Source organism: Amycolatopsis sp. NPDC058340 (assembly GCF_042723975.1).
Lineage (GTDB): Bacteria > Actinomycetota > Actinomycetes > Mycobacteriales > Pseudonocardiaceae > Amycolatopsis.
Genome location: NZ_JBHXIB010000008.1, coordinates 159,313 through 214,433, shown reverse-complemented (window position 1 = coordinate 214,433; position 55,121 = coordinate 159,313). Strand labels below are relative to the sequence as shown.

56 protein-coding genes, 1 pseudogene and 1 riboswitch (1 of these 58 running past the window's edge) are annotated in these 55,121 nt (G+C 69.5%); of the genes and pseudogenes, 38 read left to right on the top strand and 19 right to left on the bottom strand.

Annotated features, from left to right (window positions below):
- On the top strand, positions 1-414 hold the 3' end of the coding sequence (locus tag ACFWIW_RS13630; RefSeq protein ID WP_378368715.1) for a DUF1700 domain-containing protein. Its footprint begins 834 nt before the window's first position; only the last 414 of its 1,248 coding nucleotides appear in the window; its start codon lies off the left edge, out of view; its stop codon occupies positions 412-414.
- A 145-nt stretch (positions 415-559) separates the two neighbouring features.
- Here the strand turns inward: ACFWIW_RS13630 and ACFWIW_RS13625 are convergent, their stop codons facing one another.
- Positions 560-1,084, bottom strand: coding sequence for a general stress protein (locus tag ACFWIW_RS13625; protein ID WP_038509609.1), 525 nt, complete (start codon positions 1,082-1,084; stop codon positions 560-562).
- A gap of 228 nt (positions 1,085-1,312) precedes the next feature.
- On the opposite strand from ACFWIW_RS13625, the gene ACFWIW_RS13620 reads away from it, so the two are divergent.
- The 12 genes from ACFWIW_RS13620 to ACFWIW_RS13565 all read left to right on the top strand — a co-directional run bounded on the left by ACFWIW_RS13620 (position 1,313) and on the right by ACFWIW_RS13565 (position 15,223).
- Positions 1,313-2,677, top strand: a complete 1,365-nt coding sequence (locus ACFWIW_RS13620; protein ID WP_378368714.1) for a glutamine synthetase family protein — start codon at positions 1,313-1,315, stop codon at positions 2,675-2,677.
- Positions 2,658-3,371 carry a gamma-glutamyl-gamma-aminobutyrate hydrolase family protein gene (locus ACFWIW_RS13615; RefSeq protein ID WP_378368713.1) on the top strand — a complete coding sequence of 238 codons (714 nt, stop codon included), beginning with the start codon at positions 2,658-2,660 and terminating at the stop codon, positions 3,369-3,371. Before ACFWIW_RS13620 ends, ACFWIW_RS13615 begins: the two co-directional genes overlap by 20 nt.
- Entirely contained in the window at positions 3,368-4,732 is a 1,365-nt protein-coding gene (locus ACFWIW_RS13610) for an aldehyde dehydrogenase family protein (RefSeq protein ID WP_378368712.1), read from the top strand. The genes ACFWIW_RS13615 and ACFWIW_RS13610 overlap by 4 nt, the downstream gene beginning before the upstream one ends.
- 3 nt (positions 4,733-4,735) lie before the next feature.
- Positions 4,736-5,503 carry a 3-oxoacyl-ACP reductase gene (locus ACFWIW_RS13605; RefSeq protein ID WP_125786634.1) on the top strand — a complete coding sequence of 256 codons (768 nt, stop codon included), beginning with the start codon at positions 4,736-4,738 and terminating at the stop codon, positions 5,501-5,503.
- A gap of 179 nt (positions 5,504-5,682) precedes the next feature.
- Complete coding sequence (locus tag ACFWIW_RS13600; RefSeq protein WP_378368711.1) at positions 5,683-6,057, top strand: hypothetical protein; 375 nt, start codon at positions 5,683-5,685, stop codon at positions 6,055-6,057.
- Between the two features lie 237 nt (positions 6,058-6,294).
- Positions 6,295-6,396: riboswitch (glycine riboswitch) on the top strand.
- A gap of 43 nt (positions 6,397-6,439) precedes the next feature.
- Positions 6,440-9,271, top strand: a complete 2,832-nt coding sequence (gene gcvP, locus ACFWIW_RS13595) for an aminomethyl-transferring glycine dehydrogenase (protein ID WP_378368710.1) — start codon at positions 6,440-6,442, stop codon at positions 9,269-9,271.
- An 8-nt stretch (positions 9,272-9,279) separates the two neighbouring features.
- A complete protein-coding gene (gcvT, locus tag ACFWIW_RS13590) occupies positions 9,280-10,371 on the top strand; it encodes a glycine cleavage system aminomethyltransferase GcvT (protein ID WP_240594358.1) in 1,092 nt (363 codons plus the stop codon).
- 17 nt (positions 10,372-10,388) lie between these two features.
- The gene (gcvH, locus tag ACFWIW_RS13585; protein ID WP_038509617.1) at positions 10,389-10,766 is read left to right on the top strand and encodes a glycine cleavage system protein GcvH; all 378 of its coding nucleotides are present in this window, start codon (positions 10,389-10,391) and stop codon (positions 10,764-10,766) included.
- A 1-nt stretch (position 10,767) separates the two neighbouring features.
- Positions 10,768-12,036 carry a serine hydroxymethyltransferase gene (glyA, locus tag ACFWIW_RS13580; protein ID WP_378368709.1) on the top strand — a complete coding sequence of 423 codons (1,269 nt, stop codon included), beginning with the start codon at positions 10,768-10,770 and terminating at the stop codon, positions 12,034-12,036.
- Positions 12,033-13,034 (top strand): lipoyl synthase, encoded by a 1,002-nt coding sequence (gene lipA, locus ACFWIW_RS13575; RefSeq protein ID WP_192742740.1) that lies wholly within the window; start codon positions 12,033-12,035, stop codon positions 13,032-13,034. Before glyA ends, lipA begins: the two co-directional genes overlap by 4 nt.
- Positions 13,035-13,050: 16 nt before the next feature.
- A complete protein-coding gene (locus tag ACFWIW_RS13570) occupies positions 13,051-14,424 on the top strand; it encodes an L-serine ammonia-lyase (RefSeq protein ID WP_378368708.1) in 1,374 nt (457 codons plus the stop codon).
- An 88-nt stretch (positions 14,425-14,512) separates the two neighbouring features.
- On the top strand, positions 14,513-15,223 hold the full coding sequence (locus ACFWIW_RS13565; RefSeq protein ID WP_052120855.1) for a FadR/GntR family transcriptional regulator: 711 nt from the start codon (positions 14,513-14,515) through the stop codon (positions 15,221-15,223).
- Here the strand turns inward: ACFWIW_RS13565 and ACFWIW_RS13560 are convergent.
- Together ACFWIW_RS13560 and ACFWIW_RS13555 are read right to left on the bottom strand one after the other, a co-directional pair.
- Positions 15,197-16,867: a SulP family inorganic anion transporter gene (locus ACFWIW_RS13560; protein WP_378368707.1), complete on the bottom strand. Its 1,671-nt coding sequence runs from the start codon at positions 16,865-16,867 to the stop codon at positions 15,197-15,199. The genes ACFWIW_RS13565 and ACFWIW_RS13560 overlap by 27 nt on opposite strands.
- 4 nt (positions 16,868-16,871) lie before the next feature.
- Positions 16,872-17,201, bottom strand: coding sequence for an ArsR/SmtB family transcription factor (locus tag ACFWIW_RS13555; RefSeq protein WP_378368706.1), 330 nt, complete (start codon positions 17,199-17,201; stop codon positions 16,872-16,874).
- 100 nt (positions 17,202-17,301) lie between these two features.
- On the opposite strand from ACFWIW_RS13555, the gene ACFWIW_RS13550 reads away from it, so the two are divergent.
- Positions 17,302-19,242 (top strand): transglycosylase domain-containing protein, encoded by a 1,941-nt coding sequence (locus ACFWIW_RS13550; protein ID WP_378368705.1) that lies wholly within the window; start codon positions 17,302-17,304, stop codon positions 19,240-19,242.
- 84 nt (positions 19,243-19,326) lie between these two features.
- On the opposite strand, the gene ACFWIW_RS13545 is transcribed toward ACFWIW_RS13550, so the two are convergent.
- Both ACFWIW_RS13545 and ACFWIW_RS13540 read right to left on the bottom strand, forming a co-directional pair.
- Positions 19,327-19,983: an O-methyltransferase gene (locus ACFWIW_RS13545; RefSeq protein ID WP_240594351.1), complete on the bottom strand. Its 657-nt coding sequence runs from the start codon at positions 19,981-19,983 to the stop codon at positions 19,327-19,329.
- 32 nt (positions 19,984-20,015) lie between these two features.
- The gene (locus ACFWIW_RS13540; RefSeq protein ID WP_378368704.1) at positions 20,016-20,843 is read right to left on the bottom strand and encodes an ABC transporter ATP-binding protein; all 828 of its coding nucleotides are present in this window, start codon (positions 20,841-20,843) and stop codon (positions 20,016-20,018) included.
- 118 nt (positions 20,844-20,961) lie between these two features.
- Between ACFWIW_RS13540 and ACFWIW_RS13535 the strand changes: the two genes are divergently transcribed.
- Positions 20,962-22,278: a PLP-dependent aminotransferase family protein gene (locus tag ACFWIW_RS13535; RefSeq protein ID WP_378368749.1), complete on the top strand. Its 1,317-nt coding sequence runs from the start codon at positions 20,962-20,964 to the stop codon at positions 22,276-22,278.
- 71 nt (positions 22,279-22,349) lie between these two features.
- Here the strand turns inward: ACFWIW_RS13535 and ACFWIW_RS13530 are convergent, their stop codons facing one another.
- The 3 genes from ACFWIW_RS13530 to ACFWIW_RS13520 all read right to left on the bottom strand — a co-directional run bounded on the left by ACFWIW_RS13530 (position 22,350) and on the right by ACFWIW_RS13520 (position 26,523).
- The gene (locus tag ACFWIW_RS13530) at positions 22,350-24,158 is read right to left on the bottom strand and encodes a hypothetical protein (RefSeq protein ID WP_378368703.1); all 1,809 of its coding nucleotides are present in this window, start codon (positions 24,156-24,158) and stop codon (positions 22,350-22,352) included.
- A 114-nt stretch (positions 24,159-24,272) separates the two neighbouring features.
- On the bottom strand, positions 24,273-26,246 hold the full coding sequence (locus ACFWIW_RS13525; RefSeq protein WP_378368702.1) for an SDR family oxidoreductase: 1,974 nt from the start codon (positions 26,244-26,246) through the stop codon (positions 24,273-24,275).
- 58 nt (positions 26,247-26,304) lie between these two features.
- Positions 26,305-26,523, bottom strand: a complete 219-nt coding sequence (locus tag ACFWIW_RS13520) for a hypothetical protein (RefSeq protein WP_378368701.1) — start codon at positions 26,521-26,523, stop codon at positions 26,305-26,307.
- A 196-nt stretch (positions 26,524-26,719) separates the two neighbouring features.
- On the opposite strand from ACFWIW_RS13520, the gene ACFWIW_RS13515 reads away from it, so the two are divergent.
- Complete coding sequence (locus tag ACFWIW_RS13515; protein ID WP_378368700.1) at positions 26,720-27,949, top strand: NAD(P)/FAD-dependent oxidoreductase; 1,230 nt, start codon at positions 26,720-26,722, stop codon at positions 27,947-27,949.
- Between the two features lie 34 nt (positions 27,950-27,983).
- Here ACFWIW_RS13515 and ACFWIW_RS13510 read toward each other — a convergent pair whose 3' ends face one another.
- Positions 27,984-29,243 (bottom strand): Bcr/CflA family multidrug efflux MFS transporter, encoded by a 1,260-nt coding sequence (locus ACFWIW_RS13510; RefSeq protein WP_378368699.1) that lies wholly within the window; start codon positions 29,241-29,243, stop codon positions 27,984-27,986.
- A 221-nt stretch (positions 29,244-29,464) separates the two neighbouring features.
- Between ACFWIW_RS13510 and ACFWIW_RS13505 the strand changes: the two genes are divergently transcribed.
- Genes ACFWIW_RS13505 through ACFWIW_RS13480 form a run of 6 tightly spaced genes read left to right on the top strand, consistent with a single transcriptional unit; the run spans position 29,465 to position 35,978 of the window.
- Positions 29,465-30,325 (top strand): fumarylacetoacetate hydrolase family protein, encoded by an 861-nt coding sequence (locus ACFWIW_RS13505; RefSeq protein WP_378368698.1) that lies wholly within the window; start codon positions 29,465-29,467, stop codon positions 30,323-30,325.
- Positions 30,325-31,626, top strand: a complete 1,302-nt coding sequence (locus ACFWIW_RS13500) for an enolase C-terminal domain-like protein (protein ID WP_378368697.1) — start codon at positions 30,325-30,327, stop codon at positions 31,624-31,626. Before ACFWIW_RS13505 ends, ACFWIW_RS13500 begins: the two co-directional genes overlap by 1 nt.
- On the top strand, positions 31,623-32,381 hold the full coding sequence (locus ACFWIW_RS13495; protein WP_378368696.1) for an SDR family NAD(P)-dependent oxidoreductase: 759 nt from the start codon (positions 31,623-31,625) through the stop codon (positions 32,379-32,381). The genes ACFWIW_RS13500 and ACFWIW_RS13495 overlap by 4 nt, the downstream gene beginning before the upstream one ends.
- A 26-nt stretch (positions 32,382-32,407) precedes the next feature.
- Complete coding sequence (locus ACFWIW_RS13490; RefSeq protein ID WP_378368695.1) at positions 32,408-33,448, top strand: sugar ABC transporter substrate-binding protein; 1,041 nt, start codon at positions 32,408-32,410, stop codon at positions 33,446-33,448.
- Complete coding sequence (locus ACFWIW_RS13485; RefSeq protein WP_378368694.1) at positions 33,445-34,965, top strand: sugar ABC transporter ATP-binding protein; 1,521 nt, start codon at positions 33,445-33,447, stop codon at positions 34,963-34,965. Before ACFWIW_RS13490 ends, ACFWIW_RS13485 begins: the two co-directional genes overlap by 4 nt.
- Positions 34,962-35,978, top strand: a complete 1,017-nt coding sequence (locus ACFWIW_RS13480; RefSeq protein WP_378368693.1) for an ABC transporter permease — start codon at positions 34,962-34,964, stop codon at positions 35,976-35,978. Before ACFWIW_RS13485 ends, ACFWIW_RS13480 begins: the two co-directional genes overlap by 4 nt.
- A gap of 83 nt (positions 35,979-36,061) precedes the next feature.
- On the opposite strand, the gene ACFWIW_RS13475 is transcribed toward ACFWIW_RS13480, so the two are convergent.
- The gene (locus ACFWIW_RS13475) at positions 36,062-36,772 is read right to left on the bottom strand and encodes a FadR/GntR family transcriptional regulator (RefSeq protein WP_378368692.1); all 711 of its coding nucleotides are present in this window, start codon (positions 36,770-36,772) and stop codon (positions 36,062-36,064) included.
- Positions 36,773-36,878: 106 nt separating this feature from the next.
- On the opposite strand from ACFWIW_RS13475, the gene ACFWIW_RS13470 reads away from it, so the two are divergent.
- Genes ACFWIW_RS13470 through ACFWIW_RS13460 form a run of 3 tightly spaced genes read left to right on the top strand, consistent with a single transcriptional unit; the run spans position 36,879 to position 38,970 of the window.
- On the top strand, positions 36,879-37,181 hold the full coding sequence (locus ACFWIW_RS13470; protein WP_063274963.1) for an L-rhamnose mutarotase: 303 nt from the start codon (positions 36,879-36,881) through the stop codon (positions 37,179-37,181).
- The gene (locus tag ACFWIW_RS13465; RefSeq protein WP_378368691.1) at positions 37,178-38,149 is read left to right on the top strand and encodes an aldo/keto reductase; all 972 of its coding nucleotides are present in this window, start codon (positions 37,178-37,180) and stop codon (positions 38,147-38,149) included. Before ACFWIW_RS13470 ends, ACFWIW_RS13465 begins: the two co-directional genes overlap by 4 nt.
- Positions 38,146-38,970, top strand: a complete 825-nt coding sequence (locus tag ACFWIW_RS13460) for an amidohydrolase family protein (RefSeq protein WP_378368690.1) — start codon at positions 38,146-38,148, stop codon at positions 38,968-38,970. The genes ACFWIW_RS13465 and ACFWIW_RS13460 overlap by 4 nt, the downstream gene beginning before the upstream one ends.
- A 146-nt stretch (positions 38,971-39,116) precedes the next feature.
- Here ACFWIW_RS13460 and shbA read toward each other — a convergent pair whose 3' ends face one another.
- The 4 genes from shbA to ACFWIW_RS13440 form a co-directional block, all read right to left on the bottom strand.
- Positions 39,117-39,773: an RNA polymerase sigma factor ShbA gene (gene shbA / locus ACFWIW_RS13455; RefSeq protein ID WP_378368689.1), complete on the bottom strand. Its 657-nt coding sequence runs from the start codon at positions 39,771-39,773 to the stop codon at positions 39,117-39,119.
- A 250-nt stretch (positions 39,774-40,023) separates the two neighbouring features.
- Positions 40,024-40,326: a DUF202 domain-containing protein gene (locus tag ACFWIW_RS13450; protein WP_378368688.1), complete on the bottom strand. Its 303-nt coding sequence runs from the start codon at positions 40,324-40,326 to the stop codon at positions 40,024-40,026.
- The gene (locus ACFWIW_RS13445; protein ID WP_378368687.1) at positions 40,323-40,673 is read right to left on the bottom strand and encodes a YidH family protein; all 351 of its coding nucleotides are present in this window, start codon (positions 40,671-40,673) and stop codon (positions 40,323-40,325) included. The genes ACFWIW_RS13450 and ACFWIW_RS13445 overlap by 4 nt, the downstream gene beginning before the upstream one ends.
- Before the next feature lie 9 nt (positions 40,674-40,682).
- Positions 40,683-41,138 (bottom strand): GtrA family protein, encoded by a 456-nt coding sequence (locus ACFWIW_RS13440; RefSeq protein WP_378368686.1) that lies wholly within the window; start codon positions 41,136-41,138, stop codon positions 40,683-40,685.
- Positions 41,139-41,310: 172 nt separating this feature from the next.
- Between ACFWIW_RS13440 and ACFWIW_RS13435 the strand changes: the two are divergent.
- Together ACFWIW_RS13435 and ACFWIW_RS13430 are read left to right on the top strand one after the other, a co-directional pair.
- Positions 41,311-41,511 (top strand): annotated as a pseudogene (locus tag ACFWIW_RS13435) (hypothetical protein); the annotation flags it as partial.
- Between the two features lie 96 nt (positions 41,512-41,607).
- Positions 41,608-41,919: a hypothetical protein gene (locus ACFWIW_RS13430; protein ID WP_005153325.1), complete on the top strand. Its 312-nt coding sequence runs from the start codon at positions 41,608-41,610 to the stop codon at positions 41,917-41,919.
- 16 nt (positions 41,920-41,935) lie between these two features.
- On the opposite strand, the gene ACFWIW_RS13425 is transcribed toward ACFWIW_RS13430, so the two are convergent.
- Positions 41,936-43,060 (bottom strand): glycerate kinase, encoded by a 1,125-nt coding sequence (locus tag ACFWIW_RS13425; protein ID WP_378368685.1) that lies wholly within the window; start codon positions 43,058-43,060, stop codon positions 41,936-41,938.
- The gene (locus tag ACFWIW_RS13420) at positions 43,057-44,022 is read right to left on the bottom strand and encodes a 2-hydroxyacid dehydrogenase (RefSeq protein ID WP_378368684.1); all 966 of its coding nucleotides are present in this window, start codon (positions 44,020-44,022) and stop codon (positions 43,057-43,059) included. The genes ACFWIW_RS13425 and ACFWIW_RS13420 overlap by 4 nt, the downstream gene beginning before the upstream one ends.
- A gap of 159 nt (positions 44,023-44,181) precedes the next feature.
- Here ACFWIW_RS13420 and ACFWIW_RS13415 point away from each other — a divergent pair, with 159 nt between their 5' ends.
- The gene (locus ACFWIW_RS13415; protein WP_378368683.1) at positions 44,182-44,703 is read left to right on the top strand and encodes a hypothetical protein; all 522 of its coding nucleotides are present in this window, start codon (positions 44,182-44,184) and stop codon (positions 44,701-44,703) included.
- Here ACFWIW_RS13415 and ACFWIW_RS13410 read toward each other — a convergent pair whose 3' ends face one another.
- The 3 genes from ACFWIW_RS13410 to ACFWIW_RS13400 all read right to left on the bottom strand — a co-directional run bounded on the left by ACFWIW_RS13410 (position 44,704) and on the right by ACFWIW_RS13400 (position 46,911).
- Positions 44,704-45,387, bottom strand: coding sequence for a type 1 glutamine amidotransferase domain-containing protein (locus ACFWIW_RS13410; protein WP_378368682.1), 684 nt, complete (start codon positions 45,385-45,387; stop codon positions 44,704-44,706).
- Positions 45,384-46,301, bottom strand: a complete 918-nt coding sequence (locus ACFWIW_RS13405; RefSeq protein ID WP_378368681.1) for an acetoacetate decarboxylase family protein — start codon at positions 46,299-46,301, stop codon at positions 45,384-45,386. The genes ACFWIW_RS13410 and ACFWIW_RS13405 overlap by 4 nt, the downstream gene beginning before the upstream one ends.
- A gap of 73 nt (positions 46,302-46,374) precedes the next feature.
- Positions 46,375-46,911, bottom strand: coding sequence for a TetR/AcrR family transcriptional regulator (locus ACFWIW_RS13400; protein ID WP_378368680.1), 537 nt, complete (start codon positions 46,909-46,911; stop codon positions 46,375-46,377).
- A gap of 101 nt (positions 46,912-47,012) precedes the next feature.
- Here ACFWIW_RS13400 and ACFWIW_RS13395 point away from each other — a divergent pair, with 101 nt between their 5' ends.
- The 10 genes from ACFWIW_RS13395 (at position 47,013) to ACFWIW_RS13350 (ending at position 54,968) form a co-directional block, all read left to right on the top strand.
- Positions 47,013-48,272 (top strand): NADH:flavin oxidoreductase/NADH oxidase family protein, encoded by a 1,260-nt coding sequence (locus ACFWIW_RS13395; RefSeq protein ID WP_378368679.1) that lies wholly within the window; start codon positions 47,013-47,015, stop codon positions 48,270-48,272.
- A 67-nt stretch (positions 48,273-48,339) separates the two neighbouring features.
- Positions 48,340-49,149, top strand: a complete 810-nt coding sequence (locus tag ACFWIW_RS13390; RefSeq protein ID WP_378368678.1) for a CoA transferase subunit A — start codon at positions 48,340-48,342, stop codon at positions 49,147-49,149.
- Positions 49,146-49,901: a CoA-transferase subunit beta gene (locus ACFWIW_RS13385; protein ID WP_378368677.1), complete on the top strand. Its 756-nt coding sequence runs from the start codon at positions 49,146-49,148 to the stop codon at positions 49,899-49,901. Before ACFWIW_RS13390 ends, ACFWIW_RS13385 begins: the two co-directional genes overlap by 4 nt.
- The gene (locus ACFWIW_RS13380; protein ID WP_378368676.1) at positions 49,898-51,076 is read left to right on the top strand and encodes a thiolase family protein; all 1,179 of its coding nucleotides are present in this window, start codon (positions 49,898-49,900) and stop codon (positions 51,074-51,076) included. Before ACFWIW_RS13385 ends, ACFWIW_RS13380 begins: the two co-directional genes overlap by 4 nt.
- A gap of 28 nt (positions 51,077-51,104) precedes the next feature.
- Positions 51,105-51,839, top strand: a complete 735-nt coding sequence (gene pcaH / locus ACFWIW_RS13375) for a protocatechuate 3,4-dioxygenase subunit beta (protein WP_378368675.1) — start codon at positions 51,105-51,107, stop codon at positions 51,837-51,839.
- Entirely contained in the window at positions 51,839-52,387 is a 549-nt protein-coding gene (gene pcaG, locus ACFWIW_RS13370; RefSeq protein WP_378368674.1) for a protocatechuate 3,4-dioxygenase subunit alpha, read from the top strand. The genes pcaH and pcaG overlap by 1 nt, the downstream gene beginning before the upstream one ends.
- 7 nt (positions 52,388-52,394) lie before the next feature.
- Positions 52,395-53,189 carry a 3-oxoadipate enol-lactonase gene (gene pcaD, locus ACFWIW_RS13365; RefSeq protein WP_378368748.1) on the top strand — a complete coding sequence of 265 codons (795 nt, stop codon included), beginning with the start codon at positions 52,395-52,397 and terminating at the stop codon, positions 53,187-53,189.
- The gene (pcaC, locus tag ACFWIW_RS13360; RefSeq protein WP_378368673.1) at positions 53,186-53,590 is read left to right on the top strand and encodes a 4-carboxymuconolactone decarboxylase; all 405 of its coding nucleotides are present in this window, start codon (positions 53,186-53,188) and stop codon (positions 53,588-53,590) included. Before pcaD ends, pcaC begins: the two co-directional genes overlap by 4 nt.
- 9 nt (positions 53,591-53,599) lie before the next feature.
- Complete coding sequence (locus ACFWIW_RS13355) at positions 53,600-54,406, top strand: IclR family transcriptional regulator C-terminal domain-containing protein (RefSeq protein ID WP_378368672.1); 807 nt, start codon at positions 53,600-53,602, stop codon at positions 54,404-54,406.
- Positions 54,399-54,968, top strand: coding sequence for an NTP transferase domain-containing protein (locus tag ACFWIW_RS13350; protein WP_378368671.1), 570 nt, complete (start codon positions 54,399-54,401; stop codon positions 54,966-54,968). Before ACFWIW_RS13355 ends, ACFWIW_RS13350 begins: the two co-directional genes overlap by 8 nt.
- Positions 54,969-55,121: the final 153 nt, after the last annotated feature.

Here is a 55,121-nt window from a genome sequence, read left to right as displayed (position 1 = left end):
CCGAGCTACAACGACAACTACGGCAATCCGCAGTTGATGTACGGCAGTCAGGACGTGGAGAACATCTACGCCTTCGACGCCGAGGGCAAGCCGCTGACCGAGATCTACCTCTACGACGAGAACGGCCGTCCGCTCAGCACGACCCGGTACGCCTGCGAGCGGAGCACGGGCGAGAAGCGGAAGGTCGGCGACGACAACCGCTACCCGCGGCCGCGGCTCGAACGGGGAGTCCGGGACGACGACGGAAACCTCAACGGCTACAACGGTTCCCGGAGTTATTGCCAGGAGAAGGCGGAGGTGCCGTTCAGCGCGGCGATCCCGAAGATCACCCCGGTGCCGCCTTCCACGACCGCCCAGGTGCCGCCGTCGTCCTCCGTGACGCTGCCGTCGAACCCCACCCAGCCGACGCGCTAGGTGGCCAGGGTGGAGGCGGACGCCGGGGGCCGCCTCCGCCCGGTCTCGTGAGTGGTAAGGACGGTTCTAACCGTCCTTACCACTCACGAGCAAAGCCGCGAGCCGGCACCTCGTGGAGAGGTGCCGGCTCGCGTGGGGGTGAGGCTCAGTGGTTGAACGCGCTCCTGGCGGCCAGGTCGGCCAGCAGGGCGCGGCCCTTCTCGGCGTTGCGCGGCTGGGCCAGGACGTCGTAACGCCGGGCGACCAGCTGGCTCTGCGAGATGAACCCTCGCTTGTTCTTCGACGACGCGTACCCCAGCGCGCCGAACAGCAGGTTGAACCCGATACCGCCGACGAGGCCGACGATGATCGGCACCAGCCCGGCGCCCGGGTTCAGCAGGCTCAGCACGAGCCCGAGGAACACACCGAACATCGCGCCGGACAGCGCCGAGCTGGTCAGCACCTTGCTCCAGCCCATCCGCCCGGCGATGCGCTCGACGAGGATCGGCTCGACCCCGACGATGGTCACGTCCGTGATCGGGAAGTCCGTTCCCGCGAGGTGGTCGACGGCACGCTGCGCTTCGGAGTACGACTCGTAGGAGCCGATCGGCCACCCGCTGGGCAGCGTCGGGAGCTGAGCCCGCCCCTGGGGCTCGGTGAACGTGGTCTGCTGCGTGAATGCCTGTGTCATTCCTTCTCACCTCTCTTGATCCGTACAACGTCCCGGATGCGCGGATCTCCTCCCGGTGCGGCGGGATTCACAGCATCTTCTCAGCCGGGCATCGCAGACAATCCGCCCAGGGATCACCTACCGTCAGCAATGGATAACCAATCAGACCATTGACCGAGTTGACCGGGTTCGGCCGACCCGGTAGGAAGAACCCGCAAAGGTACCGCTTCGAACCTTTAGGTGAGGCTGATGGCGAACAGGCGCGGCATGCTCACGCTGGATCGGCTCCGGGAACTGGTCGAGGACGGCACCGTCGACACGGTGCTGGTGGCGATCACCGACATGCAGGGCAGGCTGCAGGGCAAACGCTGCGCCGCCGAGTACTTCCTCGACGAGGTCGTCGAGCACGCCACCGAAGCGTGCAACTACCTCCTCGCGGTCGACGTGGACATGAACACCGTCGACGGCTACGCGATGTCGTCGTGGGAGACCGGCTACGGCGACTTCGTCATGCGCCCGGACTTCGGCACGCTGCGCCTGCTCCCGTGGCAGGAGGGCACCGCGCTGGTCCTCGCCGACCTCGAACGGGTGCAGGGCGGCGCGGTGGCTCCCTCGCCCCGCCAGATCCTGCGCGGCCAGCTCGACAGGCTCGCCGAGCGCGGTCTCGCCGCCTACGTCGGCACCGAACTGGAGTTCATCGTCTTCGACGACACCTTCGAGTCGGCCTGGGACAAGCGCTATCAGGACCTTCGCCCGGCCAACCAGTACAACGTCGACTACTCGATGCTCGGCACCGCCCGGATCGAGCCGCTGCTTCGCCGCATCCGCAACGACATGGGCGGGGCGGGACTGTATGTCGAGTCCGCCAAGGGCGAGTGCAATCCCGGCCAGCACGAGATCGCCTTCCGCTACGCCGACGCGCTGACCACCTGCGACAACCACAGCGTCTACAAGACCGGGTCCAAGGAGATCGCCGCGCAGGAGGGCAAGAGCCTCACGTTCATGGCGAAGTACAACGAACGCGAGGGCAACTCCTGTCATATCCACATCAGCCTGCGCTCGGCCGCGGGCGAGCCCGTCCTGGCGGGCGACGGCCCCGGCGGATTCTCGCCGCTGATGGAGCACTTCCTCGCCGGTCAGCTGGCCGGGCTGCGTGAGCTGACCTACTTCTTCGCGCCGAACATCAACTCCTACAAGCGGTTCGTGCCCGGGAGTTTCGCGCCGACGGCCGTCGCTTGGGGCACCGACAACCGCACGTGCGCGTTACGGGTCGTCGGGCACGGGGACTCGCTGCGCACCGAGAACCGCGTCCCCGGTGGCGACGTGAACCCGTACCTCGCGGTGGCCGCGCTGATCGCGGCCGGGCTGCACGGTATCGAGAACGAACTGGAGCTGGAGCCGGAGTTCCACGGCAACGCCTACGGTTCCGCCAAGCCGACCGTGCCGACCACCCTGCGGGAGGCCGCTGCACTGCTGGACGGGAGCGAGCTCGCGAGGTCCGCGTTCGGGGACGAGGTCGTCGACCACTACCTGAACGCGGCGAAGGTCGAGCTCACCGCGTACGACGCCGCCGTCACCGACTGGGAGAGGATCCGTGGCTTCGAACGCCTCTGAACCCCTGATCGGGCTCACGTCCTATCTGGAACCCGCGAAATTCCTGGTGTGGGAGACCGAAGCGGCGCTGCTCCACCGGGTCTACGTCGACGGGATCGTCGCGGCGGGCGGGATTCCCGTCCTGCTGCCGCCGGTGAGCACGGCACACGATCGGCTGATGTCCGCCGTGGACGGTCTCGTGCTGGTCGGCGGTGCCGACGTCGACCCGGCACGCTACGGCCAGGAGCAGCACGCGACGACGTACACGAGGCCGAACCGGGACGCGTTCGAGTTCGGCCTGCTGCGGTCCGCTTTGGACAGTGGGAAACCGGTGCTCGGCGTGTGCCGAGGGCTGCAGGTGCTCAGCGTCGCGCTGGGCGGCACGCTCGCCCAGCATCTGCCGGACACTTTGGACAGCAAGGATCACCAGCCCGCGCCGGGGATCTTCGGCACCACTACGGTGACGCTTGCCGCGGGCAGCCGCGTCGCGTCGATCCTGGGTGCCGAGACCAAGGTGCCGTGTTACCACCATCAGGCGATCGACAAGCTCGGCGACGGGCTGGTCCCGGTCGGCTGGGCCGCCGACGGGACCATCGAGGCGGCCGAACTGCCCGGCGACGGGTTCGTACTCGGCGTCCAATGGCATCCCGAACAGAATCCCGACGACATCAGGCTTTTCGAGGCGCTGGTAGAAGCTGCGAAGGAGCGCGAATGACCACCTTCGAGGTGATCAACCCCGCCACCGAGGAGGTGGTGCGGTCGGTCGAGCTGACCTCGGCCGAGGAGACCGACGCGGCGATCGCCCGCGCGCACGCGGCGTTCCCGGCCTGGCGTGCCGTGGCCCCCGGTGACCGGGCGCGGCTGCTGCGCCGGTTCGCCGACGCCGTCGACGCCGACATCGAGAACCTCGCCGCGCTGGAGGTCGCCAACGCCGGACACACGATCGGCAACGCGCGCTGGGAGGCGGGCAACGTCCGCGACGTGCTGACGTACTACTCGGCTTCGCCCGAACGGCTGAACGGCAAGCAGATCCCGGTACCCGGTGGCGTGAACATGACGTTCCACGAGCCGCTGGGCGTGGTCGGGGTGATCGTGCCGTGGAACTTCCCGATGCCCATCGCGGGCTGGGGGTTCGCGCCCGCGCTCGCGGCCGGGAACACCGTCGTGCTCAAACCCGCCGAGCTCACCCCGCTGACCGCGATCCGCCTCGGCGAACTCGCCCGCGAGGCGGGGATCCCCGAGGACGTCTTCCAGGTGCTTCCCGGCAAGGGATCGGTGGTGGGGCAGCGTTTCGTGGACCATCCGGCGGTGCGGAAGGTGGTGTTCACCGGCTCCACCGAGGTCGGCAAGCAGATCATGGCGGGCTGCGCCGCGCAGGTGAAGCGGGTGACGCTGGAGCTCGGCGGCAAGAACGCGAACATCGTCTTCGCCGACGCCGACCTGGAGAAGGCCGCGGCCACCGCGCCGTACGGCGTCTTCGACAACGCCGGACAGGACTGCTGCGCGCGGTCGCTGATCCTGGTGCAGTCGAGCGTGTACGAGAAGTTCATGGAGCTGCTGGAGCCCGCCGTGAACGGCGTCGTCGTCGGTGATCCGCGGCTGGAGGTGACCGAGATGGGCCCGCTGATCTCGGCCGGGCATCACGCGAAGGTGTCGTCCTATGTGGACGATTCCGCGCCGGTCGCCTTCCGGGGCAGCGCGCCGGTCGGCCCCGGATACTGGTTCGCGCCGACCGTCGTCACCCCGCCGGACCTGCGGCATCCGCTGGCGTCCGAGGAGATCTTCGGCCCGGTCGTCGCCGTGGTCCCGTTCGACGGCGAGGCGGACGCGGTGACCATGGCCAACCGGACCGAGTACGGGCTGTCCGGCTCGATCTGGACCCGCGATGTCGGCCGCGCCTTCCGCGTCGCGCGCGGTGTCGAAGCCGGGAACCTGTCGGTCAACTCGCATTCGTCCGTCCGGTACTGGACGCCGTTCGGCGGGTTCAAGCAGTCCGGGCTGGGTCGTGAGCTGGGGCCGGACGCTGTCGACGCCTTCACCGAGACCAAAAACGTCTTCATCAGCACGGAGGAATAAGGAATGGTTCAGCGTTTCGAAGGCCGCGTCGCCGTCATCACCGGCGGCAGCAGCGGGATCGGCCTCGCCACCGCGCGGCGGCTGGCGAGCGAAGGCGCGAAGGTCGTCATCGGCGACATCTCCGCCGAGGCGGGCAAGGCCGCGGCCGATGAGGTCGGCGGCCTGTTCGTGCAGGCCGACGTCACCGACGCCGAGCAGGTCGAGGCCCTGTTCCAGACCACTGTGGACACTTTCGGCTCGGTCGACGTGGCGTTCAACAACGCCGGTATCTCGCCGCCCGAGGACGACTCGATCCTCACCACGGGCATCGACGCGTGGGAGAAGGTGCAGAAGGTCAACCTGACGTCGGTGTACCTGTGCTGCAAGGCCGTGCTGCCGCATATGCAACGGCAGGGCAAGGGCTCGATCATCAACACGGCGTCGTTCGTCGCGGTGATGGGTGCGGCGACATCGCAGATCTCCTACACCGCGTCGAAGGGCGGGGTGCTGGCGATGAGCCGGGAACTGGGCGTGCAGTTCGCGCGGGAGAACATCCGGGTGAACGCGCTGTGCCCGGGACCGGTGAACACGCCGCTGCTCAAGGAGCTGTTCGCGAAGGACCCGGAGCGGGCCGCGCGGCGGCTGGTGCACGTGCCGGTCGGGCGGTTCGCGGAGCCGGAGGAGATCGCGGCCGCGGTCGCCTTCCTGGCGAGCGACGACGCCTCGTTCATCACGGCGTCGCAGTTCCTGGTGGACGGCGGTATCTCGGGCGCCTACGTCACCCCGCTCTGACCCCAGGCAGCTGTCCGTGAAGGCCTCCTTGAGGGACCCAGAGTCCCTCAAGGAGGCCTTCACGGACCTGGCCCAGGGTGTGCGTCACTCGTCCCGGTGGCTGGGATGGCGGCCCGCTGACCTGCGCTGTAGTCCTGACAGCGCGAGCCAGCATCCAGGACCACCCAGGAGGCCCCAGAATGACCCGGCAGATGAGCACCGCCATGCGTGACTGCATCGACCTGTGCAACGAGTGTCACGTCCGGTGCGAGGAGATGATGACGCGCTGCATGGAGATGGGCGGCGCGAAGCTCGGGATGATGATGGTGACCTGCGCGGACATGTCCCGCATGTGCGCCGACATGATGATGCGCTGTTCCGCGATGGTCGCCGACCTCGAAATGATGCGCATGTGCGCGAAGATGTGCGGCCTCGCCTCCCAGATGATGCGCATGTGCGCCGACGAGTGCGCCAAGACCGGCGACGCCGAGCTCGCCGACGCGGCGGGCATGATGACCCGCTGCGCCGAGCTCTGCGGCACGATCACCGCCGAGATGATGATGGAGAACGCGTAACTCGCGTGATCAGGCCCGTCACTCGCGTGATCAGAGGCGGAACTCACGAGTTCCGGCTCCGGACACGCGAGTGACGTCGTCGGTGGGAAGTAGACGGGCGCTGAACACGCCAGGTACGGTGTGCGCACAACTGCAGACAGGGCCGTCGAGCTGGAGCGGGAGAGCCCCCACGAACGTGGTGGGGCACCGAAGGAGCAAACTCCCCGGAATCTCTCAGGTACCCACTACCGCTTCACGCGAGGCCACTCTGGAAAGCAGGCGCGCAAGTGCGCCTCACCCAAGGTGAAAGCCACCCTCGACGGTGGTGAAACTCTCAGGTGCCATGACAGAGGGGGAGTTCCCAGCGCACCGGTCTATCCGGCGCCTGATTGAAGGAGCTCCCTTGACCAGTACGTCCTTCGACGACCGGCACATCGGCCCCTCGGAGTCCGAGCAGGCCAAGATGCTCGCCGAGGTCGGCTACGGCAGTCTCGATGCCCTGGTGCAGGCCGCGGTGCCGTCCGCGATCCGGGTCACCCGCGACCTCGAACTTCCCCCCGCCGCGTCCGAAGAGGACGCCATCGCCGAGCTCCGTGCGCTCGCCGCGCTCAACAAGCCGATGACGCAGATGATCGGCCTCGGCTTCCACGACACGGTCACCCCGGCGGTCATCCGCCGCAACGTGCTGGAGAACCCGGCCTGGTACACGGCGTACACGCCGTATCAGCCGGAGATCTCGCAGGGCCGTCTCGAAGCGCTGCTCAACTTCCAGACCATGGTCTCCGAGCTGGCCGGTCTCGCCACCGCGAACGCCTCCTTGCTCGACGAGTCCACCGCCGTCGCCGAGGCCGTCATGCTGATGCGCCGCGCGTCGAAGGCGAAGTCGAACAAGGTCGTCCTCGACGCCGAGTGCCTGCCGCAGACCATCGCGGTCGTCCGCACGCGTGCCGAGGCCATGGGCGTCGAGGTCGAGGTCCGCGACCTGCTCACCGGCCTGCCGGAGGAGTTCTTCGGCGTCGTCGTCCAGTACCCGGGCGCTTCCGGCGTGCTGCGCGGCGCGGGCTTCTACTCCGCCATCTCCGAGACCGCGAAGGCCGCCGGCGCGCTGTACACCGTCGCCGCCGACCTGCTCGCCCTCACCCTCATCACCGCGCCGGGTGAGTTCGGCGCCGACATCGCCGCCGGTTCTACCCAGCGCTTCGGTGTCCCGCTCGGCTACGGCGGCCCGCACGCCGGGTACATGGCCGTCCGCGCCGGGCTGGAGCGATCGCTGCCGGGCCGCCTGGTCGGAGTCTCGGTCGACGCCGACGGCAACCCCGCGTACCGCCTCGCCCTGCAGACCCGCGAGCAGCACATCCGCCGCGAGAAGGCCACCTCCAACATCTGCACCGCGCAGGTCCTGCCCGCCGTGCTCGCCGCGATGTACGCGGTCTACCACGGCCCGGACGGCCTCAAGCGCATCGCGACCCGCGTCCACGAGCTCGCCGCCGGGCTGGCGGGCGCGCTCCGTGCGGCCGGCGTCGAGGTGGTCCACGAGGGCTTCTTCGACACCGTTCTCGCCCGCATGCCCGGACAGGCCGAAGCGGTCGTCGCGGTCGCGCGGGAGAACGGGATCAACCTCGGTCCGGTCGACGCCGACCACGTCCGCATCGCGGTCGACGAGGTCACCACGCCCGCGATCATCGCCAAGGTGCTCAACGCTTTCGGCATCGAGAACGAGACCGAAAGCGCCCGTGCGCTGCCCGCCGGCCTCGAGCGCGAGAGCGAGTACCTCACCCACGAGGTCTTCCACTCCCACCGCTCCGAGACCGCGATGCTGCGCTACCTGCGCGGACTGTCCGATCTGGACTACGCGCTCGACCGCGGCATGATCCCGCTCGGCTCCTGCACGATGAAGCTCAACGCCACCACCGAGATGGAGCCGATCAGCTGGCGCGAGTTCGCGGGGATCCACCCGTTCGCGCCCGCCGACCAGGCCGAGGGCTACCACACCCTGGTCGAGCAGCTGTCGAGCTGGCTCGCCGAGGTCACCGGCTACGACAAGGTGTCGCTGCAGCCGAACGCGGGCAGCCAGGGCGAGCTCGCCGGCCTGCTCGCGATCCGCGCGTACCACCACGCGAACGGCCAGACCGAGCGCGAGGTCTGCCTGATCCCGTCGTCCGCGCACGGCACGAACGCCGCCTCCGCGGTGATGGCCGGGATGCGCGTCGTCGTGGTCAAGTGCACCGACGAGGGCAACGTCGACCTCGAAGACCTGCGGGCCAAGGTCGAGGCCAACCGCGACACGCTGTCCGCGATCATGGTCACGTACCCGTCCACGCACGGCGTGTACGAGAACGGCATCGACGAGCTGGCCAAGATCGTCCACGACGCGGGCGGCCAGGTCTACGTCGACGGCGCGAACCTCAACGCGCTGCTCGGTCTCGCGAAGCCGGGTGAGTTCGGCGGCGACGTCTCGCACCTGAACCTGCACAAGACCTTCTGCATCCCGCACGGTGGCGGCGGCCCCGGCGTCGGCCCGGTCGCGGTCCGCGCGCACCTCGCGCCGTACCTGCCGAACCACCCGCTGCTGGAGAAGGCCGGTCCCGAAACCGGCGTCGGCCCGATCAGCGCCGCCCCGTACGGTTCGGCCTCGATCCTCCCGATCTCGTGGGCGTACGTCCGCATGATGGGCGCGGGCGGGCTCACCGCCGCGACGCAGGTCGCCGTCCTCGCGGCGAACTACGTGGCCAAGCGCCTCAACCAGCACTACCCGGTGCTCTACACCGGACAGGACGGCCTGGTCGCGCACGAGTGCATCCTCGACCTGCGCGGGCTCACCAAGGAGACCGGCGTCAGTGTCGACGACGTCGCGAAGCGCCTGATCGACTACGGCTTCCACGCCCCGACCATGTCGTTCCCGGTCGCGGGCACGCTGATGGTCGAGCCGACCGAGTCCGAGGACCTCGGCGAGATCGACCGCTTCATCGAGGCCATGATCGCCATCCGCGCGGAGATCGACGCCGTCGCGCAGGGCAAGTGGGCCGCGGACAACAGCCCGCTGCGCAACGCCCCGCACACCGCGGAGACCCTCGTCGGCGACTGGGACCTGCCGTACGACCGCGAACTGGCGGTGTACCCCGCCGGGGTGAACCGCAAGTCCAAGTACTGGCCCCCGGTGCGCCGCATCGACGGTGCGCGCGGGGACCGTAACCTCGTCTGCTCCTGCCCGCCGCTCAACGCCTACGAGAACTGAGGCACTTGATGTCGAAAGAGACGTCCCTGCACGGAGTCCACAAAGGACTGGGTGCGCTGTTCACCGATTTCGCGGGCTGGTCGATGCCGATCCGCTATTCCAGCGAGCTGGCGGAGCACAAGGCGGTCCGCGAGGCCGCGGGCCTGTTCGACCTCTCCCACATGGCCGAGATCGAGGTGACCGGCCCGCAGGCGGCCGACACCCTCGACTTCGCGCTGGTCGGCAACCTGTCGGGCGTGAAGCCGGGCCGGGCGCGCTACACGATGATCTGCGACGAGAACGGCGGCGTGCTGGACGACCTGGTCGTCTACCGGCTCGCCGACGAGAAGTTCCTGGTCGTGGCCAACGCGGGCAACGCCACCGTGGTCGCGGAAGCGCTGGCCGAGCGGGTCTCGGGTTTCGACGCGGTGGTCGAGAACAAGTCCGAGGACGTCGCGCTCATCGCCGTCCAGGGCCCGAAGGCCGTCGAGATCCTCGGCGCCGTCACCGACGCCGACCTGGGCGCGCTCAAGTACTACGCGAGCGTCCCGGCTGTCGTGAAGGGGCACGACGTCCTGCTCGCCCGCACCGGCTACACCGGCGAGGACGGCTTCGAGCTGTACGTCCCGGCCGGGGAGGCTCCCGCCGTCTGGCGCATCCTGACCGACGCCGGCGAGCCGCACGGCCTGCTCCCGGCGGGCCTCGCCTGCCGCGACACCCTGCGTCTCGAAGCCGGAATGCCGTTGTACGGCAACGAACTCAGCCTCCAGCTGAGCCCGTTCGAGGCGGGCCTCGGCCGCGTGGTGAAGTTCGAGAAGCCGAACGACTTCGTCGGCAAGGCCGCGCTCGAAGAGCTGTCCAAGAAGGACGTTCCCCGCGTTCGCGTCGGGCTCAAGGGCTCCGGCCGCCGCGCCCCGCGTCACGGCTACACAGTCCTGGCGGGCGAGACCGAGATCGGCGAGGTCACCAGCGGTGCCCTTTCGCCGACGCTGGGTTACCCGATCGCCATGGCCTACGTGGACCGGGAGCACTCCGAGCCCGGCACCGAGCTTTCCGTCGACATCCGGGGCCGTATCGAGCCCGTCGAGGTCGTCGCCCTGCCCTTCTACTCCCGCGCCTGAAAGGCCCCCGAACCATCATGAGCATCCCCCAGGACCTGAAGTACACGAAGGAACACGAGTGGCTGAACGTCGCCGACGGCGTCGCCACCGTGGGCATCACCGCCTTCGCCGCCGAGTCGCTCGGTGACATCGTGTTCGTCCAGCTTCCCTCGGTCGGCGACACCGTCACCGCGGGCGAGGTGTTCGGCGAGGTCGAGTCGACCAAATCGGTCAGCGAGCTGTACGCACCCGTGGACGGCGAGGTCGTCGAGGTGAACGAGGCCACAACGGACACCCCCGAGCTCATCAACTCGGACCCGTACGCCGAAGGATGGCTCCTGAAGGTGCGTCTGACCGGCGACGTGCCCGCCCTGCTCGACGCCCAGGCGTACGCCGTCTTGACCCAGGAGAACTGACATGTTCAACGCTGCCCTGTCCGAAGTGGACCCCGAGGTCGCCGCGGCCGTCGCCGCCGAACTCGACCGGCAGCAGTCGACCCTGGAGATGATCGCCTCGGAGAACTTCGCCCCGGTGGGCGTGCTCGAGGCGCAGGGTTCGGTGCTGACGAACAAGTACGCCGAGGGCTACCCCGGCCGCCGCTACTACGGCGGCTGTGAGCACGTCGACGTCATAGAGCAGCTGGCGATCGACCGCGCGAAGGCCCTCTTCGGCGCCGAGCACGCCAACGTCCAGCCGCATTCGGGCGCGCAGGCCAACGCCGCCGCCATGGTCGCGGTGCTCAACCCCGGCGACACCATCCTCGGTCTCGACCTCGCGCACGGCGGGCACCTGACGCACGGGATGAAGATCAACTTCTCGGGCAAGCTCTACAACGTCGTCGCCTACCACGTCGACAAAGAGACCGGGATCGTCGACATCGAGGAGATCGAGCGCCTCGCCAAGGAGCACAAGCCGAAGCTGATCATCGCCGGCTGGTCGGCGTACCCGCGTCAGCTCGACTTCGCCGAGTTCCGCCGCATCGCCGACGAGGTCGGCGCGAAGGTCATGGTCGACATGGCGCACTTCGCCGGGCTGGTCGCGGCCGGGCTGCACCCGAGCCCGGTGCCCTACGCCGACATCGTCACCACGACCACGCACAAGACCCTCGGCGGCCCGCGTGGCGGCATCATCCTGTCCCGCCAGGAACTCGCCAAGAAGATCAACTCGGCGGTGTTCCCCGGTCAGCAGGGCGGTCCGCTGGAGCACGTCATCGCCGCGAAGGCTGTCGCGCTCAAGATCGCCGCGAGCGAGGAGTTCCGCGAGCGTCAGCAGCGCGTGCTCGAAGGCGCGAAGATCCTGGCCGACCGCCTTTCGCGCACGGATTGCAGCGAGGCGGGCGTCCGCGTGCTGACCGGCGGCACCGACGTGCACCTGGTGCTCGTCGACCTGGTCAACTCCACTTTGGACGGTCAGCAGGCCGAGGACCGGCTGCACTCGGTCGGTATCACGGTCAACCGCAACGCCGTCCCGTTCGACCCGCGTCCGCCGATGGTGACCTCCGGCCTGCGGATCGGCACCCCGGCGCTCGCGACCCGCGGTTTCGGTGCCGAGGACTTCGCCGAGGTGGCCGACATCATCGCCGAGGCGTTGCGCCCGGACTTCGACGAGGACCTGCGCCAGTCGCTGTCCGCCCGGGTCGAACTGCTGGCCAAGAAGCACCCGTTGTACGCGGACCTCAACCGATGAGCGCGCTCCCCGAGGGGCGCAAACTTCTCCGGCTCGAGGTCCGCAACGCGCAGACCCCGATCGAGAAGAAGCCGCCGTGGATCAAGACCCGGGCTCGGATGGGTCCGGAGTTCACGGAGCTCAAGGGACTGGTCAAGCGCGAAGGCCTCCACACCGTGTGTGAGGAGGCCGGGTGTCCCAACATCTACGAGTGCTGGGAAGACCGTGAGGCGACGTTCCTGATCGGTGGGGACCAGTGCACGCGGCGTTGTGATTTCTGCCAGATCGACACGGGCAAGCCTGCGGCGCTGGACCGGACCGAGCCGCGCAAGGTGGCGGAGTCGGTGCAGGCCATGGGTTTGCGCTACTCGACCGTCACCGGTGTCGCGCGTGATGACCTGGAGGACGGTGGCGCGTGGCTGTACGCGGAGACCGTGCGGCAGATCCACGCGTTGAACCCGGGCACGGGTGTCGAGTTGCTGATCCCGGATTTCAACGCGGATCCCGACCAGTTGGCCGAGGTGTTCGGTTCGCGGCCTGAGGTTTTGGCGCACAACGTGGAGACGGTGCCGCGGATCTTCAAGCGGATCCGGCCGGGTTTCCGGTACGCGCGGTCGCTGGAGGTCATCACCCGCGCGCGTGAGGCGGGTCTGGTGACGAAGTCGAACCTGATCCTGGGCATGGGTGAGACGCCGGAGGAGGTGGCTCCGGCGATGAAGGACCTGGTCGACGCGGGCTGCGAGATCCTCACGATCACCCAGTACCTGCGGCCCTCGCCCAGGCACCATCCGGTCGACCGCTGGGTCAAGCCCGAAGAGTTCGTCGAACATTCGAAGGCAGCCGAAGCGATGGGCTTCGCTGGTGTGATGGCGGGGCCGCTCGTACGCTCGTCGTATCGGGCCGGTCGCCTTTTCGCCCAGACGAAGGCCCACCGCGGCGAAGCGCTGTCGGAGAATTTGGCCCATCTCGCCGCCGAAGGGCCCGCGGCCCAAGAGGCCAGCTCACTGCTGGCCAGATAGGAAGGAGGGCAGATCAATGGCGATCAGCGTCTTCGACCTGTTTTCGATCGGCATCGGTCCCTCCAGCTCCCATACGGTGGGCCCGATGCGCGCCGCATTGACCTTTGTGGACGGTCTGGCGGCGGACGGTGACCTCGCCGCCACGACCCGCGTCCAGAGCGAGCTTTTCGGCTCGCTCGGCGCGACCGGGTTCGGGCACGGCAGCGACAAGGCCGTGCTGCTCGGGCTGTCCGGGGAGCGTCCGGAGGAGATCGACACCGACACCGTGCCCGGCAAGATCGCGGAGATCCGCGAATCCTGCCGGTTGAAGGTGCGCGGTGAGCACGAAATCGTGTTCACCGAGGACACCGACCTGACCATGCACCGGCGGAAGTCGTTGCCGGCGCATCCGAACGGGATGATCTTCCGCGCGTTCGACGCCGACGGAAAGGTGCTGCGCGAGCGCACCTACTACTCCGTCGGCGGCGGGTTCGTCCGCGACGAGTCCTACGAGACCGACACCGTCGTCGTCGAGGACTCGACGAAACTGGAGTTCCCGTTCCGCACCGGCGCGGATCTGCTGAAGCACTGCGAGGACACCGGGCTGCCCATCAGCGAGATCATGCTGCGCAACGAGCTTTCGTGGCGCACGCGCGAGGAGATCCGCGAAGGGCTGCTGGAGATCTGGCAGGTCATGGCGGAATGCGTGCGCAACGGGTGCGAGCACGAGGGCGTCCTGCCGGGTGGCCTGAAGGTGCCTCGGCGTGCGAAGGCGTTGCACGAGAAGCTGCTCGCCGAGGACGGCGTCGGCGACCCGCTGTACGCGATGGACTGGGTGAGCCTGTACGCGCTCGCGGTCAACGAGGAGAACGCCGCGGGCGGGCGCGTCGTGACCGCGCCGACCAATGGCGCGGCGGGGATCATCCCGGCGGTCCTGCACTACTACCAGCGGTTCATCCGGGGTTCGTCGGACGACGGCATCGTGACGTTCATGCTCACCGCGGGCGCGATCGGGTCGATCCTCAAGCAGACCGGCTCGATCTCGGGCGCCGAGGTCGGCTGCCAGGGTGAGGTCGGTTCGGCCAGCGCCATGGCCGCCGCCGGGCTCACCGAGGTCCTCGGCGGTTCACCCGCGCAGGTGGAGAACGCCGCCGAGATCGGCGTCGAGCACCACCTCGGGCTGACCTGCGACCCGGTCGGGGGCCTGGTGCAGATCCCGTGCATCGAACGCAACGCCGTCGGCGCGTCCAAGGCGATCCACGCGGCGCGGATGGCGATGCGCGGCGACGGTTCGCACGTCGTGACGCTGGACAAGGCGATCAAGACGATGCGCGAGACCGGTGCCGACATGAGCGTGAAGTACAAGGAGACCGCTCGCGGCGGCCTCGCCGTGAACGTCATCGAATGCTGATGCCCCGCGTTTAGTCCTCTGGATGCGGTAGTTGCACACGCAAGTACCGCATCCGGAGGACGAATTGCGGGCCGCCTAAACTCGAGTGGTGGAGTCGAAAGCGGGTGACGCGCTGTTCCGCCCGGTGCGCGCGGGCAACGCCTTCGAGGAGACCGTCGAAAGGCTGCTCCAGGCGATCCGGCTGGGCGTGGTGGGCGCGGGGGAGCGGCTGCCCTCGGAGCGGGAGCTCGCCGAGCGGCTCGGGGTCAGCCGGGTGACGCTGCGCGAGGCCATCCGCGCGCTGTCCGACGCGGGTTACGTCGAGTCGCGGCGCGGGCGATACGGCGGCACGTTCGTCAACGACGTCCTTCCCGACCCGCCCGCCGCCGACGGCCGGAAGGTCGACAACGCCACGCTGGAGGACGCGCTCGGCCTCCGGCACGTCCTGGAGACCGGCGCCGCCGAGATGGCGGCTTCGCGTTCGCTCAGCCCGGCCGACCGGCAGCATCTGACGAGCACGCTCGCCGAGGCCGCGGCGGCCGACGTCGGCGACTACCGGCGCAAGGATTCGCGGCTGCACCTGGCGATCGCCGAGGTCACCGCGTCCGGCTCGCTGACCACCGCGATGGCCGACGCGCGGATGCGGGTCAACCAGCTGCTCGACATGATCCCGCTGCTCGAACCGAATCTGGAGCATTCCAACGCCCAGCACGAGGCCATCGTCGACGCGATCCTCGCCGGGGACTCGGAGGCGGCCCGCCGGGCGATGACGGAACACGTCGAAGGGACCGCTTCACTGCTTCGCGCCTTCCTCGCTTGAGGTCAGCAGCGCGTGCGCGAAATCGATGGCGTGCGGCGTATCGGGGAACACCCGGCCCTCCGCGCGGAGCCGGTCCGCGACGCCGAGTTCGTCGAGCACCTTCTCGTGGCCCGGCCTGATCCCCGACACCAGGACCGTGATCCCGCGATGTTCGAGGCGTTCGATGGCGTCGCGCAGGACGAGGGCGCCGGTGGCGTCGATGGCCGACACCCGTGACATCCGGAGGATGACCACCCGGACGTCGGCCACCTCGGACAGCTCCAGCAGGAACTGGTGGGCCGCCGCGAAGACCAGCGGTCCGTCGAGCCGGAACGCGACGATGTGCTCGTCCAGCAGCGCCCGCTCCTCGGCCGCGTGATCGGCGTGGTCGAGCGCGACCTCTTCGACGCGAGCCGCCTTCGCGATCGCCCGCAGCGCCAGCGCGCCCGCCACGACGAGGCCGAGGATGACCGCGGTGACCAGATCCAGGATCAGGGTCGCGCCCGCGGTGAGCACGAGGACCAGCGCGTCACGCCGGGTGGAGCGCAGGAGCGCGCGGACCGAGCCCGCCTCGACCATGCGGACGGCGGTGGCCAGCAGCACCCCGGCGAGCGCCGCGATCGGGATCGTGGCCACGAGCGGCGCCGCCGCGAAGACGATCACCGCCAGCACCAACGCGTGGGTGAACGAGGCCAGCCGGGATTTCGCCCCGGCGCGGACGTTGACCGCGGTGCGCGCGATCGCCGCGGTGGCGGGTACGCCGCCGAACAGCGGGGTGACGAGATTCGCGAGACCCTGCCCGAACAGTTCCCGGTCCGGGTCGTGGCGTTCGTTGACGCTCATCGCGTCGGCGACCGTGGCCGAGAGGAGGCTTTCCAGCGCGGCCAGCGCCGCGACCGCGACGGCGGAGGGCGCCAACGCGCCCAGGGTCGACAGATCCAGGAAGTCCAGCGAAGGCGCGGGAAGACCGTTGGGCAGGGCACCGATACGAGCGACCGGCAGCTGCGCGAAGTGGCTCACGAGGGTCGCGATGGCCACCGCGACCAGCGAGAACGGGATCGACGGCCGCCACTTCGCGCCGAGCAGCATCAGGGCGGCGACCCCGGCCGCGACCGCGATCGACGGCCAGGCCGGATGCGCGGCGAAATCGGCCACCGCCTTCGCCGCGACGACGGCCACCTTCTCGCCTTCCGGGGTGGCGACGCCGAGCGCGGCGGGGACCTGCTGCAACGCGATCACCCCGGCGATGCCCAGCGTGAAGCCTTCGACCACCGGTGTCGGCACGTAGCGCATGTACCGGCCGGCGCGGGCGACCGCGAGCAGGAGCAGCAACACCCCGGCGAGCAGGCCCACCGTCAGCACGCCGCCCGCTCCGTGCGTGGCCATGATCGGCACCAGCACCACGGTCATCGCCCCGGTCGGGCCGGAGACCTGGAGGTTGGAGCCGCCGAAGATCGCGGCCAGCGCGCCGGCGACGATCGCGGTGACCAGCCCGGCTTCGGCGCCGAGCCCGGACGAGATGCCGAAGCCCAGCGCCAGCGGGAGGGCGACGATCGCGACGGTCACGCCCGCCGTGAGGTCGCGCCGGGGAGCGCGTTTGAGCGTCCGCAGGTCTTCGCGTCCGGGCAGGAGCGAGCGCAGTTCCGAAAGTCTCAGACCCGCCACGGCGTCACTCCGCGTCGCGTAGCTGGGCGAGCAAGACGTTCTGGTCGGCCAGCAGCTCGGTGAGGATGCGCCGGGCCGCGCGCAGGAGCTCGACGACGTCGCCGCCGGCGAGCGCGTACACCACCGTCGAGCCGTCGCGGGTCGAGGTGACGATGCCCGACCGGCGCAGGACGGCAAGCTGCTGCGAGAGGTTGGAGGGCTCGACCTCGATCTCGGCGAGCAGTTCACGGACGGCCTTCGGGCCTTCGGCGAGCAGCTCCAGCACACGGATCCGGACCGGGTGGCCCAGCATGCGGAAGAACTCCGCCTTGGCCTGGTACAGGGGGACGGGCATCTGAGCACATTATCAAATGAAGAATTCTTCAAGTCGTGAACCGGTGGCCATCCGGTGACTTTCCCACAACCTTTTCACTCGTTCGGGCGTCTAACCTGGCGTGGAAAACCCGGATGAGGCAGACGCACCCGAGTCGGAGACCACGGCCACCCCGGAGCCGAAACGGAAGAAGCGCAGGTGGCGACGGGTCGCCGCCTGGACGCTCGGCCTGGTGATCGGCATCCCGGTCGTCGCGTTCGGGCTCGCGTACGTCCTGCTCGACGTCCGCAGCCCGCAAGAGGTCCTCGCCGATCTCGACAAGACCGTCGTCCTGCAGAACGCGGACGGCTCCGAACTGCTCAAGGTGGTCCCGCCCGGCGGAGACCGGCTGTTCGTCCCCTACGACGCCGTCCCCGCGAAACTGCGCGACGCGATCGTCGCGACCGAGGACCCGACCTTCTGGGACAACGAGGGTTTCGACCTCACCGGGCTCGGCCGCGCGCTGGTGACCGGCGTCGGCGGCGGCTCGGGGATCACCCAGCAGTACATCAAGAAGTCCACCGGCAACGAGGACGCCACCCTCACGCGGAAGTTCTCCGAGCTCGTGCTCGCCACGAAGATCACCCAGCAGCAGACCAAGAAAGAGATTTTCGAGAGCTACGTCAACATCATCTCGTTCGGCCGCGGCACCTACGGTCCGGCGTCGGCGATGAACGCCTACTTCGGCCGCAAACTCGACGACTCGATGACCTGGAGCGAGGCGGCCTTCCTCGCCGGCATGATCCAGTCGCCTTCGGTGCACGACCCGTACGCCTCCAGCCACGAGCACGCGATGAAGCGCTGGTCCTATGTGATGAACAAGCTGGTCGCGCGCGGCTACGTCAGCCAGGCCGAAGCGGTCACCATGACCTACCCGGAGGACGCGATCCAGGCGCCGTCGGAGACCCGCGCCGGTCGCGTCACCTACGAGCAGTACCACATCAAGCAGCAGGTCCTCGCGGAACTGGAGCAGGTCGGCTACCCGCTCGACCGGCTCCGCGGCGGCGCGATGAAGGTGGAGACGACCATCGATCCGCGTGCCCAGGCCGAAGCCGAGAAGGCGGTCAAGGAGCGGTTGAAGGGGCAGCCGGACCACTTCCGCGCGTCGCTGGTCGCCGTCGAACCCGGGACCGGGGCGATCCGCGCCTACAACGGCGGCGGCTGGAGCGTGCACGACTACGCGGGCACGCCGTACGGCACCGGCTCGACGTTCCAGCCGTTCATCCTCGCCGCCGGGCTCGAACGGGGCGTGAACGTGGACGAACCGGTGAAGGCGCCCGCGTCGGTCGACTTCCTGGGCGAGACCTTCGAGTTCCAGGACCAGTGCGGCGAAGCCGGGAAGTGCACGCTGCGCGAGGCGATGGGGAAGGGCACTCAGGGCCTGTTCGTGGACCTGGCGAAGAAGCTCGGCGCCGAAGCCGTCCGAGACGGCGCCCGGGCGGCCGGGATCCCCGAAGCCGTCGACGGTGTCGTGACCCTGCGCGAGAAGGACGGGTTCCTGATCGGACCGGGGATCGCGGTCGGCCGGTATCCCTTACGCCCCAGTGACATGGCGGGTGCCTACGCGACCTTCGCCGCCGACGGCATGCGCGCCACCCCGCATCTGGTGTCGAAGATCCGGGACGAGAACGGCGAAGTTGTCTGGGAACGGCCGTCGGACAAGACGCCCGCGTTCCAGGGGGACGAGGCGCTGAGCCGCCGGATCGCGGGCACGATGAGCCAGGTGCTGGCCACCGGTCTGAAGGATCGCCCGGCGGCGCTGAAGACCGGCGAGTTCCAGTTCAACGAGACGGACGACAACGCGGGCGGCTGGGCGGCCGGGTACACGCCGCAGCTCGCGACCGCGGTCTGGGTCGGCTCCGACGAGCCGCGCCGGATGCGGGACGCCGCCGGCGAGAAACTGACCGGCAGGACCCTTCCGGCGGACATCTGGCAGCGCTTCATGAACGGTGTCCATCGAGGACAGCCGGCGCGGTGGCCGGACGGCTCGGGGCCACGGCCCGCCACGACGGCACCGCGGTGAGGCCTGGGCTCAGGTGGTCGTGAGTGGTAAAGAGCGTTCTAACGACACTTACCACTCACGACCCACTGGACCGAGGCGGTTCCGTCAGGGCTTCACGAGCACGACGGTCAGCCCGTCGTAGCCCTTGCTGCCCACCGTCTGGATCGCCGTCGCGTCGACGCGGGGTTCGGCGGCGATCATCTCGTGCAGCCGCCTGATCCCTTGGATGTTCGGGTCTTCGCTGGCGGCGTCGGTCACCGCGCCACCGCGGACGACGTTGTCGACCACGATCACGCCGCCGGGCCGGACGAGCTTCAGCGACGCTTCGAAGTAGGCCGGGTTGTTGGCCTTGTCGGCGTCGATGAACGCCAGATCGATCGGGCCCTCGACCGACGGCAGCAGGTCCAGCGCCTTGCCGACCCGGACGTCGACCAGCCCGCCGAGCCCGGCCGCTTCGATGTTGCCGCGCGCGACCTCGGCGTGCTTCGGGTCGTATTCGAGGGTGACGAGCCTGCCCTGCGGCGGCAGGGCGCGGGCGAGCCAGATCGTGCTGTACCCGCCGAGCGTGCCGATCTCCAGGATGGACCGGGCGCCGATCATCCTCGCCATCAGGTTGAGCAGTTTGCCCTGATTCGGCGCGACGGCGATCGAGGGCAGCCCGGCCTCGTCCGACGCCTGCCGCGCGCCTTCGAGGGCGGGGTCGGACGGGACGAGCACCCCGGACAGATAGTCGTCCACTTCGGACCACAGTTGCTGTGACATGGCACCTCCGCCGCCAACCTACTCCGAGGCGGTCAGGCGGCGCGGCGTCCGGCTTTCGGGATCACCAGCGGGGTACCGGTCTCCGGGCACGGCATGACCCGGCAGGGCAGCTCGAAGATCTTCTCGACGTTGGCCGCGGTCACGACCTCTTCGGGCGCTCCGGTCGCGAGGACCTCTCCGCCGCGCATCGCGATCATGTGCGTCGCGTAGCGGGCGGCGTGGTTGAGGTCGTGCAGCACCGCGACCAGCGTCCGGCCCTGCTCCTGGTGCAGTTCCGCGCACAGATCGAGGATGTCCATCTGATGCGCGATGTCCAGATAGGTCGTCGGCTCGTCGAGCAGCAGGAGATCGGTCTCCTGCGCGAGGGCCATCGCCATCCACACGCGCTGCCGCTGGCCACCCGAGAGTTCGTCGACCAGCCGCTCGGCGAGGTCGTCGACACCGGTGGCGCGCATGGACTCCGCGACCACGGTGGCGTCCTCACGGGACCACTGGCGCAGCAGGCGCTGATGCGGGTACCGGCCGCGCGCGACGAGGTCCGCGACGGTGATGCCGTCGGGCGCGATCGAGCTCTGCGGCAGCAGGCCGAGCCGCCGGGCGACCTCTTTCGCGGGGAAGGAGCTGATCACCTGGCCGTCGAGGAACACCGAGCCCTGGCGCGGTTTGAGCATCCGCGCGAGCGCGCGCAGCAGGGTCGTCTTGCCGCAGGCGTTCGGTCCGACGATGACGGTGAACGACCGGTCGGGGATGACCACCCCGAGGTCTTCGGCCACGGTCCGGCCGTCGTAAGCGAGCGTCAGCGCGTCCGCGTGCAGGCGGGACGTCGTGCTCTGCTCGGTGAGGGTTTCCACGGTCTCCACGCAGGTTAGGCTAACCTAGGAGTCCGCCGTTGTGGTGTTCCGTAGGTCGCAGTCGTGCTTCGATGGCATGATCCGCGGTGCAATCGTATGAATGCACTCGGTGCGATCGAAGGACGGCATGGAGGACTACCGGATCGTCGCGGACGAGATCTCCGCCGACGTCGAGGCTGGCAGGCTTCGTCCTGGTGACCGGCTGCCCCCGCAGCGGCGGTTCGCCCGTGAACGCGGGATCGCGAACTCGACGGCCGCGCGGGTCTACGGCGAACTCGTCCGGCGGGGTGTCGTGGTCGGCGAGGTCGGCCGGGGCACGTTCGTCCGCGCCGGGCGGCCGCCGCTGGAGACCGCGCTCGCCGAACCGGGTGGCGCGACGGTCGACCTCGAACTCAACTTCGCCGTCCTCCCGGAACAGTCCGCGCTGGTCGGGAAGGCGCTCGAGCCGCTCCTGCGTGAAGACGTCCTGACGGCGGCATTGCGGCCTGGAAGCGTCTCGGGCTCGAAGCAGGCGCGTGACGCCGTCGCCGGACTGATCGCGAAGGACGGCTGGAAGCCGGAGATCCTCTTCGCCGGAAGCGGGCGCCAGGCCATCGCGGCCGCCATCGCCGCCTTCGTGCCGATGGGGGAACGGCTCGCCGTCGAAGCCATCACCTACCCCGTGGTCAAGGCGCTCGCCGGGCGCCTCGGCGTCCAGCTGGTGCCCATCGAGACCGACGACAGGGGCCTCATTCCCGAGGCGCTCGAAGCCGCTTCCGTCCGCGCGCTGTACGTCCAGCCGACGCTGCACAACCCGCTCGGGTCCACAATGGACGAAGCGCGCCGCGTCGAGCTGGCGGAAACCGTGCGCCGGATGGACATCCCGGTGATCGAGGACGGGATCTACACCTTCCTGCGGCCCGAGGTCCGTCCCTTCGCGGCGTACGCGCCGGAACGCACGGTGTTCACCGACAGCATGTCCAAACGGCTCGCCCCCGGGCTGACCACCGGTTTCCTCGCCGTCCCGGCGGCATGGACGGAACGGCTCGCCGCGGCCGTGCGCTCGGGTGGCTGGGTCGCGCCCCGGCTCGCCGTCGAAGCCGCCACCCGGTGGATCACCGGCGGCACGCTGGAAACCGTCGAACGGGCGAAACGGCTCGACGCCGCGGAACGCCAGCGGGTGACGGCGGAGCGGCTCGCCGGATTCACCCTGCGCGCCGATCCGCAGGCGTACCACTGCTGGTGGGAACTCCCCGAACACTGGCGCGCCGAGACCTTCGTCGCCGCGGCCGCGCGGCGCGGGATCGCGGTCACCCCGGCGGCCGCGTTCGCCGTCGTCCCCGGTCACGCCCCGAACGCGGTGCGGCTCGCCGTCTCGTCGCCGCCGCTCGAAACGCTCGCGGCCGCTTTGGACGTCCTCGCCGGACTCGCCTCCGGCCGCCCCGAGGACGCCGGCGTCGACTGATCCCCTCGCGTTTCGTCCTCTGAATGCGGTAGTTGGCAACGCGAACCACCGCATTCAGAGGACGAAACGCGTCAGGGGCGCGGGGCCCACTTGCCGATGAAGCTGCCGCAGGTGACGGTCCGCCCGGTCAGGCGCGACCGCAGCGCGTTCTCCAGCCCGAGGTAGTCGAAGATCGGCGCGTCCCCCGCGACCTGGGCGGGTACCGGGCCGCCCTTGGCCAGCGCAGGCATGCTCACGGTCTGGAACAGCACCAGGTAGTCGCCGTCGCGGTTGAGCCCGTCGGCCGTCGCGAGCATGCGTTCCGGCGCGTCGGCGACGATCTCCAGCGGTAGCGGCCATTCCAGCGGGAACGGGTTGCGCAGGCCGAAGGCGGGATAGGCGAACGGGTTGTCGGGCAGGACGGCCGTGCGCCCGGCGGGGAAACGCGTGACGCAGTCCTGGATCTGCGAGATGTAGGTGTACGTGCCCGGATTCGTCCGGATCCCGCGCATCGACGGCGTCACCGTGCCGAGGTCGCCGGTCAGCTTCTCGTGCGCCATGTCGAGGTACGCGGCTTCGTCGTGATGCGCGACCACGGCCCAGCCCGACGCCAGCACCGCGACCAGGCCCATCGCCGTGGCACCGGCCAGCCGGATCCGGCGAGACGGTTCCGGCAGCGGCGGAAGCGCGTCCGCCAGCAGCAGGATCGCCGTCAGCGCCAGTGTCCCGGTGAACAACGTCGGGGTGTCGTTCCCCCACGACAGGCTGGTCATGAAGCCGGTCGCGAAGACGAGCGCGCCCATGCGCGAGAACCGCCGTGTCGACGCCCAGTTCACCAGCAGCGCGACACCGAGGATCCACCAGAGGACGTCCGCCCAGCGTGACGCGCCGGTGAAATGCCCGTCGACGACCGTGCCGACCACCACCGCCACGCCGGCCAGGAGCAGCAGCCGGGCGAGGATCGCCCCGGCGAAACCGGCGCGGTCGCGGAAGATCCCGAGCAGGGCCAGGAACACCCCGGCGATCAGGAAGAACGTCAAGCCCCGCGCCGGTGGCCGCAGGAGGGACGCGGGATTTTCCAGCCACAGCCCGAGAAGCCGCTCGCCGTACGCGGGAAGACCGCCGGTGAGCTGCTCGGCCATCGGGCCGAGCCCGCCGTCGAGGGTGACGATTCCGACATAGAAGACCAGAAAAGCGCCCAGCGCCAAGAGATCCCAGGCCAGCCGCCCCCACCAGCGGCCGGTGCGGAACGCGCCCTCGCGCAGCGACGGGTGCAGCAGCAGCCAGCACAACGCGATCAGCGGCACCGGCGCGAAGCTCTGTTTGACGAACACCGAGGTGCCCAACAGCACCAGGCCGAGCCGTCGTGGCCACGCCCTGCCGTTGCGCAGCCCCGAATCCAGTGCCCAGGCGCCGCACGCGGTCAGGAAGATCCCGTCGATCGTGTGCCACGCCATCAGCGGGAACGCGTTGAGGTTCAGCAGCGACGCGGCCGCCGTCAGCCCGGTGAGCCCCGGCCCCCAGTCACGGACGCGGCGTCGGGTGACCAGGACGGCGAACGCGATGGTCGCCAGGATGATCTCCAGCATGCTGAGCACGCTGGAGACGAAGAACAGCGGCCCCGGCACCAGGAAGTCGACGATGTGCAGGTACGCCGAACCCAGCGGCCGCGCGGAGATGATGTCGGAATGCGGGACCTCCCCGTGCCGCACCCGCCACGCCTGGGCGAGGATGAAACCCTGGTCCGACGGGTGGAAACCGAAACGCCCCACCCGGAGTTCGGTGGCGACGGCGAGCGCGAGCACCCACGCCGCGTGCAGGGAAAGCCGCAGCACTGTCCTGGACGGACGTTTCACCGCCTCGTCCGGTCCGGTCGACAGCGGGGGACTGGCGACGTCCACACTGCCCCTTCCCGCCTCGTCCTGCCTCGGCCCGTGCCCGCCGACCCCCCGGCGTATCGGAAACCGATGGTAGCGGCCGGGGGCGTCCCCCGATCGAGCCCCGGCGGTGGGACGTCAGGGACGGCGGCGCCAGACCAGCCTGGTGACCGCGCCCGCCACCGAGGCGAGCGGGGCCTTCCGGGGCAGGCCACGGGATTCCGGCGCGGACTCCGGCATCGCGCGGTAGACGAGGTGGGCGAAGAACCTCGCCGTCTTAGGTGCGACGAGCGTCACGAGTTCGGCGGCGGTGCCTTCGGGCAGGTTCAGGATCTCGGGTCGTTTCTCCAGTGCCTTCACCACCAGTGCGGCGGCGCGTTCGGGGGAGCTCGACGGCATGCCGCGATAGGAGCCGGTCGGGGTGATCATGTCGGTGCGCACCAGCGGCATCCGGACCGAGGTGAAGGTGACGCCGTCGGAAAGCGTTTCCCGCCCGGCGGTCAGCCCGAACTCCTCCAGCGCGGCCTTCGAGGCCAGGTAAGCGGAAAACCTCGGCGTGTCCGTTTGCAGTCCTTGGGTGGTCACGTTGACGACGTGGCCGAAGCCGCGCGCGGTCATCGACGGCAGCAGGCCCAGCGTGAGCCGCACGGGTCCGAAGTAGTTGATCGCCATCGTGCGCTCGAAGTCGTGGAACCGTTCGGTGGACAGCGAAAGCGACCGCCGGATCGAGCGGCCCGCGTTGTTGACCAGCATGTCGACGGCACCGTGCGCGGCGAGCACGTCCTTGACCAGCGCGTCGACGGCGCCGCCGTCGGTGAGGTCGCACGGGTACGCCGACGCCTTGCCGCCCGCCGCGACGATCTGCTCGCGGGCCTGTTCGAGTTCGTCGGCACGCCTGGCCACGAGGATCACTTCGGCGCCCTTCGCGGCGACGGCCAGCGCGGACGCGCGCCCGATCCCCGAGGACGCGCCGGTGATGAGGACCTTGCGGCCGTCGAGTGGTTCCGGCCCGGGACGGCGGCGGCCGCGATCGGGATCCAGGTGGGCGAGCCAGTACCGGTAGAGCGGACCGGCGTACTCCTTCAGCGGCGGCAGGGTGATCCCGCTGCCTTCGAGCGCGGCCGTGGTCGCGCTCGTGTCGAAGTCGACCTCCATGCTCAGATGCGGCAGGACCTCGAGCGGGATGCCGAGCTCCGCGAGCACCGCCGCGCGGGCCGACCGTCCGCCGGGGACCCGGTCGAATCCGGCGGCGGCGGATTTCGCCAGCCGGGTGCCGGCGCGTTTGAGCGCCCCGGACGGCCCGGCGGGAAGGACGGCGGAGATCTTCGGCCCGCCCGCGGCACGCGCGAAGGCGTTGTAGACCTCGTGCAGCGGTTGCGGCCGGGGCGACGCGAGGTGGTACGTGCTGCCACTGGGCGCGTCGACGTGCATGAGGTGTTCCATCGCTTCGACGACATAATCGACCGGAACGATGTTCGTGGCGCCGAGATCCGGGGCGGCGAGAGGGAGACGGCGGGGCAGCGTGGCGAGCCGCGAGATCGCGGGGAGGAAGTAGTACGGGCCGTCGATCTTGTCCATCTCGCCGGTGCGCGAATCACCGGCCACGGCGGACGGCCGGTACACGCGGAACGGTGTTTTCCCGTGCTGTCGCACGAGTTTCTCCGCTTCGAACTTCGTCGCGTGGTACGGCGACGCGAAACTCTGGCCGAGGTCGAAGTCGGCCTCGGTGAACCGCCCGGCGTACTGCCCGGCGACCGCGATCGACGAGACGTGGTGGAAGAGCCCGGCCTTCGCGGTGGCGGCGAACTCCAGGACGTTGCGGGTGCCGTCGACGTTGGCCGCGCGGTTCGCCGCTTCGTCCGCGGTGAGGTCGTAGATCGCGCCGAGATGCACGACGTGGTCGAGATGGCCCAGGCGGGCGGGATCGATGCCCAGCGAGGGTTCGGTCAGATCGCCGGTGACGGGAACGAGCTTCTCGTGGCTCGGGAGCTTCCCGCGTGAGGTCTCCCTCACGAGAACGTGGACGGCTACGGTCTCATGTCGCCGTAGTAGGCGCGCGACCAGGCGTTTTCCCAGAAAACCCGTCGCGCCCGTCACGAAGTAGGTGGTCATGGCCTGCTCCTTCCGAACGGAGCCGACTCTACCTACTCAGAAGTAGGAACGGTAGTTGTCATTCACTGTGGTCCGGCTTTTCGGCCACCGCGACCACGGCGTCGCGGAGCGCGGCGCGCAGGCGCCCCACGTCCAGCGGCCCGAGTACGGCGGCCTCTCCGGGCGGCGCCACGAGCACGATCTTGTCGCTGCTCACGAACACCGTCACGTCCCTGCGCCTGCCCGCGAGATCCCGGCAGCCGACCGACCATTCGTCCCGGGGTGCCAACGTCCTCATCCTCCCGTATCCCATGATCTCCCTTTCTCGTCCGAGGCTGGGACGAGGCGCTTTCGAGGGCGTGACGCCGATTACCCCATGTTCCTACTGATGGGTTAACCGATACCTCGTTTCGTGATCGACTTCCGCTTTCGCTAGGCCGGTCGGGGAGGAACGGGAGTAGCGTCCGGGGGAGGGACTGCTTGGGAGGTCATGGATGTCCGAACCCAGGAAGATCGTCATCGTCGGCGCCGGTCTCGCCGGGGCGACCGCCGCCGGCACGCTGCGAGAACGCGGCTATGAGGGCGAGGTCGTGCTCCTCGGCGCCGACGAGCATCGCCCGTACGAATTACCGCCGTTGTCCAAGGGACTTCTGCTGGGCAAAACCGATGAACCCGACTGGGTGCACGACGAAGGTTTCTACGGCGAGAAGGACATCGCGTTCTCCGGCGGCGCGACCGTGACCAGGATCGAGCTCGGCGCGCGGCTCGTGCACGACGACACGGGCGGCGAACACCGCTTCGACCGGCTCGTGCTCGCGACCGGCTCCCGGCCGCGCTCGTTGCCGGTACCCGGCGGGGATCTGCCGGGGCTGCGGACCCTGCGCACGCTCGACGACGCGCTGGCGCTCCGCTCGGCGTTCAAGGACGCCCGGCGGGTGGTGATCGTCGGCGCGGGCTGGATCGGGACCGAGGCCGCGGCGGCCGCCAGGGAACACGGCGCCGAGGTGACCGTGGTCGACCAGGTCGGCTCGCCGTTGCTCGCGGTGCTGGGCGAGCAGGTGTCCGGCGTCTTCAAGGACCTCCACACCCAGCACGGGGTGAACTGGCGTCTGGGTGAAGGTGTCGCGGGATTCACCGGTGGCCCGGACGGGGTGACCGGTGTCCGCCTTCGGAGTGGTGACGAGCTTCCCGCGGATGTCGTGCTGGTGGCCGTCGGCGCCGCGCCGCGGGTCGACCTCGCGCACGCCGCCGGGCTGGAACTGTCCGACGACGGCGGTGTCTGCGCCGACGCCGGCCTGCGGACGGCCGCTCCCGACGTCTACGCCATCGGTGACATCGCCGCGCATTTCCATCCCCGCTACGGGAAACGCGTCCGCGTCGAGCACTGGTCGAACGCGAAGTGGCAGGGCGAGCACGTCGCCGGGAACCTGCTGGGGGAGAACGAGCCGTACCTGCGAAGCCCGTACTTCTTCTCGGACCAGTACGACCTCGGCTGCGAGTACCGCGGCCTCGCCGATCCCGAAAGCGACGAGCTCGTGGTGCGGGGTGATCTCGCGGTGCGCGACTTCACCGCGTTCTGGCTGCGGGACGGGCAGGTGGCCGCCGCGATGAACGTCAACCAGTGGGATGACGGGGACGCTTTGAAGGCCCTGGTCGAAGGACGCACGAGCGTGACCGCGGAGCAGCTGAGGACCGCCGACCTCAACGGACTCGTGAGTGGCTAGGACGGTTAGAACCGTCCTAGCCACTCACGAGTCCCTACGCCTGCGAGAGCGCCAGGGCTTCCGGTGCCGGTGCCGTCGCGGGCCGCGTCATGGTCCCGAAGGCGAGCAGCGCGAGAACGCCGAAGCCCGCCATCACGATCCCCATCGGGACCGCGGTGCCCGGACCGCCCAGCCCGACCAGCGGCGTCGCCAGCCCGCCGACGACGAACTGCAGCACGCCTAGCAGCGCCGACGCCGAACCGGCGGACCGCGCCTGTTCGGCGAGCGCCAGCGAGCTCGCGTTCGGCGCGACCATGCCGATACTCGACACCAGGATGAACAGCGGGATCAGCAGGCCGATCAGCCCGAGGTCAAGCACCGTCGCGGCCAGCACGCCGAATCCGGCCACCGCCGCGATGACGAGGCCGACGGTCAGCAGCGTCCGCTCCGGGAAACGTCCGACGATGCGCCCGTTCAGCTGGCCGACGGCCACGATGCCGATGCCGTTGAGCCCGAACACCAGGCTGTACGCCTGCGGGCTGAGCCCGTAGACGCCCTGCAGTGCGAAGGACGAGCCCGAGATGTAGGCGAACAGGCTGCCGAACATCAGCCCGGAGGCCAGCGCGTAGCCGAGGAAGCCGCGGTCGCCCAGCAGGCTCGCGTACTTCCGCAGCACCGAGCCGAACCGCGCGGGGGTGCGGCGCTCCACGGGCAGCGGCTCCGGCAGCAGGAAGAAGACGACGGCGAGCAGGACCGCGCCGAACACGGTCAGGCAGACGAACACGCCACGCCACGACGTCCAGTTCAGGATCTGGCCGCCGATGATCGGCGCCAGGATCGGGGCGAGCCCGTTGACCAGCATGAGCAGCGAGAAGAACTTCGTCATCGCGGTGCCGGAGTAGAGGTCGCGCACGGTCGCCCTGGCGATCACGATGCCGGCCGCGGCGCCGAAGGCCTGTACCCCGCGGGCGGCGATGAGCAGTTCGGCGGTCGGGGCGACGGCGCACAGGATCGAGCCGACCATGTAGAGCGCGAGCCCGGCGACGAGCGGTTTGCGGCGGCCGATCGCGTCGGACAGCGGTCCGAGGATCAGCTGCCCGAGGGCGAGCCCGATGATGAACGCGCTCAGCGTCAGCTGGACGGTCGCGTCCGCGGCGCGCAGTTCGCCCGCCATCTGCGGCAGCGCGGGCAGGTACATGTCGATGGACAGTGGCCCGAAGGCGGACAGGCCGCCGAGGATCAGGACGAACCGGGCGCGTCCGGTCGTGAGAGGTCGCGCGACGGGTTCTTCCACTCGCTCGGGCGCGATGGTCATGCTCGTTCCTTCCCCAGTCATGGTTCCGCGAGGAATAACTTGCTTAGAGTAGGTAACTATTCCCGCTGTGAGTCTCGCCACCCGGACTTCGCAAGACTGATCCGATCAATTTTCCGGACAAATCCGAGCGGCCCCTAGATCTCGCGCCGAGTCGTCGGGTATACATCGGATGTCTGTTGGGAGCCGTTGATTGTTGACGGTTCGGCTGGAAGGGAAGATCCGTGCAGCTGTTGCGACTCGGGGAGCCGGGAAGTGAGCGTCCGTTCGTACGTGCCGGGGACGGCACGCTGCGCGACCTCTCGGCGCTGACCGCCGACATCGATGGCAGCTTCTTCGCGGGCGACGGCGTCGCCAGGGTCGCGGCCGCGCTGGCCGCCGGTGAGCTGCCCGAAGCCGGCGCCGAATTCGCGCGGGCCAGGGTGGGCGCGCCGATCGCGCCGCCGGGCAAGGTCGTCTGCATCGGCCTCAACTACCGGCAGCACGCCGCGGAGTCCGGCGCCGAGGTCCCGGCCGAGCCTGTCGTCTTCATGAAGGCCTCCGACGTCGTCGTCGGCCCGGAGGACGACGTGCTCGTGCCACGCGGCTCGGCCAAGACCGACTGGGAGGTCGAGCTCGGCGTCGTCATCGGCAAGACCGCGCGCTACCTCGAAAGCACCGAAGAAGCCCTGGAGTACGTCGCCGGCTACACCGTCTCGAACGACGTGTCCGAGCGCGAGTTCCAGCTCGAACGCGGCGGCACCTGGGACAAGGGCAAGTCGTGCGAGAACTTCAACCCGCTCGGCCCGTGGCTGGTCACCGCCGACGAGGTGGCCGACCCGCAGGACCTCGGCCTGCGGTTGTGGGTCAACGGCGAGAAGAAGCAGGACTCGTCGACCAAGGACATGATCTTCTCGGTCGCCGAGATCGTGCACTACGTGAGCCAGTACATGGTGCTGCGCCCCGGAGATCTCATCAACACCGGCACCCCGCAGGGTGTCGCGCTCGGACAGCCGGACCCGAAGCCGTACCTGCGCGAAGGCGACGTCATCGAGCTGGAGATCGACGGCCTCGGCCGCCAGCGCCAGAACGTCAGGCAGGCGTGATGGCGAAGATCGTGGGCATGGAGGTGCTCGACGTCCGCTTCCCCACTTCGCGGGAGCTGGACGGTTCCGACGCCATGAACCCGGACCCGGACTACTCGGCCGCGTACGTCGTGCTGCACACCGACGGCGGCCCGGACGGTTACGGGCTCGCCTTCACCATCGGACGCGGTAACGACGTCCAGGCCGCGGCCATCCGCGCGCTGGAACCACATGTCGTCGGCCGGGACGTGCCGACCGGCGCGGCCGCGCTCGGCGACCTGTCGCGGGCACTGGTCGGTGACTCGCAGCTGCGCTGGCTCGGCCCGGAAAAGGGGGTCGCGCATATGGCGATCGGCGCGGTGGTCAACGCCGCGTGGGATCTCGCCGCGCGGATCGCCGGGCTCCCCGTCTGGCGTTTCGCCGCCGGGATGTCGCCCGAGGACCTGGTCTCCCTCGTCGACTTCCGTTATCTCTCCGACGCGCTGACCGAACAGGAGGCGCTCGACATCCTCCGTGCCGCCGAGCCCGGCCGCGCCGAGCGGATCGCGAAGATCGAACGCGACGGCTACCGCGCGTACAGCACTTCCCCCGGCTGGCTCGGGTACTCGGACGCGAAACTCGTCCGGCTCGCCGAACAGGCGGTCGCGGACGGCTTCGAGATGATCAAACTGAAGGTCGGCGGGAACCTCGAGGACGACGTCCGCCGGATGAAACTCGCCCGCGAGACCGTCGGCCCGGACATCCGGGTCGCCGTCGACGCGAACCAGCGCTGGGACGTCTCGACCGCGATCACCTGGATGACCGCGCTGGCGCCGTACGACCCGTACTGGATCGAGGAACCCACCTCGCCGGACGACGTGCTCGGGCACGCCGCGATCGCCAAGGCGCTCGCCCCGATCCGGGTGGCCACCGGCGAACACGTCCAGAACCGCGTGGTGTTCAAGCAGCTGTTGCAGGCGGGCGCGATCTCGGTGCTGCAGCTGGACGCCGCCAGGGTCGGCGGGTTCAACGAGAATCTGGCGATCCTGTTGCTGGCGGCCAAATTCGGGATCCCGGTATGCCCGCACGCCGGCGGGGTCGGGCTGTGCGAACTCGTCCGGCACCTGTCGATGTTCGACTTCGTGGCGGTTTCCGGCTCCGACACCGACCGGTCCATCGAATGGGTCGACCACCTCCACGAGCACTTCACCGATCCGGCCGCCGTCGTCGACGGCCGCTACGCCGCCCCGTCCGCGCCGGGTTTCTCGGCCCGGATGCACGACGCGACCCTGCGCCGGTTCACCTTCCCCGACGGTCCAGAGTGGACGGAGACAAACCAGTGAGTGAGTTCGAAGGCCTCGTCGCCGCCGTCACCGGCGGTGCCTCGGGAATCGGCAGGGCCACCGCGGACCTGCTCGCCGCACGCGGGGCGAAGGTCGCGGTGCTCGACCTGAATCCCGGCGACCTTCCCGACGGCCTCACCGGATTCCGCTGCGACGTCGGCTCGGACAAGGAGGTCCGCTCGGCGATCGCCGCGGTCGCCGACCGGTTCGGCAGGCTCGACGTCCTGGTCAACAACGCGGGTATCGGCGCGCAGGGCGACGTCACCGCCAACGGCGACGACGAATGGCACCGCGTGCTCGACATCAACGTCGTCGGCATGGTGCGGCTCGCGCGGGCGGCGTTGCCGCACCTGAAGAACTCGCCGTCGGCCGCGATCGTCAACACCTGTTCGATCGCCGCGTGGGCGGGCCTGCCCAATCGCGCGCTGTACTCGGCCAGCAAGGGCGCGGTGCTCTCGCTGACCCTGGCGATGGCGACCGACCACCTCGCCGACCGGATCCGCGTCAACTGCGTGTGCCCCGGCACCGCGGACACCCCGTGGGTCGGCAGGCTGCTCGACGCCGCGGCCGATCCGGAGGCCGAACGTACCGCGCTGGCCGCCCGTCAGCCGATGGGCAGGCTGGTCACCGCGGACGAGGTCGCGAACGCGGTCGTGTATCTCGCCAGCCCGCTGTCGGCTTCGACCACCGGCACGGCGCTCGCAGTCGACGGAGGGATGTACGGGCTGCGTCCGCGTGGCCCGGTCCAGCAGTAGTTTTCGCTGTCATCAAGGAGGATGCGGTGCGTACGAGGGTGATCAAGGTGGCCGCCGCGGCCACCGCGCTCGGGCTGGCCCTGTCGGCCTGTGGGTCCACTAAGAACAGCGCTGCCAATGCTCCCCAACCGGGTGGCGGCGGCAAGGTCGGCGCGACGATCCCGTTGCTGACCTCGCCGTTCTGGCAGGCCTACAACAACTACGTACCACTGAAGGCGAAGGAACAGGGCGTCGAGGCGTTGCCCACCGTGAACGCCGACAGCGATCCGGCGAAGCAGATCACCGACATCAACACCCTGCTCAACCAGGGCGTCAAGGGCCTGGTCGTGACGCCGCTGGACTCCGCCGCCGTCGTGGCGGGCCTCAAGGCGGCGGAGAACAAGGGCGTCCCGGTGGTGGCCGTGGACGTGGCGCCGGAGGGCGGCAAGGTCGCGATGGTGGTGCGCGCGGATAACAAGGCGTACGGCACCAAGGCCTGCGAGGCGATCGGCGCGAAGGTCACCTCGGGCAAGGTCGTGCAGGTCATGGGCGACCTTGCTTCGGTCAACGGCCGTGACCGCTCCGAAGCGTTCCGGCAGTGCATGAAGACGAAGTTCCCGGACGTCCAGGTGCTGGAGGTCGCCGCCGAATGGAAGGCGGACAAGGCTTCGTCCGGCCTGGACAGCCTGCTGACCGCGAACCCGGACATCAAGGCCGTGTACATGCAGGCGGGCGGTGTGTACCTGGCGCCGACGCAGCAGGCGCTCAAACGCAAGAACCTCTACTTCCCGGTCGGCGACCCGAAGCATGTCGTGCTGGTCAGCAACGACGGGATCCCCCAGGAGCTGGCCGCGATCCGCGCGGGCGAACTCGACGCGACCGTGTCCCAGCCCGCCGACGACTACGCCAAGTACGGCATGTACTGGATCAAGAAGGCGATGGCGGGGGAGACCTTCAAGGCGGGGCCGACCGACCACGGCAGCACCGTCGTCGAGGTCCGGCCGGGGATCCTCGAAGACCAGCTCCCCGCGCCCGTCGTCACCAAGGACAATGTGGACGACAAGGCACTCTGGGGGAACAACCTGTGAGCGCGCTGCCCGCCGGGTCCGCCGCCGTGCCGGTGGTCAGCGCACAGGGTGTCGGCAAACGCTACGGACCGACCGTGGCGTTGTCCGACGTCAGCCTCACCGTGCACCCCGGCGAGTCGCACGCGCTCGTCGGCCGCAACGGGGCCGGGAAATCGACACTCGTCTCCATCCTCACCGGACTGTCCAAAACGGACACCGGGCACGTCGAGTTCGGCGGTGTCCCCGCGCCGCCGTTGTCCAAACAGGACGACTGGAAACGCGCGGTCGCCTGCGTCTATCAGCACGCGATGGTCGTCCCGCAGCTGACCGTCGCGGAGAACCTGTTCCTCAATCGCCAATCGGGCAGGGGATTCGCGATCGGCTGGCAGCGGTTGCGCCGTCAGGCACGGGAACTGCTCGACTCCTGGGACGTCGGTGTCGACGTCGACACCCCGGCGGGTGAGCTTTCGGTCGAGGACCGGCAGTTCGTCGAGATCGCCAGGGCGCTCTCGTACGGCGCCCGGTTCATCGTGCTCGACGAGCCGACGGCACAGCTGGACAGTCAGGCGATCGACCGGCTTTTCGCGCGGATGCGGCAGATGCAGGCCAACGGGGTGACGTTCCTGTTCATCTCGCACCACCTCCACGAGGTGTACGAGGTCTGCCAGGCGGTCACCGTGCTGCGCGACGCGAAGCACATCCTGACGGCGCCGGTCTCCGAAGTCGGCCGTGCCGAGCTGATCGACGCGATGACCGGCGAGCAGGGCGGTCTTTCCGTCCGCGACGCCGCCACGCGCGAGGCGCTGGACGCGGACGCCGACGAGGTGCTGGCCGTCGACGGGCTTTCCGGTGACGGGTTCTCCGGCGTGACGTTCCGGATCCGCCGCGGCGAGGTGATCGGGCTGGCGGGCAGCAACGCCAGCGGCAAACACCAGGTCGCCGAAACCGTGTACGGACTGCGTTCGCCGTCCTCCGGCACGGTACGGGTGGACGGGAAACCGTTGAAACCGGGCGACATCCCGGCGGCGATCCGCGCGGGGATCGGCTGCGTGCCCAGAGACCGCCATCACGAAGGACTGGTGCTGGAGCACTCCATCGCGGACAACGCCACACTGTCCATTTTGGATCGGATGGGCAAGGGCGGCCTCGCGTCACCGGGCGCGCGCTACGGCCGGGCCGCCCAGGCGTTGACGGATTACGACATCGTCGCGGCCGACGCGGACCAGCCGGTGTCCGACCTTTCCGGCGGCAACCAGCAGAAGGTCGTCCTGGCCCGCGCGCTGGCCGGTGACCCGCGCCTGGTGGTGCTGATCAACCCGACCGCGGGGGTGGACGTGAAATCGAAGGAGGCGCTGCTCGCGGTCGTCGACCGGGTGCGCGCCGAGGGCAAGGCGGTGCTGATCGTCAGCGACGAGCTGGACGATCTCCGCCTGAGCGACCGGGTGCTGGTGCTGCGCGCCGGCGCCGTGGTCGCCGAACACCGGGCGGGCTGGTCCGACGGCGACCTGGTGGCCGACATCGAAGGAGTCGAACGGTGACCGAACTGATGACCGATCCGAAGACTTCGGCACTCGCGGCCCCGCCACGCCGCCGGAAGTTCCGCTGGCTGCGTGAACTCGCCCTCGTGCCGGCGCTCGTCGTGGTGCTGATCATCGGAGGACTGATCAGTGACACGTTCCTGACCTTCGGCAGCATCGTCGGGATCCTGTCCGCCTCGGCCGCGCTGTCGATGGTGGTGCTTGGCGAATCGCTCGTGCTGCTGACCGGGAAATTCGACCTGTCACTGGAATCCACCATGGGCATGGCGCCGGCACTGGGCGCGATGCTGGTCATCCCGGTGGCCTCTTCGGGTTTCGGTACCGAGATCCCCGGGTTCGCGGGCATCCTCGCCGTGCTGGTGGCCGGTGCCGCGGTCGGCTTCGTGAACGGTTTCCTGATCGTCAAACTGAAGCTGAACGCCTTCATCGTCACGCTGGCGATGCTGACGGTGCTGCGCGGCACGCAGATCGGGTCCACGCAGGGGAAGACGCTGTTCGACCAGCTGGACGTGTTCACCGCGCTGGCCACGACGACGTTCATCGGGCTGCCGATGTCGGTGTGGCTGGCCGCGGCGCTGTTCGCCGTTTTCGGGCTGGGGCTGCGGTATCACCGGATCGGCCGATCGCTGTACGCCATCGGCGGCAACCGCGAGGCCGCGCGGGCCGCCGGTATCCGCGTCGACCGGATCTCGTGGGGTGTCTTCGTGGTCGCCGGGGTGCTGGCCGCGCTCGGCGGGCTCGCTTACACGGGCTACGTCGGCGCGCTCGGCGCGGATCAGGGCGACGGATTGATCCTTCAGGTGTTCGCGGCTGCGGTGATCGGCGGTGTCTCACTGGACGGTGGGAAGGGCACTCTGGTCGGGGCGCTCACCGGCGTGCTCCTGCTGCAGACCGTCACCAACCTGCTGCAGGTGGCGCAGGTGCCGCCGGAATGGCTGAAGGCGATCTACGGCGTGATCATCCTGGTCGCGTTGATCATTTCGCGTTATGCCGGCGGGAAGGCCCAGACCTAGCAGTCGAGCGCGTGAAGGCCCCCTTCCCTCGGCTGATCCGAGGGAAGGGGGCCTTCACGGGACGATCGGAGGAGAGAGCGGTGTCAGGAAGCTTCGGCGTCCGTGGTGGGGTCGTCGGCGGTGCCGAGCGCGTTGCGGAGCCATTGCTCCACCCCGGCCACGTGCACGGTGGCCCACGAACGCGCGAGCTCGGGCTCACGGGCCGCGATGGCCTCGTAGATCGCCGTGTGCTGCTCGCGGGTCTTCGCGACCGCGCCCTCCTGGGTGAGCCCGCGCCAGATACGGGCGCGCGCGGTGGGGCCGGACAGGCTGTCCAGCAGCGAGCACAGCACGGGGTTTCCGGAGCCGTCGGCGATCTTGCGGTGGAACTGCAGGTCGTTCGCGACCAGCGCCTCCACCGTCGGCGAGTCGGCCAGTTCGTCGAGCAGGCGGCCTAGTTCCGCGATGTCCTCGTCGCTCATGTGCAGCGCGGCCAGCGCCGTCGCCGCCGGTTCGAGGATCCGGCGGACGGCGAGGAAATCCAGCACGGTGTCGTCGCGGTGGAAGTCCACCACGAACGTCATCGCGTCGAGGAGGAGATTCGGTTCGAGGCTGGTGACGTACGTCCCGTCGCCCTGGCGGACGTCGAGCACGCGGATCAGGCACAGCGCCTTCACCGCCTCACGCAGCGAACTGCGGGACAGGCCGAGCCGCTGGGCCAGTTCGGCCTCCTTCGGCAGCCTGTCGCCGGGAGCCAGCTCGCCGGAGATGATCATGTCCTTGATCTTGTCGATCGCGACATCGGTGACCGGCATGTTCCACCGCCCTCCCCGAAGACCTCGGATGTTTGAGTGTTAGTTGACAGAGTGCCATGTTTCGAATGAAGGAGGCGCGGTGACCCACGGTGTCGCACTACAAAGAGTGGCACTCCACACCCGGTTGAAGCCGGGCAAGGAGGCGGAATACGAGTCGGTCCACGCCGTCATCCCGCCCGACCTGGACGAAGCCCTGCGCGGTGCGGGCGTGCGTTCGTGGCGGATCTGGCGGGACGGGCTCGACCTGTTCCACGTCGTGGAGGTCGAGGACTACGCGAAGATGCGCGCGGTACTGCGCGATCATCCGGCCAACATTCCCTGGCAGGCGCGGATGTCCGAACTGCTCGACGTCGAGGACGACTACTCGGGCAAGGATTCGGGTATCGGCCTCGTCTGGGAGCTTCCGTGAAGATCCCCCTGTCCCCGCTGGGGCTCGGCTGCGCGCAGCTGGGCAACCTGTACCACGCCATCACCGGCGAAACGGCCGAAGCGACCGTCCGGCAGGCGTGGGACGACGGCATCCGCTATTTCGACACCGCCCCGCATTACGGTCTCGGACTGTCGGAACGACGGCTGGGCGCGGCGCTTTCGGCGTATCCCCGCGCGGACTTCGTCGTTTCGACCAAGGTCGGCCGGGTGCTGGAGCCCGATCCCGAAGGCGCTTCGCGCACCGACTCGCAGGGTTTCGTCGTTCCCGCCGCGTACAAACGGCGTTGGGACTTCAGCCGCGACGGGATCCTCCGGTCGCTTGAGGACAGTCTGGAGCGGCTCGGGCTCGACCGCGTCGACGTCGTCTACGTGCACGACCCCGACGAGCATTTCGAGGACACCGTCGACGGGGCTTTCCCCGCGCTGCTCGAATTGCGCGAGCAGGGTGTCGTCGACGCCATCGGGGCCGGGATGAACCAGGCGCCGATGCTCGCGGAGTTCGTCCGCCGCTTCGATCTCGACGTGATCCTGCTGGCAGGCCGGTACACCTTGCTCAACCAGCCCGCGCTCGACGACCTTCTCCCGCTGTGCGCGGAACGCGGGGTGGACGTGGTGGCGGGCGGCGCGTTCAACGCCGGGATCCTCGCCACCGCGACGCCGGGCACGATGTACGACTACGCCGAGGCTCCCGCCGAACTGGTCGAGCGGGCCCAGCGGATCGCCGACGTCTGCGCGCGGCACGGTGTCGAACTCCCGCAAGCCGCTTTGGCGCTGCCCGCCGCGCATCCGTCGGTGGTGTCCGTCGTCGTCGGCGCGCACGATCCCGGCCAGGTCCGGCTCAACGCCGAACGGTTCCGGCGGCCGGTGCCGCGCGAGTTGTGGACGGACCTGATCCATGCGGGACTGTTGCGTGAGGACACCGTGCTGAGGGAGGAAGGACAGCCGTGATCGACGCGCACCACCACCTTTGGGACCCGTCGCGACGGGACTATCCGTGGATGACCGGTACGGCGCTGGAACCGATCCGCCGTCCGTACACAGTGGACGATCTCCGCGCGGTGACGAAGGGGGCGGGGGTGAAGGGGACCGTGCTGGTGCAGACGGTCTCGTCGGAGGAGGAGACGCGCGAGTTCCTTTCGGCGGCTCAGGCGGAGCCGCTCATCGCCGGTGTCGTCGGCTGGACCGACCTCACCGCGCCCGACGTCGCCGAGCGGGTGGCCTCGTTTTCCGGGCCGTTGGTGGGAATCCGGCATCAGGTGGAGGACGAGCCGGACCCGTCGTGGCTGACGCGGCCCGACGTGCGGCGCGGCCTCGCTGCTCTCGGCGAGGCCGGGCTGGCGTACGACCTGCTGGTGAAGCCACCCCAGCTTCCCGCCGCGCTCGCCGCCGCGAAAGCGTTGCCGGATCAGGTCTTCGTGCTCGACCACGCCGCGAAGCCGCCGATCGCCTCGGGCGAATGGCAGCCGTGGGCGGACGGTGTCGCGGCATTGGGGGAGCTGGACAACGTGTACTGCAAGCTTTCGGGGCTGGTGACCGAGGCGGACTGGGCGCGATGGAAGGTCGGCCAGCTGGCGCGCTGGGCCGAGCACATACTGGAGTCCTTCGGGGCTTCGCGGCTGATGTTCGGCTCCGACTGGCCGGTCTGCGAACTCGCGGCCGCGTACGAAGTCGTCGTGGACACCGCCTTTTCGCTGACGGGTTCGCTGAGCGACGCCGAGCGGCTGGCTTTCTTCGACGGGACGGCGCGGCGGGCCTATCGCCTCTCGTGAGTGGCAAGGACGGTTAGAACCGTCCTTGCCACTCACGAGACACGACGAATTCCCGGCCTTATACCGGGGCAGAAAGAAAGTGGGCGGCGCGGGGTCCGGGCGCCTGGAGCCACCGGTCGATGACCCGCGGCAGGGGGAAGGAAAGATCAGAACTCGTCCTGTTTGACCATCGTCCGCAGGCGGGCCAGTGCGCGGTGCTGCGTCACGCGCACGTTGCCGGCGGAGATCCCGAGCGCCTCGGCGGTTTCGGCGGCGGACAGGCCGACGGCGATGCGGAGGGCGAGGATCTCCTGCTGCACCCGCGGGAGGGTGGAGAGCAGGCGGTTGAGCCGGGCACCGAGGTCGAGGTGCAGGGCGTGGGTTTCGGGTTCGTTGTCGCCGATGGGCCGCTCCGGCAGTTCCGGTACCGGTTCGGACCGGTCACGGGAGACCGCGCGGTAGGCGTCGGCGACCTTGTTGGCGGCGATGGCGTGCACGAGATAGAGGAACGAACCGCCGCGATCCTGGTAGCCGGGAAGTGCCTTCAGCACCGCCATGCACACTTCCTGCGCGACGTCGTCCGCCGACAGGTAGGACAGGTCGCGGCCGCCCATTCTGGCGCGGCAGTAGCGGACCACGACGGGACCGATCATCCGCAGCAGCGACTGGATCGCCGCGGGATTCCCGTCGCCCGCGTCCTTGACGAGGGGGTCGAGGTCCTCCTTCGTCAGCCGTCCGCCCGGTCGAGGCAGGTTCTCCGGAGTCGTGTATCCGGGAACAGCATCGGGGGTGACGGTTCTGGACGCGCTCGAAGTTACTTGCATGGTCGTCCTCCCCGGCCGACCCTGCGACCGTCGCTGTCGAGGGGTCAACACTCCGTAACGATTGAGGGCGGCAGATGCTCCGTAAGATCAGATCCATCTGCCGCCGTTGCGACGCAGCGTAATCGTAGGCGCCGGTCGGGCGGCAGTAAAGATTTCAACTAGAGATAGCCCATTCGCCGGAGCCGCCTTAATACAACCGAGACTCTGCGTCGCGGAAAGGGGCTTCGGCGTCGCTGGACGTGCGCGGGACTTAGCGCACCGCGATCAGTGCGGCCGCGGTCGCTACGACGAGTGCCGACGTTGTGACAGCAAGGATCGGGTTAAGAGGTTTCGGAGTCCCGGGGCGGCGCAGTGCTCGTTCACGGATCGCGCCGACGGCGGCGAAGGTGATCACCATGGCCCCCGCGAACGCGACCGGGACGACCGCCGTGCCCCAGCCTCGCCGGGCCGCGGTGTGCAAGAGCAGGAGTGTGCAGGCAGTAGCCGCGAGCGCGGTCCGGCGCCACGCCAGCCCGGTCCGTTCCGCTTGCGCTCCGTGATCGGGCGGGTTCACGAGAAGACCACCAGTGCCGCGGCCGTCAGGGTGATCACGAGGATTCCGGCGGTCAGCACGAGCAGCATCCCGCTCTTCGGCAGCGGCCGTCCCGCGCGCATCGCGGTCTGCACCTGTCGCCAGCGCGGATAGGCGCTCGCCGCGAGCACGGCGGCCAGTACGACGCACAGCCCCGCCAGGACGGTGCTCAGCGCGCTCGGGTCGGGGACCAGCTGATGGACGGCGACGCCGCCGGCCAGGAGGCCCAGCGCCGTCCGGAGCCAGGCGAGGAAGGTCCGTTCGTTGGCGAGCGTGAAGCGGTAGTCGGGTTCCGAGCCGCCGTCGTGCGGGCCGTTGATCTCTGCCACAGGTCGAGACTAGGCGTTCCGGCGCGCGAAGACCCACCAGCGAAGGACCGCGAAGCGCGCGATGCCGCCCACGACGCTGGCCGCGAGCAATGCGCCGGTCTGTTCCAGTGCGGTCGGCTCGGTGATCACGGCGTCGAGGGACGCGAGCACGATCGAGCCGTACGCGGCGTAGAAGGCGAAGGTCACCAGATCCTGGAAATGCCGCTTGCCCGGGTGGCTCTTCCTGGTGGCGAAGGTGACCCGGCGGTGGAACTCGGTGTTCCCGACGGTCGTGACCGCGAGCGCGACCAGATTGGCCAGTTGCGGGCCGAGGATCGGCTGCAGGACAAGGAACAGCACCGCCTGCAGGCCGGTGGCGGCGACACCGGCGACGACGTACCAAGCGGCATGGTTGCCGAGTTCGTGGTGCCGCTCCGGCGCGCGCCGGATGATCCGGTGCCCTGGCGCCCACCTGGTGGTGGTCATACCGACGACGCTACTCCTTGTTTCACAAACTTGTGAAGCTAATGAACCGCCTGAGAAACTGTGATCCCCGCGACAGCGCCGCCGTTTGGCCTGCGGAGACGCCGGGTAAGCCACCAGGACGGGGTCGAGTACAGCACGCCCCGGTCAACGTCCGACCAGGAGGGAGCGGCCGATGAGCGACCGTGAGACCGCGGAGCCGGAAACGTTGGATCCCAGCGAAGCGCTCGACGAGGACGAACTCCGGGTCGACCCGCTCGAAGAAGGGGTCGAGCCACCCGAGCATTGGAGCGGCGCCGACCGGTTCGGGACCACGCCCGCGGAGATCCGCGAAGGGGAGTCGCACGCCATGCGGCTGGCCGAAGAGGAGCCGGACGTCGGCGAGAAATGATCTTCACTCAGACGGCGGGCCATGCCGACACCCCCTAGCGTGGTCGGTCAAGTGCAAGACCGCGACGAAGGAAGGGCAGAGATGCTGACAGTCACCGAAGCCGCCGCCGAGGCGATCACCGCACTGACCGGGCAGGAGAACGGCCAAGACGGAGGCGGACTGCGGTTCGCCATGCACTCCCAGCAGGGGGACAGTCCCCAGCTCGCGGTTTCCGTCGCCCCGGAGCCGGAAAGCGGCGACAAGGTACTCGGCGCCGACGGCGGCCCGAAGGTGTTCTTGGAGCCGGAAGCGGCCGCGTTGCTCGACGACAAGGTCCTCGACGTACAGCAGGACGAGACCGGCGAAGTCGCCTTCGCCGTGCTCCCGCAGGCTCAGCCCCAGCCCGGCAGCTGAGCCGGCGGGTCCAAGCTCAAGTCCGGGCCCAGGCGCGGACCAGCTCGCCGGCCCGCTCGCGCAGGAGTTCCGCCGCGTGCGCACGCGCGTGGTCGAGTGAAGGCGCGTGGTCGATCAGGGCGGCGCTGCCCACGACACCGAGGCCGGTGAGCTGGCCCCGGTCCAGCTGGATCCGCCCGGCCAGCACCATCAGCGGTACCGCGTGTTCCCGCGCGCGGGCCGCGATGCCGGCCGGAGCCTTGCCGTCGAGGCTCTGCTCGTCCAGCGAGCCTTCGCCGGTGATGACGAGGTCGGCGTGTTCGATGGCGCCGTCGACACCGGTGAGCCCGGCGATGAGCTGGAATCCGGATTCGACGCTCGCCCCCAGCCCGGCGATCGCGCCCGCGGCCACCCCTCCGCCCGCGCCCGCTCCGGGAAGATCGGAGACATCGGGGGTCCCGGCGTTCCGCAACGCCTGCGCCCAGCGGGACAGTGACTCGTCCAGTTGCTCGACTTCGCGCGGGCCCGCGCCTTTCTGCGGGCCGAAGATCGCGGCCGCGCCACGGGGGCCGAGCAACGGGTTGGTGACGTCGGTGGCGACGGCGACCTCGACGGAGCCGAGCCGTTCACGCACCGGCCCGAGTTCGGCAAGGGCGACCCGGCCCAGCGTGCCGCCGCCGAGCCCGACCGGTGCGCCGAACGCGTCGAAGACCCCGGCACCCAGCGCCGCCAGCATCCCGGCGCCGCCGTCGGTGCTCGCCGTCCCGCCGACCGTCAGCACCAGCCGTCGAGCGCCGTTGTCGAGCGCGTGCGCGAGCAGCTCCCCGACGCCCCAGGTGTGCGCGGCGAGCGCCACCTCCGGGCTCGGCTCGACGAACTCGATCCCGCACGCGCGGGCCGATTCGATGTAGGCCGTTCCGTCGAGGGTCACGTAGCGGGCGTCGACGGTGTCGTCGAGCGGCCCGCGGACCGGGAGCTCCACGAGACGGCCACCCGCCGCGACGAGGACGTCGAGCGTTCCTTCGCCGCCGTCGGCGACCGGGCAGGAGGAGACCTCGGCTTCGGGCAGCGCGTCGCGGACGCCGTGGGCGATCGCCTCCGCGGCCTCGACCGCGGTCAAACTTCCCTTGAACTTGTCGGGCGCGATGACCACACGAGTCATGGACGAACCTCCGTCAGCGGGTTTCCGCCGGTGAGCACCGACGCGACGTTCTCGGCCGCGAGCACGGCCATGGCGGTACGGGTTTCGACCGTCGCCGATCCGAGATGCGGCGTCAAGACGACGTTTTCGCGATCCAGCAGGCGGGGTTCGACCTCGGGTTCGGCTTCGAACACGTCGAGGCCGGCACCGGCGATCTCCCCGGCTTCGAGCGCGTCGGCCAGCGCGGCCTCGTGGACGACGGGGCCGCGTGTGGTGTTGATCAGGTACGCGCCCGGTTTCATCGCCTTCAGCGCGTCCGCGTCGATGAGATGCCGGGTCTCCGGCGTGAGCGGGCAGTGCAGCGACACGACGTCGGAGCTTCGCAGCAGCTCGTCGAAGGGCACGTACTTCGCGCCCAACGTCTTCTCGACGTCGTCGGCGGCCCGTGATCGTCCTGAGTAGACGATCCGCATGCCGAAACCGAGCGCCCGCCGCGCGACCGCCTGCCCGATCTGGCCGAGCCCGACGATCCCGAGTGTCTTGTCCTGCAGCGAGGAGCCGAGCAGGAAACCCAGATGGAACGACCAGGGCGTGCGCGAGCGGATCAGCCGTTCGCCCTCGCCGAGCCGTCGCGTGACCGCGAGGATCAGGCCGAACGCCAGATCCGCGGTGGCGTCGGTGAGCACGCCGGGGGTGTTGGTGACGGTGATGCCGCGTCCGGCCAGCGCCGGGACGTCGATGTTGTCGTAGCCGACGGCCACGTTCGCCACGACCTTCAGCCCCGGGCCGGCGGCGTCGGCGACTTCGCCGTCGATCCGGTCGTGCAGCATGCCGACGATCGCGGACGAGCCACGGACGAACTCACGCAGTTCGCCCGGCGTCAGCGGCCGGTCGGCGCGCGACAGTTTCACCTCCCCGGCCTCGGCGAGCACTTTCAGCGCTTCGTCGGGAATCCAGCGGGTCACCGCGATCGTCGAGGTCACACGCTCAGCCTAGTGGGCGACGGTTGGTATCCCAAATACCGGAAATCCCCGTTATGAGGGAGGTGCTTCCCCTGCGCGGGGGAGTCGTCACCCGTCCGGCGCCCGGGATCGTCGGAAACGCGGAAAAGCTCCGCGACCAGGGGATTTCAGGGGTGGAACATGAAACGATCACGAGAACTCGCGGCCGTCGGTGCCGCGATGGCCCTCGCCACGACACTCGTCGCGGCCGGTCCGGCGTCGGGCGTGGAAACGGGCAAGCCGACCGAACCGAGCCTGGTCGGCAGCGCCAAGATGCTGCGCAAGGACGGCCAGGACGTCCGGTTCGCCTTCGACGCGCACGGGCTCTTCCCGGAGAGCAAGGGGACCTTCCGGGTGAGCCACGTGGGTGAGGGGTTCTCCGCCTACTTCCGCGGCAGGGTCGACTGCCTGGTCGTCGGTGGTCCGGTCGCCGTCGTCACCGGGATCGTCGAGGACACGAACGTCCCCGGTCTCAAGGACCGCCGGGTCGGGATGACGGTGTACGACAACGGCAAGCGCGACAGGCTCGGCTACAGCTGGGCGCCCGACCCCGAGCAGAAGCACATCGTGCCGCCGTGCCTGAGCAGCGCGACCTTCGAACGGGTCGAGAGCGGCGACTTCAAGGCCGTCGAATGGTTCCCGCCCGGCAGCGGGATCGGCTGATCACAGGAGGTCCGCCACCTTCTTCGCGGTCTCCTTCGCGGATCCCGGGTTCTGACCGGTGACGAGATTGCCGTCGACCACCGCGTAGGAGACGAAGGGCAGCTTCGCCTTTTCGTAGAGCGCGCCGCGTTTCTTCATCTCTTCTTCGGCGTTGTAGGGCACCAGCTTGTCCACCCTCGCGAGGACTTCCTCGCGCCAGGCGAAGCCGGTGACCTTGCGGCCCGCGACGAGATACGAGCCGTCGGACAGCTTCGTGTTCAGCAGTCCGCAGTAGCCGTGGCAGACGGAGGAAACGATGCCTCCGCGTTCGAAGATCTCGCGGGTGATCCGTTGTAGTCCTTCGCTGTCGGGGAAGTCATACATGACCGCGTGGCCGCCGGTGAAGTAGATCGCGTCGAAGTCCGCCGAGTCGATCTCGCCCGGGGCGGCGGTGTTCTCCAGCAAGGCCATCCGGTCCGGATCGGCGTGCCAGGCCTTGGCGGTCTTGTCGTAGCTGGGGAACTTCAGCGATCGGGGTTCGAGCGGCGATCGTCCGCCCTGGGGGCTGACGATCGTCTGCTCGAAGCCGCGCTCGGCGAAGACGTGGAAGGCATGGGTGAGCTCGGAGAGCCATAAGCCGGTCGGGTGGGACGGCTCGTCGTAGTGGCCGACGTTGGTGACGACGGTCAAGACGCGTGTGGTCATTTGCGGGCCTCCTTTTCGCGGACGGAGGTGGGGACCGGCATGTGGAGCGCGAGCTGCCCTTCGGTCATCACGTCGAGGCGGATCGGCTTGCGGGCGTCGAGCGAGCGCAGGTCATCGGAGAGGCGTCCCTCGCCCAGCCGGAGGCAGGCACCGCGCGGGAACGTCGTGCTTCCGGACGAGAGGACGTTCGTCTGGCTCAGCGTCGCATGCCACGCGTCCCCGATGGTGGTGTACGACGTGAGACTCGAAACCTGTTCGCCGGACTTGTGCGTGGTTTGGCGTGGTGTCGCCGCCGAAAGGGCGAGGTCGGTCTCGCCGCGGTCGTTCGCCACGCGTGCTTCGGTGCGCTCGGCGTCGATGTCGACGTCGAGGCTCGTCACCCATTTCGGGAATCCGTAGCCGTCGTGGCCGCGGACCTGGGCGATGTCGCTGCTGACCGGGAGGGACAGCACGTACGAGTGAAGGTGCTCGTTCTTGAGCCCGGTCACGAGATCGAAGAACCCGAGCCTTCCGTGCCTGGCGGGACGGACCGCGACGCCCACGGCGGCCTCGGTGTAGAAGTCGATGTCGCAGACGTCGTACCGGAACACCATCACCGACACCAGACCGAGGCCCGGTGCGATCTCCAGCGGCGACAGCTCTTCGGGCAGACGGCGCCGGATCGCCCGGGAGGGTGCGATCAGCGTCAGCCGGGCCGTCGCGATCCGGTAGTAGAAGTTGGGCGTCAGCGTCGGGCCGATCGGCGACTCGACCCGCGCCTTGGGGAGCCGCCGGAAGAAGTCGACACCGCTCACACGCGGGTCGGCGGCGACGGCGTCGAGGTCGGTGTCCATGCGGTAGCGGTCGTACAGGCCGCCTTTCGGGACGTCGACCGCGCGTCCACCCAGATCGACGGTGACCGTTTCCTGTGACATCGGGATCTCCCGGGATGTTTACAATGCTTACATCCGAGACCCTAGGTTTCGATGTGAGCACTGTCAACACCGGTTAGTGCGGCCGTGCCGCCAGGATCGCGGCGAAGGCGGCTCGTACCTGTTCGGCGATCTCGTCGTCCGACTCCACCTGGAGCTTGCCGTCCAGGAACAAGTACGCGAGCCCATGGGCCAGTGCCCAGCCCGCCGAGGCGAGCGCGTCCGAGGGAGCGGAGAACACTTGTGACATCGCCAGTCGCAGGAGGTCGTGGATCTCCGCCGCGGCCTGGACGCGCTCCTCGCTCCCCGTGTCGCAGGCGTTCCCGAACATCAGCCGGAACAGCGCCGGTCGGCGCAGGGCGAAATCGACGTAGGCGACCGCGAGTTCGGCCAGGTCCTCCGCTGAAGCCGGGAGTTCGCGCCCTTTCGTGAGGTCTTCCTTCAGGTCTCGCAACCCTTGTGCGGCCAACGCCGACTCCAGAGCGTCCCGGTCGGCGAAGTGCCGGTACGGCGCCGTCGCCGAGACGCCCGCCTCGCGTGCGACGGCGCGCAAGGAGAACTGTTCGCCGGCTTCGAGCATGCGCATCGCCGTGGTCAGCAGTGACGCCCTCAAGTCGCCGTGATGGTAGCCACTCTTCGTCGATGTTGACACTGCTTACATCCCCTTCCTATCCTCATGTGAGCAATGTAAACATACCTCGTTCGGGAGCAAGGATGTCATCCGCAGCCGAGAAAATCCCCTCGCCGGTGTTCGAGCCGCTCACTCTTCCCAATGGCTCGACGCTGCCGAATCGCCTGGTGAAGGCCGCGATGGAGGAGAACATGGCGAGTCGCGGGCAGTTGCCGGGCAAACCCTTGTTCGAGCTGTATCGCCGGTGGAGCGAGGGCGGGGCCGGCCTGCTCGTCACCGGCAACGTCATGGTCCACGCGGAGGCGCTCACCGGTCCGGCGGGTGTCGTCCTCGACGCGGGCTCGCCCCTTGAGCCGTTCCGCCGGTGGGCGTCGGCCGCCAAGAGCGGCGGCGCGCGGGTGTGGATGCAGATCAACCATCCCGGGCGCCAGATCCGGGCGGATATGCCAGGGGTGGCCTGGGGGCCGTCGGCCGTCCGTGTCGACGTCGGCAAGAACAGCAAGCGGTTCGCCGAGCCGGTCGAGATGTCCGCGCGGCAGATCGAGGAGACGGTCGCCCGGTTCGCCGAGACCGCCCGCCGCGCCGAAGAGGCCGGTTTCGACGGCGTCGAGATCCACGCGGCGCACGGCTACCTGCTCTCGCAATTCCTTTCCCCGCTGGCCAATCGTCGTGAAGACCGGTGGGGAGGAAGCCTGGAGAACCGGGCCGGGTTCCTGCTCGACGTCGTCCGCGCGGTCCGCGCCGTCGTGGCGCCCGGGTTCGCCGTCGTCGTCAAGCTCAACTCCGCGGACTTCCAGCGCGGCGGTTTCGACGCCGACGACGCCGCGTCGGTCATCGCGATGCTCGCTCCGCTCGGTGTCGACCTGGTCGAACTGTCGGGCGGCAGTTACGAGAGCCCCGCGATGACCGGTCAGTCCGGCGACGACCGCACTCGTGCGCGGGAGGCCTATTTCCTGTCACTGGCCGAACAGCTCGTCCGGACCAGCGCGTTGCCGCTGATGCTGACCGGCGGCGTGGTCCGCAGGCGTGTCGCGGAAGAAGTCCTCGCGAGCGGTGTGGAACTCGTCGGTATGGGCACCGCCTTGGCCGTCGATCCGGGGCTGCCCGCCAAATGGCGGCACGACGCGGACGCCGATGTGGAACTCGCGCCGGTCCGGATCGCGGACAAGGCCGTCGCGTCCGCCGCGAGCATGGCCCGCGTCCGGCGGCAGCTGCGCCGGCTCGGCGCGGGACGGCGCACCAGGCCCGGCATCGACCCGAAACTGGCGCTCGTGGTGGAGACGGTGCTGCAGGCCGTCGCGCTGCGCCGCTATCGCGCTTGGTTGCACGGGCGCGCCGGCTGAGCTATGTTCATATGCAGAACATGTGTGCGCGATCCGAACGGAACATGGACTGCCTGGGAGTGTGGGGATGGCGGAGCTGCTGTCGTTGAAGGAGGCCGTGGCACGGCTGGTGCACGACGGGGACACCGTCGCGCTCGAGGGCTTCACGCACCTCATCCCCGTGGCCGCAGGCCACGAGATCATCCGCCAGCGCCGCACCGGGCTGACGTTGATCCGCATGACGCCCGACATCGTCTACGACCAGCTCATCGGCGCGGGCTGCGCGAGCAAGCTGATCTTCTCGTGGGGCGGCAACCCCGGGGTCGGCTCGCTGCACCGGTTCCGTGACGCGGTCCAGCACTCCTGGCCGGTGCCGCTGGAGATAGAGGAACACAGTCACGCGGGCATGGCGAATCGGTACGTCGCCGGTGCTTCGGGGCTGCCGTTCGCCGTCCTGCGCGGCTACACCGGCACGGATCTTCCCGCGCAGACCGACACGATCAAGCCCATCACCTGCCCGTTCACCGGTGAGCGGCTGGCCGCCGTCCCCGCCCTCAACCCGGACGTCACCATCGTGCACGCCCAGCGCGCCGACAGGTCCGGGAACGTCCAGATCTGGGGTATCACCGGCGTCCAGAAGGAGGCGGTGCTCGCGGCGAAACGGTCGCTGGTCACCGTCGAGGAGGTCGTCGACGAGCTGGAGCCCCGTCCGGGCGCGATCGTGCTGCCGTCGTGGGCCGTCACCGCCGTGGCCGAGGTGCCCGGCGGCGCGCGGCCGTCGTACGCGGCGGGCTACTACGAACGGGACAACGACGCCTACCAGGCATGGGACGCGATCGGCCGGGACCGGGAGAGCTTCACCCGCTGGCTCGACGAGCTGACGGGAGTGAAGGCATGACCGAGTACACCTCCGACGAGATGATGAGCGTCGCCGCCGCCCGCGCGCTCGGCGACGGGATGTCCTGTTTCGTGGGCATCGGCCTGCCCAGCACGGCCGCCAACCTCGCCCGCCGCGGGCACGCGCCGAATCTGACGCTGATCTACGAATCCGGATGTCTCGGCGCCAAACCGACCAGGCTCCCGTTGTCCATCGGCGACGGCGAACTCGCCGACACCGCGGACGCCGTGGTCAGTGTCCCCGAGGTCTTCAACTACTGGCTCCAGCCGGGACGGATCGACGTCGGCTTCCTCGGCGCCGCCCAGCTGGACAAGTTCGGCAACATCAACACCACCGTCATCGGCCCGGATTACGCCAACCCCAAGGTGCGCCTGCCGGGCGCGGGCGGCGCGCCGGAGATCGCCGCGTCCTGCCGCGAGGTGTTCGTCGTGCTCCGGCAGAGCACCCGCACGTTCGTCGAGAAGGTCGACTTCGTGACGTCGTTCGGCCACGGCACCGGCAAGGGCGATCGCGAGCGCCTCGGCCTCCCCGGCGCCGGGCCGACGCTGGTGGTCACCGACCTCGGCCTGATGCGGCCCGACCCCGAGACCGCCGAGCTCACGCTCACCGAGCTGCACCCCGGCGTCGAGGTCGATCAGGTCGTCGAGGCGACCGGGTGGAAACTGAAGGTGTCCGGCGACCTGGGCACCACCCCGGCGCCGACAGAGACAGAGCTCCGCATCCTCCGAGACCTCAAAAGGGCGAGCGCATGACCGACGTCTTCCTGTTCGACGCCATCCGTACCCCGTTCGGCAAGTACGGCGGCGCCCTGTCCGGCGTGCGCCCGGACGATCTCGCCGCCACCGTGCTGCGGGCACTGGCCGAGCGCAACGACCTCGACCCGGCCACCGTCGACGAGGTCGTGCTCGGCGACGCCAACGGCGCGGGTGAGGACAACCGCAACGTCGCGCGGATGGCGGCGCTGCTGGCGGGCTGGCCGACGACCGTGCCCGGCGCCACGGTCAACCGGCTGTGCGGCTCCGGCCTCGACGCGGTCATGCAGGCCAGCCGGTCGGTCCAGGTCGGCGACGCCTCGCTCGCCGTCGCGGGCGGGGTCGAGTCGATGAGCCGCTCGCCGCTGGTCATGCAGAAACCGGAGAAGGCCTTCCCGGCGGGCAACCAGACGCTGTACTCCACCGCGCTGGGCTGGCGCATGGTCAACCCGAAGATGCCCGAGCAGTGGACGGTCTCGCTCGGCGAGTCCACCGAGCAGCTCGCGGAGCGCTACGGCATCGGCCGCGACGAGCAGGACGCGTTCGCCGTCCGCAGCCACGTCAACGCCGCCCGAGCCTGGGACGACGGGTTCTACGACGACCACGTCGTCCCGGTCGAAGGTGTCGAGCTCACCCGTGACGAAGGCATCCGGCCGGACTCCAGCCCGGAGAAGCTCGCGAAGCTCAAGCCCGTCTTCCGTCCACAAGGGACGGTCACGGCCGCGAACGCGTCGCCGCTGAACGACGGCGCCTCCGCGTTGCTGCTCGGCGACGAGGCGGCCGGGAAACGGCTCGGCAAGGCACCGCTGGCCCGGATCGCCGGCCGGGGCGCCGCGGGCGTCGACCCGGACGTCTTCGGCATCGGCCCGGTGCGCGCGGCCGAGATCGCCTTGGCACGGGCCGGGATCGGCTGGGAGGACCTGGCGGCGGTGGAACTGAACGAGGCCTTCGCCGCGCAGTCGCTGGCCTGCCTGCGGGACTGGTCGAAGCTCGACCCGGAGATCGTCAACGTGAACGGCGGCGCGATCGCGATCGGGCATCCGCTGGGCGCCTCCGGCGGCCGGATCCTCGGCACCCTGGCCCACCACCTTCGCCGCACCGGCGGCCGATGGGGTCTGGCCGCCATCTGCATCGGCGTCGGCCAGGGGCTGGCCGTCGTCCTCGAAGCCCAGTGACCCACTGACCAGCGCTGGAGGGAACAGCATGTCCGCACCCGCAGAACTGAGGCTCCCGCGCTACCGGCGCGACCCGGAGGGCACGCATCCGCCGCTCGGCTTCGCCGGATACCGGTCGACGGCGCTGCGGCACCCCAAGGAACCGTTGATCGTGCTCCCGCATCTGCTGACCGAGGTCACCGGGCCCGCGCTGGGCCCCGGCCGGATCGGCGAGTTCGACAACGACCTCACCAAGGGCCACGCGGGGGAGCCGCAGGGGCAGCGGATCATCGTCACCGGGAGGCTGCTCGACGGCGACGGGCGGCCGATCCGCGATTCTCTCGTGGAGATCTGGCAGGCGAACGCGGGCGGCCGGTACCGGCACACCGGTGACCGCTGGCCGTCGCCGCTGGACCCGAACTTCGACGGAGCGGGCCGGACGCTCACGGACTCCGAAGGGCGCTACACCTTCACCACCATCAAACCGGGCGCGTACCCGTGGAAGAACCACGACAACGCCTGGCGGCCGGCGCATATCCACTTCTCCGTCTTCGGCAGCGCGTTCACCCAGCGGCTCGTCACCCAGATGTACTTCCCGGAAGACCCGCTGTTCTCGCAGGACCCGATCTTCAACTCCATCCCGGACGAGAAGGCGCGGCAGCGGATGATCGCGCGCTTCGACCTCGACCGCACGGAAGCCGAGTGGGCGCTGGCCTTCCAGTTCGACATCGTCGTACGCGGCCGCGAGGCTTCGGTCTTCGAAGACGAGGAGGACGAGCACTGATGCCGGAGACGACGCCTTCCCAGACCGTCGGCCCGTACCTGTCCATCGGCCTGCCCTGGCCGGACGGGCCGGACGTCGTCCCCGCGGGCGAACCGGCCGCGATCCGCGTCCACGGCCGCGTCCTCGACGGCGCGGGCGAGCCGGTGCCCGACGCGATGATCGAGACCTGGCAGGCCGACGCCGAAGGCCGGTTCGATCACCCCGACGACCCGCGCGGAGCGGTCGCGAGCGGGTTCCGGGGGTTCGGCCGCTGTCCCACCGACACGAACGGCGGCTACGAGATCCGGACGATCATGCCCGGCTCGCTGCCCGGCCCGGCGGGCGGCACACAGGCGCCGCATATCGACGTCTCGGTGTTCGCGCGCGGGCTTCTGCACCGGGTGGTCACACGGATCTACTTCGAGGACAACGACAACTCCGGGGATCCGGTGCTCGCGTCGGTCCCGGAGGAGCGCAAGGGCACCCTGATCGCCACCAAGGCCGGCGACGGCTACCGGTTCGACATCCGGTTGCAGGGCGAAGGGGAGACGGTGTTCTTCGATGTCTAGGTCTTCGATGTCCCGGTTCTCGATATCCCAGCCGGTGAAGGTGCACAGCATCGCGGAGGGGCCCGCCGACGGTCCGGTCGTGGTGTTCAGCGGATCGCTCGGCAGCGATCACCGCATGTGGGAACCGCAGGTGAAACCCTTGGTGGCGCGGGGTTTCCGGGTGATCCGGTACGACACCCGCGGCCATGGCGCGTCCCCGGTGCCGGCCGGGCCGTACACGCTCGCGGATCTCGGCGGCGACCTGCTCGCGCTGCTCGACGAGCACGGTGCCGAACGAGCCCATGTCGTCGGGCTCTCGCTCGGCGGGATGACCGGGATGTGGCTCGGCGTGAACGCGCCGGACCGGATCGCGAGTCTCGTGCTGTGCTGCACGTCCGCGAAACTCGGGCCGCCGAGCATGTGGGCGGACCGGGCGAAGACGGTCCGGGAGCACGGCACCGCGGCGGTCGCCGAGGCCGGGGTCGGCCGCTGGCTGACCCCCGGGTACGCCGCCGCGTATCCGGAACAGGCCGAGTATCTGCGCGAGATGATCGCGGGCGTCCCCGCCGAGGGATACGCAGCGTCCTGTCAGGCCATCGAACGGATGGATCTCGTCGGCGAGCTGCCCAAGATCGCGGCGCGGACCCTGGTCATCGCCGGGGCACAGGATCCGGCCACCCCGGTCGAGCACGCCGAGGTGATCGCCGCCGGTATCCCGGACGCCCGGCTCGAGGTCGTCGACGGAGCCGCGCATCTGGGGAGTTTCGAGCAGCCGGAGCGGTTCAGCGCCTTGATCCTCGACCAGCTGGAGGCCGCCCGATGAGCGAAGACCCGTACGAGACCGGCATGAAGGTGCGCCGCGAGGTCCTCGGGGACGAGCACGTCGATCGAGCCGTCGCGCGCACGACCGAGTTCAGCCGCCCGTTCCAGGACTACATCACCCGGGGCGCCTGGGGATCGGTCTGGTCGCGTGACGGGCTCGACCGCAAGACCCGCAGCTGTGTCACCCTGGCCGCGCTCACCGCGCTGCACGCCCACGACGAGCTCGCGATGCACGTCCGCGCCGCCGTCCACAATGGACTGACCGCGCAGGAGATCTCCGAGGTACTGCTGCACACCGCCGTGTACACCGGTGCCCCGGCCGCCAACGCGGCCTTCGCCGTGGCCCAGCGCGTACTGGCCGAACTCGGTGAGCCTGCGGCCCAGAAGGAGGGTGAGAGCTAGGGTTCTCATATGGACGAAGGCGAGGTGACCGAGCGCGGGGCGCATCATGTCCAGTCGCTGGAGCGCGGGCTGGCCGTGATCAAGGCGTTCAACGAGGACGCGGCCGAACTCACGCTGAGCGACGTCGCCCGTGCGACCGGGCTGACCAGGGCGGCCGCCCGCCGGTTCCTGCTCACCCTCGTCGACCTCGGGTATGTGCGCACGGACGGCAAGTACTTCTCGCTCACCGCGCGGGTCCTCGAACTCGGTTATTCGTACCTGTCGAGCCTGTCGCTGCCGGAGGTCGCCCAGCCTCATCTCGAACGGCTTTCCGCCGAGGTGCACGAGTCGAGTTCGATCTCGGTGCTCGAAGGCCCGGACATCGTCTACGTCGCCCGCGTGGCCGTCTCGCGGATCATGACCGTCAGCATCAACGTGGGGACCCGTTTCCCGGCCCACGCGACGTCGATGGGGCATGTCCTGCTGGCCGGGCTGGAGGACGACGACCTGCACGGCTACTTCGACGCGGCCAAACTCGAGAAACTGACCGATCGCACGCTGACCAGGCAAAAAGATCTGCTCGCCGAGTTGGAGAAGGTCTACCGGCAGGGCTACGCGATGGTCGACCAGGAACTCGAAGAGGGCCTTCGCTCGATCGCCGCGCCGATCCGGGACCGGCGGGGGAAGGTCGTGGCCGCGGTCAACCTCTCCACCCACGCCAGCCGCACGACTCCGGAGTCGGTCGAGAAGGAACTGCTGCCGTCGCTGCTTTCGGCGGCGCGGGCCATCGAGGCCGATCTGGCCTCGGCGCCACCGACCAGGGCGAGGCATGGCTGAGGTCGCGGGGCTGCTCCTCGCGGCCGGGGCCGGGCGCCGGTTCGGCGGGCCGAAGGCGCTGGCGGTCCTCGACGGCGAGCCGTTCGTCGTCCGGTCGCTGCGGGTACTCGCCGAAGCGGGCTGCGGCCCGGTCCGGGTGGTGCTGGGCGCCTCGGCCGGGCAAGCCCGCGCGCTCCTGCCCGATCCCGAGGTCGCTGTCGTGGCCGAGGACTGGGAGTCCGGCATGGGCGCGTCACTGCGCGCGGGTCTGCGCGCGCTCAGCGAAACCGGCGCCGAAGCCGCCGTCGTGCACCTCGTGGATCTGCCCGGGGTCGGTGCCGAAGTGGTCCGCCGGGTCGCCGGCGGGGCCGATGAGAACACCGTCGCGCGTGCGGCTTACGACGGTGTTCCCGGTCATCCCGTGGTTCTCGGCCGTCGCTGGTGGCCGGAGATCGTCGCGGGCGCGTCGGGGGACAAGGGCGCCCGCGACTGGCTCCGAGCGCGCCACGACCTGAGGCTCGTGGAATGCGGTGACCTCGGCACCGGGCACGACGTGGACCGCCCCGAGGATCTTCCGGGCTGATCTCCGCGATGCGAGTGGCGCATTCGCCTTCACGGCCGGCCGGCTGCCGACGGACGTGGGGGAAGGCCCCGCAAGGGCCGGGTATTGTGTGGACTTTTGGTTTGTCGACAAACAACACCCCCCGGGGATAAACCCCCCCGGGGCGTAGCAAAA

Bases quoted from the DNA above. Each gene is read 5' to 3' on its own strand.
- ACFWIW_RS13625 (WP_038509609.1), bottom strand. From the start codon at position 1,084: ATGACACAGGCATTCACGCAGCAGACCACGTTCACCGAGCCCCAGGGG.
- ACFWIW_RS13620 (WP_378368714.1), top strand. From the start codon at position 1,313: ATGGCGAACAGGCGCGGCATGCTCACGCTGGATCGGCTCCGGGAACTG.
- ACFWIW_RS13610 (WP_378368712.1), top strand. From the start codon at position 3,368: ATGACCACCTTCGAGGTGATCAACCCCGCCACCGAGGAGGTGGTGCGG.
- ACFWIW_RS13605 (WP_125786634.1), top strand. From the start codon at position 4,736: ATGGTTCAGCGTTTCGAAGGCCGCGTCGCCGTCATCACCGGCGGCAGC.
- ACFWIW_RS13600 (WP_378368711.1), top strand. From the start codon at position 5,683: ATGACCCGGCAGATGAGCACCGCCATGCGTGACTGCATCGACCTGTGC.
- gcvT (WP_240594358.1), top strand. From the start codon at position 9,280: ATGTCGAAAGAGACGTCCCTGCACGGAGTCCACAAAGGACTGGGTGCG.
- gcvH (WP_038509617.1), top strand. From the start codon at position 10,389: ATGAGCATCCCCCAGGACCTGAAGTACACGAAGGAACACGAGTGGCTG.
- glyA (WP_378368709.1), top strand. From the start codon at position 10,768: ATGTTCAACGCTGCCCTGTCCGAAGTGGACCCCGAGGTCGCCGCGGCC.
- lipA (WP_192742740.1), top strand. From the start codon at position 12,033: ATGAGCGCGCTCCCCGAGGGGCGCAAACTTCTCCGGCTCGAGGTCCGC.
- ACFWIW_RS13570 (WP_378368708.1), top strand. From the start codon at position 13,051: ATGGCGATCAGCGTCTTCGACCTGTTTTCGATCGGCATCGGTCCCTCC.
- ACFWIW_RS13555 (WP_378368706.1), bottom strand. From the start codon at position 17,201: ATGCCCGTCCCCCTGTACCAGGCCAAGGCGGAGTTCTTCCGCATGCTG.
- ACFWIW_RS13545 (WP_240594351.1), bottom strand. From the start codon at position 19,983: ATGTCACAGCAACTGTGGTCCGAAGTGGACGACTATCTGTCCGGGGTG.
- ACFWIW_RS13535 (WP_378368749.1), top strand. From the start codon at position 20,962: ATGGAGGACTACCGGATCGTCGCGGACGAGATCTCCGCCGACGTCGAG.
- ACFWIW_RS13525 (WP_378368702.1), bottom strand. From the start codon at position 26,246: ATGACCACCTACTTCGTGACGGGCGCGACGGGTTTTCTGGGAAAACGC.
- ACFWIW_RS13520 (WP_378368701.1), bottom strand. From the start codon at position 26,523: ATGAGGACGTTGGCACCCCGGGACGAATGGTCGGTCGGCTGCCGGGAT.
- ACFWIW_RS13515 (WP_378368700.1), top strand. From the start codon at position 26,720: ATGTCCGAACCCAGGAAGATCGTCATCGTCGGCGCCGGTCTCGCCGGG.
- ACFWIW_RS13510 (WP_378368699.1), bottom strand. From the start codon at position 29,243: ATGACCATCGCGCCCGAGCGAGTGGAAGAACCCGTCGCGCGACCTCTC.
- ACFWIW_RS13500 (WP_378368697.1), top strand. From the start codon at position 30,325: ATGGCGAAGATCGTGGGCATGGAGGTGCTCGACGTCCGCTTCCCCACT.
- ACFWIW_RS13475 (WP_378368692.1), bottom strand. From the start codon at position 36,772: ATGCCGGTCACCGATGTCGCGATCGACAAGATCAAGGACATGATCATC.
- shbA (WP_378368689.1), bottom strand. From the start codon at position 39,773: ATGCAAGTAACTTCGAGCGCGTCCAGAACCGTCACCCCCGATGCTGTT.
- ACFWIW_RS13440 (WP_378368686.1), bottom strand. From the start codon at position 41,138: ATGACCACCACCAGGTGGGCGCCAGGGCACCGGATCATCCGGCGCGCG.
- ACFWIW_RS13430 (WP_005153325.1), top strand. From the start codon at position 41,608: ATGCTGACAGTCACCGAAGCCGCCGCCGAGGCGATCACCGCACTGACC.
- ACFWIW_RS13425 (WP_378368685.1), bottom strand. From the start codon at position 43,060: ATGACTCGTGTGGTCATCGCGCCCGACAAGTTCAAGGGAAGTTTGACC.
- ACFWIW_RS13415 (WP_378368683.1), top strand. From the start codon at position 44,182: ATGAAACGATCACGAGAACTCGCGGCCGTCGGTGCCGCGATGGCCCTC.
- ACFWIW_RS13410 (WP_378368682.1), bottom strand. From the start codon at position 45,387: ATGACCACACGCGTCTTGACCGTCGTCACCAACGTCGGCCACTACGAC.
- ACFWIW_RS13405 (WP_378368681.1), bottom strand. From the start codon at position 46,301: ATGTCACAGGAAACGGTCACCGTCGATCTGGGTGGACGCGCGGTCGAC.
- ACFWIW_RS13395 (WP_378368679.1), top strand. From the start codon at position 47,013: ATGTCATCCGCAGCCGAGAAAATCCCCTCGCCGGTGTTCGAGCCGCTC.
- ACFWIW_RS13390 (WP_378368678.1), top strand. From the start codon at position 48,340: ATGGCGGAGCTGCTGTCGTTGAAGGAGGCCGTGGCACGGCTGGTGCAC.
- ACFWIW_RS13385 (WP_378368677.1), top strand. From the start codon at position 49,146: ATGACCGAGTACACCTCCGACGAGATGATGAGCGTCGCCGCCGCCCGC.
- ACFWIW_RS13380 (WP_378368676.1), top strand. From the start codon at position 49,898: ATGACCGACGTCTTCCTGTTCGACGCCATCCGTACCCCGTTCGGCAAG.
- pcaH (WP_378368675.1), top strand. From the start codon at position 51,105: ATGTCCGCACCCGCAGAACTGAGGCTCCCGCGCTACCGGCGCGACCCG.
- pcaG (WP_378368674.1), top strand. From the start codon at position 51,839: ATGCCGGAGACGACGCCTTCCCAGACCGTCGGCCCGTACCTGTCCATC.
- pcaD (WP_378368748.1), top strand. From the start codon at position 52,395: ATGTCCCGGTTCTCGATATCCCAGCCGGTGAAGGTGCACAGCATCGCG.
- pcaC (WP_378368673.1), top strand. From the start codon at position 53,186: ATGAGCGAAGACCCGTACGAGACCGGCATGAAGGTGCGCCGCGAGGTC.
- ACFWIW_RS13355 (WP_378368672.1), top strand. From the start codon at position 53,600: ATGGACGAAGGCGAGGTGACCGAGCGCGGGGCGCATCATGTCCAGTCG.
- ACFWIW_RS13350 (WP_378368671.1), top strand. From the start codon at position 54,399: ATGGCTGAGGTCGCGGGGCTGCTCCTCGCGGCCGGGGCCGGGCGCCGG.